Below are 54,331 nucleotides of genomic sequence, written 5' to 3' on the forward strand. Positions count from 1 at the left end.
TGAAATCATAGGTTTTCATTGCGCGGACTCCCGGGAGGCCAGAAAAAGAGGGTTATCAAGGTCGGTGACGTAGTTCGGCAGCATGCGGCTGCCGCCGTCGTGTTCGGAGAAGGTCAGTTTGACCGGGTTGAGGATCACCCGAATAATTTGCGGCTTGAACAGGTCGAACGTCGCAAAGCGCTCGGCAAGCTCGGGGTGCGCGGCCATATAGCGGTGTAAAACCTGCGCCAGGATCTGGTAGAAACGGGATTCGCTCACGCCGCATTGCAGGGTGAGGCGTGAAATAAAGCGCAGCACCGTCACAAAGTTGCCGGTTTGCAGGTCGTGGATGATGTAATCCGCGCTCAGGCGCGCCGTCACCGCTTTTACCTGCTCCGGCAGGCTCTGCGCCTGCGGGAAATCCTCGTCCACCAGGCGCATATCGCCCTGGAAATCCTTCAGCAGGATGCGCTGCGGGACGTAGTCCTTCATCACCAGCGTCACGTTCTGGCCGTGGGCAATCAGCGCCACGCCGTAGCGGCAGAGCAGGTGATAGAACGGGATCACCGTTGCCTCAAACAGCTTTTCCAGCCACGCGTCGGCGCTTAGCCCGGAACGGCTGATCCACGCGTCAATCAGCGGGCGTCCGGCGTTATCGGTTTCCATCAGCGCCGCCAGCAGCACCGCCTGTTCGCCCTCCTGCAGATAGCAGGACGGGTTCTCGCGCCAGATCACCCCCAGCATCTCCTGATAGCGGTACGGCGCTTTCGGCAGCGCCGCATAGCCCGGATGCGACAGATATCCGGCGGCGGGTTCGCCAAGCACCTGTGCGCCAGAGCGGGAAAGCGTAGCGTCGGTGGCAAACTGCTGCTGCAGCCAGCGCGAGGCCAGCGGCCCGGCGGCAATGTATTTGCCCGGAATACCGCGATAGCAGGAGGTGTTGTAGATCGTCAGCGGAAGCTTGATGTCAAACGGCGCGCGACGGCTGGCGTTGGTGAGCGTGCGCAGGGACTGCTGCGCCAGGTACTCATCGCCAAACTCGCCCAGCTCAACCATCTCACCGCGCGCCAGCTGCGGCAGGAAATGAATGGCAATCTTCTGCTGCCACTGCCACGGGTGCAGCGGCACCGGCAGCCAGCTCTCGTCGAGGCCAAGCGCCTGCCAGCGGGCGTCAAAGCGGGCGCGCTCGGCGTTGTCCATGGCGCTCGCCAGCAGGGCGCTGATATCGCAATCGACGTCGCTGCTCCAGACCAGATGCTCCCGCTGAACGGCAATCCAGTGCAGACGAAAACGTCCGCGGTACTCAGGCGCGTACTGGCGCAGCGCGTCCAGCCCCCAGCCGCGACGACCTTTGTTGAAAATAAACTTCGGGTGACCGCGCATCAGACACTGTAATTCGTCCGGATCGAGGTGGATCAGCGCGTCCGCATCCAGCGCGTCACGCGCCTGCAGCAGCTGCATGTCGCCGCGCAGCGTGGCGTAGAGGTCCTCCATGTGCTCTGCCGTTTGCGCGTCGCTCATCTCCAGCACCGTCGCCAGCTGCAGCAGCGCGCTTTCCGCTTCGACGGCATCGCCGCTGGCGGTGGTCAGGCTGTCCGGGTCGATATGCAGCCAGCCCCAGATCCCGCGCGTGGCGCAAAACTGCCAGGACGCGTTGCCCATGGCGATGCGCCAGCCGTCCGACGAAACCGGCTCGGCGCGCAGGGTGCGCTCGTATTCCAGCTCGGCGAGGATCTTCGCCACCATCTCGCGGTTCACTTTTTCCCAGAGCGCGTTCACAGGCCCACCTCGCTGAAGAAGCGGTGACGCTGGCTCATAATGAGGCGCGAGCGTTTATGCGGGAAGTCGAACTCTTTCACCGTGTCAAAACCGGCAGAGGAAAGGTGACGGAACAGGCGCTGGTTGTCGAAGCGCGGCTCGGCCACGATGCGCGTGGTGCGCGGTTCGTCGAGATACAGATAGTGGCTCAGACCGCGCAGCCAGCTGCGGATGTACTGCGCGCCGCGCCAGTTCTCTTCCCCCACCAGCATGTGTAGCCCGCGGTCAAACGGCTGCCAGCGGTAGTGGCGGCCAATGCGGTCTTCCGGTGCCCAGTAGAGTTCAAAATAGCCAAACGGTTGATCGTCGAAGCAGCCAATAACCGGGTAGCAGTAGGTCGAGTCGAGCTGACGGCGCAGGTAGTTTTCCTGCTCGGCCTGCGGGCCCGCCATCTCCCAGAAGGCGTTCACGCGCGGGTTATTCATCCAGCGGGTAAAACGCTCGCCGTCCAGCGCCACGTCGGCCACGCGGAAGCTGAGGGTACGCTTAATTTGCGGATCGTAACGGCGATACACCTCACCCTGCGGGCGGCGAGGGCGCAGCGGGAAGTACAGTTGACGGCTCTCGTCAAACTGCATTCCGCCGCTCGCCTGCGAGCGTTCGCCCTTCAGCCACAGCGGCAATTGCCAGAAGGCGTCGCGCGCCAGATAATCACCATGGGCCAGGCCAAACAGCGCCTGCGCCTGGGGTTCATCCTGCCAGTCCGCCCACGGCAACGTAATGCCGGTCAGCGCGGGGGCGGCCACAAACAGCTGATCCAGGGCTTCCACCAGCCAGCCGTCCGGGATCCCCTTCAGACGCTCCAGCACCGCGCTGCCGTCGAGACCCAACGCCAGCGGCAGGGCGCGATCCGTTGCGGTGCAGTGAAAGCCGTAGCCGGAATGGACGATATTCGCGATAGCCATCACGCCTTCTCCTTGTAGAACGGGTTGCTAAAGTCGAAATAGATCACCGCCGGATCGGCGATGGTGTTTTCATTGCGATCGTGCAGGTAGCAGAAGAAGTTGCCTTTGCAGTTCCAGGTCGGGCTGTCGAGCACGTAGTCGAGGCAGCGGGTCTGCTTCGCCGTGCGGCGCAGTTCTGCCAGCGCGTCGCGCACCCGGGACATCAGGCTCTCTTCGCTGTCGAAACCGGCGGCGGAGAGGGCGGCGGTGACGGCAAGGGTAGAGTTCAGCAGCAGGTAGTAAGGGAAGTAGCGCAGCAGCTGGCTCTCGCCGAAGCGGTTTTCCACCTCATTTTCGCCCGCCTCTTTCAGCCACGCGTCGGCGCCTTCGGTCCACGCGCTGCCCTGGCAGTCGCGGTAGATCAGCCCGACCGGGAAATCCTGCTGCATCTCAACGAGGATATTTTGCTGGTGCGCCAGCAGGACCAGACCGTAGTCCGCCTCGGCGCTGAACAGCGGAAGTAACACGCGGTCGCAGTAGGCGTCCAGCCAGCAGCGGGCGGCCTGGGCGAGCGGGAGATCCAGACGCTGGCTCAGACGGCGCACCGCCGCGGCGAGCAGGCTGTCACCGCCGTCCGGCGCGGCCTGCGTCAGGCTCACCAGCACGTTGGTCTGGGTGTCTGGCGTATCGAACAGCAGATTGACGCGCAGGGCCATCAGGCTCTCTTCCTGAATAGTGCCGCTTTCGTCACGCAGCCCCGCCCAGCCGTCTTCCTGCATCACGCGCATGGTCGGGTAGCGCGCCTGTAAATCCTGCCAGCGTTCCGTTTTTGCCAGACGCGCCAGGCGCATGCCGCGCTTCACCTCTTTCACCGACAGCGTCCTCACGGAGTTGGTCAGGCGCACGCTGAGGGAGAACTTAATCATGTCGCTGTTGGTCTCGCTGTACAGCGAGCGGGAGGAGCTGGTGGGCAGCCACTGTGCGCCCGCTTCACCCAGGTCCTGCAACGAACCGTTTTCCGCCAGACGCTGGCACCAGTCCTGCTCCAGCAGATAGTCGGCCTGCCACGGGTGCATCGGCAGCAGCCAGCGGGTGTCGGTAAAGTGGCCGAGCAGCTCGGGCGCGCTCTGGGCCGCAAAGCGCAGCAGACGCTCACGCAGGGAGACGTTCAGGCTGTCGCCGGCAACGAGCGTGCTCTCAACGGCAAACCAGCGCAGCGGGAAGCGGGAGGCGAAATCGGGCAAATAGCGGCGCGCCTCGGCTTCGTTGAACGGCTCGTGGGACTTCGGTGCCGGGTGAAACGCATGGCCGACCAGCAGCGCCTGTTCCGCTTCGGCAAACGTCAGCGGCTTATCGCGCAGGGTTGCCCAACTGTGGCGTAAATCAATCGCCTGCCAGGTGTGGGCATGGCTTTCGAGAACGCGCTGCTTAAAACGCGCCAGCGTATCGGCATCCAGCGAGCCTTTTACGGACGGTTTTTCAAGAATTAAATCAACCAGTTGAGGGAAAGTGACGGCGTCACCCCTGTCGCTGTTGCTCTGAATCAGCGTTGCCGGGAAACGGTACTGATGATGCTGGGTGGGTGAGAAATAGCGTACCGGCACCCGAAGCGCCTGGGTTTGGGAAAGCGGGATATGGATCTCAGATAGCGCATCCGCATCGGTAGCGGGGAGATAGCGCCAGTCCTTCGTTTCACGCAACAGGGCGTTTAAAAAGCACTGGGCTGCAACGTCTGTACCGGCGGCGCGGAGCAGAGCACGCATAGATGTACCTCATTCCTTGATTGATAATAATTCTCGTTATGATATTCATTCTGTTTACACTCGCAACCATTTTTGCAATATTTGTTTTCATAAACTTCATAATTTCCACACATTTATTGACACTATGTTCACATTCTCATGCGCGCTGACTCTGAAACCTTGACGGAAAACGTCACTTCAAAAGCTAACTGGCCCCTGGCGCTATCTGCGGGGTTACTCGGCATCGGGCAAAACGGCTTGCTGGTGATGCTCCCGCAGCTGGTCACCCTGACCGGGCTGTCGCTCTCGGTCTGGGCCGGGCTGTTGATGTTCGGATCGATGCTCTTTTTACCGGCCTCGCCCTGGTGGGGGCGTCAGAGCGAGCGGAAGGGGTGTAAGTCCGTCATGCTGGCCTCGCTAAGCGGCTATCTGGCGAGTTTCGTCGTGATGGCGCTGGTGGTCTGGGGGATGGCGGCCGGAAGGCTGGATACGGTCTGGGGGCTGGCGGGGCTTATATTCTCGCGCCTGCTCTACGGACTGACGGTCTCGGGGCTGGTGCCTGCGGCCCAGACGTGGGCGATTCAGCGTGCGGGACTGGAGAAAAGAATGGCGGCGCTGGCGACGATAAGCTCCGGCCTCAGCTGCGGGCGTTTGCTCGGCCCGCCGCTGGCGGCGCTGATGCTCAGCGTTAATCCGGTGGCGCCGCTCTGGCTGATGGCGGTTGCGCCGCTTCTCGCTCTGCTGCTGGTGCTTCGCGAAGTCGCTGACCCGCCGCTGCCGCCGGTAGCCCACCAGGCAACCCGCCTGCAGGCCTCCATGCTGCCGTTCCTGCTGCTGGCGCTGCTGCTGGCGGCGCTGGTGAGCCTGATGCAGATTGGCCTGTCACCGCATCTTAGCCCGTTGCTGGACGGTAACGCCCGGGAGATCAGCCATCATGTCGCGCTCCTGCTGAGCCTGGCCGCGCTGGCCACGCTCGCGGCACAGTTTCTGGTGGTCCGGCCTCAGCATTTCAGCCCGGTGACATTGCTCTGCATCGCGGCGGTGCTGATGGTGGCCGGGCTTGGGCTGATGGCTGTCGCCGGTTTAGCGCTGTTCTACGTGGGGATTGTTATCACGTCACTCGGGGCGGCGATGGGCACGCCGGGCTACCAGCTGCTGCTGAACGATCGGCTAACCACGGGGAAAGGGGCGGGCGTCATCGCCACCAGCCACACGTTAGGCTACGGCGTCAGCGCGCTGATGGTGCCGGTCGTGACGCGCTTTTACGGGGAGCAGTCTTTAACGGTGGCCGCGTGGGGAATGGCATTGCTGTTTTTAGCCCTGAGCATAGGGGTATGGTCAACCGCGCGTACCCCTGCTGAAAAAGCTTAATGGACCTGGCGGGACGAATGCCCGCCGGACGCCTCATTCTGCCGCAGGCGTTGTAGCGGATCCTGCTGATAAAACTGGCAGAAACGTTGCCAGAGGGCCGGGAAACGGGGCGCGAAGAGCTCGGGCGCGCTGAAGAAGTACTCGGAGAGCACCGCAAAGCACTCAGCCGGGTCGGTTGCCGCATAGGCGTCAATGCTGGCCGCGCTTTCGCCCACCAGGTCTATTTCATCCTGGATGTTATCCATCGCCGCGTGCAGGTCGTGCTCCCAGCCCGCGACCTCGCGAAGCGGGATCCGCGGGACGCCGCTGGCGCGATCGCCGTTGCGGGTATCCAGCTTGTGCGCCACTTCATGGATAATCAGATTAAAACCGGAGGCGTCGAACGAGTCCTGAATATCGAGCCAGTTGAGGATAATCGGCCCTTGCTGCCAGCTTTGTCCGGACTGCACCACGCGCTGATTATGCACCAGCCCAATATCGTCCTGCCATTCATCATCCACCACGAACGGCGCGGGATAGATAAGCACTTCGTGGAAACCGTCCAGCCACTCAATGCCGAGTTCAAGCACCGGCAGACAGAAAAGCAGCGCGATGCGGGCGTTTTTCAGGGGATCGAGTTCAAACCCCTGCAGCGGCACCAGGCGCTTTTGCTGTAAAAAACGATCCGCCAGCTGAACCAGTTTCGATTGTTCATCCGGGTTTAGATTAGCCAGAACAGGGATCGTCAGGGCGTCATCCCATGGCAGCGCCACATCCCGGCCAGCCTCATTCGTTTTCCAGGGCCACTTTATCATCGCTTTGCTCGCAAACTCGTCACTTGAACAAAAATGGGAAAGTCAGATTCGGTTAAGATGCCAGAATATCGCCTGCTGCGACAAATCCAGCCTGAATAAACTATCATTTCGTACGTAGCGGTGGGTAGCGGTTTGCGGGCATCACCTTCATTTTGTGAAGTCTGTCGTAGCCTTTATCCGCAGGTGGCGTGAATAAATCAGTACGGTATTGAAAAGATGAGCGATTTCAAAGGTAACAAGCAGGACCTGCCCAGTCGACTGTGTGTGCACTGCCAGCGGCCCATGACGTGGCGCAAGAAATGGGCGAAATGCTGGAATGAGGTTAAATACTGTTCTGAGCGCTGTCGCAGGAGCCACCGTTGACCGAGCTACGTCTGATCCTGGGCGATCAGCTTAATCCGCATCACAGCTGGTTTGATACCTGCAGTCCGAACATCATTTACGTGATGCTGGAACTCCGGGCAGAAACCGCCTATGTGCTTCATCACGCCCAGAAAGTTATCGCTATCTTCGCCGCCATGCGGGCGTTTGCCTCTGCGTTAAAGGAGAAGGGGCATCGGGTGAGGTATGTCCGGCTCTCTGATGACTCAAACCGCGGCGCGCTGGAAGACAATCTCAACGCGCTTGTCGCGCATTACGGCGCGGGCAGAGTGATATGGCAGGAGCCCGACGAATGGCGTCTTGATGCGCAGCTGCAGGCGTGGGCGAAGACGGTCTCCGTTGAAACGGCCTGCGTCAGCAGCGAGCATTTTTTCACCGCACGGGAGCAGGTCAGCGCGTTCTTTGCGTCGCGCAAAAGCTGGCGAATGGAGTACTTTTACCGGGAAATGCGTCGTCGGCACGGCGTCCTGTTAACCTCTGAAGGCGAGCCGGAAGGGGGGAAATGGAATTTCGATGCTGAAAACCGCAAGCGCTGGTCCGGCGAGCCTCCCGCGCCGGGGGACGCGCGTCCCTGCCACGATCGTTCCGCCTTATGGGCGGAGATCCAACGCTGCGGCGTAAAGACCTTCGGCGAACCGCAGGCCGACAATTTTCGCTGGCCGCTCAACCGTTCTGAAGCCAAAGCCAGGCTGGATGAATTTATCACGCACGTGCTCCCGCAGTTTGGAAACTGGCAGGACGCGATGCACACGGAGGAACCTTTTCTTTTCCATTCGTTAATTTCGTTTGCGCTGAATACAAAGATGCTTAATCCGCGGGAAGTGGTTGCCGCCGCCCAGCAGGCGTGGCGTTTGGGCCACGCGCCGCTGCCTGCCGTCGAAGGGTTTATCCGGCAAATTCTCGGCTGGCGGGAGTATGTGCGCGGGATCTACTGGTCGCAGATGCCCGGCTATCGGGAACTGAATGCCTTAGACCAGCACGCCCCGCTGCCGGACTGGTTCTGGACGGGCAAGACGCAGATGCGCTGCCTGGCGCATGCCGTTGGGCAGTCGCTCACCGAGGCTTACGCCCACCATATCCAGCGCCTGATGGTCATCGGAAACTTTAGCCTGCTCAGCGGCCTGTCGCCGCAGGCGGTTCATGAATGGTATCTGGGCGTCTATATTGACGCCTTTGAGTGGGTGGAACTGCCCAATACCCTCGGCATGAGCCAGTTTGGCGATGGCGGGTTGCTGGCCAGTAAGCCCTACGTCTCAAGCGCGTCATATATTCATAAGATGAGTAATTACTGTCAGGGGTGCCGGTATCAGCACAACCAGCGTACCGGAGAGCAGGCCTGCCCCTTCAATGCCCTTTACTGGGACTTCTTTGCGCGCAATCAGGCGCGTCTCGGCAACAATCCCCGCCTGGGCATTGTCTTTAAACAGCTTACGGACATGACGGAAGAGGATCGGCAGGCCATTACCGACCGCGCCGGGTACGTCCGCCTGCATCTCAACGACCTCTGATCGGTATTTCAACGCCTGGCCGGTTGCGGCAGGTCAATAAGACGCTATTATTTTTGACTTTGTTGCGTATTCCCTGACAGGACATCCAGACGCCATGCCCGTGAATTTTGACCTTAACGATCTTTATGCTTTCAGAGCGTTAGTGGAATACGGTAACTTCCGTGTCGCCGCTGAATCTATCTGCTTATCCCAGTCGGCGCTGAGCCGCAGGATTGAAAAGCTGGAAGCCGCGCTGGGAAACAGGCTGTTCGATCGCACCACCCGCCGCGTGGCGCTGACGCTGTACGGGCAAAACTTTGCCGAGCGCTCCGCGCTGCTGCTCGACAGCGTGGAGTCAATGCTGGCGGATGTCGATAAGGCCAGCGAAGAGCGGACGGGGCTGATCGCGGTTGCCGCGGTTCCTTCCGCAGCCTGTTACTTTATGCCCGACGTGATCCGGCGTTTTCAGTCTCGCTATCCGCGCGTTCGCATCAAGCTCATCGACAGCAGCGCGGGCAATGTGATTGACGCCGTGGCCCGCAGCCAGGCGGATTTCGGCATCTGCTTCGCAGGAAACCTGCCGTCTGAAATCGAGTTTTTCCCGCTGGTGGAGGATGTCTACGTCGCGGCGTGCCGAAAGGATCACCCCGTGGCGCAGAAGAGTCACCTGACGTGGCAGGCGTTTTACCAGCAGGATTATATCTCCCTCGATAAAACGTCAGGTAACCGTAACCTGCTCGATCGGATGCTGGGGGATATAGTTCCCGGGCGCCCCAGCGTCTGCGAAACGCGTCACGTCACCACGATGCTCGGTATGGTTGAGGCGGGGATTGGGATCGCTGCCGTTCCCGCCCTGTCAATGCCGACCTCTGAGCACACGCTGTTGACGCATCTGCCGCTGGTGGCGCCGGAAGTGAAACGCACCGTTGGGCTTATCCGGCGCCGGGGGCGCATCCAGTCTTACATTGCGGCTGAACTGGAAAAGCAGATCACCGAGCAGTATCGCCGGACGTAACGGGGATCATCCCCGTCTTCTCGATGACGGCGCGTGAGGGCGGTGAGGCGAGATAGGTCAACAGCGCTTTCCCCTCGTCAGGATGTTCAGCGTGACGAGTGACCGCACCCGCGAAGCGCGTGATGTATTGCACATTGTCAGGGATTTTCCCGACAAAGGTGACGCCCTGAACCGGCAACAGCTCGCTAACCTGCTGGAAACCGACGGCGTATTTTCCTTTTGCCACTTCCGAGGCGACCGGAATGCGCTCGACCATTGTCGCTTTATCGGCGACCTCCTTTTCAATGCCCAGCTTTTTGAAAAGCCCCTGGCTGACGTACCTGCCGCTGGCGCTGTCAGAGTAGGCGATGGAGCTGGCCTGCAGCAGCGTTTCACGCAGTTTCGCGTCGCTGCTGATGTCCGGTATATCCGCTCCTTTTTTTACCACCATGCCAACGGGAGAGTCCGCAAGTTCCGTTCGCGAACCCGGCCGGGTCTGGCTGGCCTTTTCGAGCTTCTCCAGCGCATCGCCCACCATAATCACCACGTCGGCCTTCTCGCCGCGCGCGAGCCGGTTTGGGATCGCCTGCGGCGTATTGCCCATTGAGGGGCCGGGGATGACCACAATTTTATCCCCGGTCTGGCGTTCATACTCCGGCGCCAGCTTTTCCAGGGCGGCTTTGAAACCGCCGGAAATCATGACCTTCACGTCCTGGGCAAAGGCATTGACGCTCAGTAACATCAGCACCAGCGCGCTGGCGGTATAGCGAGACGTGCGTTTCATGCGGCCCCCTGTGACTTGACGGTATTTTGCAGCGACATCGCACGACGGCGGTAGAGGTAGAGCGTTGCCAGAAGGGCACATACCGCAGCGAAGCTCATCCAGTAGCCCGGCGAGGCTTTGTCACCGGTGTATTCAATCAGCGCGGTGGACATCACCGGGGTAAAGCCACCGAACACCGCCGTTGCCAGGCTGTAAGCCAGAGAGAACCCTGCTACGCGGACTTCAGCAGGCATAATTTCCGTCAGCGCCGGGATCATCGCGCCGTTATAGAGGCCGTAGAGGAAAGAGAGCCACAGCAGCACGCTCAGCATCATCGAGAAGCTGGGCGCGTTCGCCAGCAGCGTCAGGGCCGGGTAGCTGGTCGCCAGCGCCAGCAGGGTCATGGCAATCAGCACCGGCTTGCGGCCAAAACGGTCCGACAGGGCACCGCCCACCGGCAGCCAGATGAAGTTAGAGATCGCCACCAGCAGCGTGACCAGCAGGCTGTCTGACGCGCTCAGCATCAGCACCTTTTTACCAAAGGTGGGCGCATAAACGGTGATCAGATAAAAGGCCGTGGTGGTCATCGCCACCATCAGCATGCCCGCGACCACCACCTGCCAGTTCGCGAGCAGCGTTTTAAAGACCTGGCGCATCTCCAGATGATGGCGGCGCGCGCTGAACTCTTCCGTCTCCTCCAGCTTGCGGCGCAGGAAAAAGATAAACGGCACGATTAAACAGCCGAACAGGAACGGGATGCGCCAGCCCCATTCGCGAATGGCGCTCTCTTCCAGCACCGCGTTCAGCGCAAAGCCCATTGCGGCGGCGACCATAATGGCGACCTGCTGGCTACCGGACTGCCAGCTGGTGTAAAACCCCTTGCGGCCCGGCGTGGCGATTTCCGCGAGATAGACCGACACGCCCCCAAGCTCCGCGCCGGCGGAAAAGCCCTGCAGCAGACGGCCCGTCAGCACCAGCAGCGGCGCCCAGAGACCAATACTTTGATAAGACGGGATCAGCACGATCAGGAAGGTGCCTGCCGCCATAATGGAAAGCGTCACTATTAGCCCTTTGCGGCGGCCAACCTTGTCAATATAAGCCCCCAGCACAATGGCGCCGATTGGACGCATCAAAAAGCCCGCGCCGAACACGGCAAAGGTCATCATCAGCGACGCAAATTCACTGCTCGCCGGGAAGAACGTGTGGGCGATGTAGGTGGCATAGAAGCCGAACAGAAAGAAATCGAATTGCTCAAGAAAGTTGCCGGACGTGACGCGAAGTATCGCGCCCGCCTTCGACCGTACGGTTGCAGGTGAGGTTGAGGAAAACATGGTTATCTCCAGTTTATTGTTGACGTTTTACGCGTCTGTTTCTGAAAACTGGATCAGGATGAGGAATTAGATAAGCGCAAATACCGCATCGACTGATGCATTTCTTGCATGAATATAATCCGGCGAATAAATACAATTAATGGCAACAATAACTTAACAAAATGTTGGCTTTTTATTCACCAATATTCTGTAAGTCTCTGATATTGCGATTTTGTGATGTGGCGCAGAGGCGCGTTTCAGAATGAGCCGGGTAACCGCGTCTTTACCCGGCGGAGGCCATTTAGCGCAGCGCCCTGGCAATCGCGCTAAACATCAGAGAGGCTTCCAGCGGCTGGGCGCTGAAGGACGGTTCCGCCTGCGGCCAGGTAGACCACTGGACGATGACCAGATTTTCCTTCGGGTTCACCACGATCATCTGTCCGAAAATGCCCAGCGCCCAGAGCGAACCTTTCAGCGAATCCTGTGCCGTCGGCTCTACGCCCGCGGCGTTGGCGGGCACTTCATTGTTCCACCACTGGTAGCCGTACAGCCCCTCGGGATGGGCGTCTGAGACCGAGCCTTTGGCCTTCGTCCAGCCTGACGATTGCCGGATCCAGTTTTCCGGCAGGATGGTCTTACCGTTCGGTAACGTACCGTTGTTCAGGATAAATTGCCCGAAGCGTCCCCAGTCCTCCAGCGTGGCGTTAAAGCCGTGCGCGCCGACGTCGTGCTGGCCTTTGCTGTAGGCATGCCACACGCCGTCGCTCGCCATGCCGTAAGGCTGCCAGATGCTTTTCTCCAGATAGGCTGCGAGCGTCATGCCGGTGGCCCGCTCCAGCACGTCACCCAGCAGCCAGGCGCCGCCCGATGAGTAAGACCAGTTCTCTCCGGCCGGGTGCGCCCTGCGTAACCCCTTCACCAGCTTGCGCACGCAGTCATAGGTACCCGGCTTCGCCTCGCACTCGGTGAGCTGCGCGAAGTCGGATTTAGGGTTGGTGTAATCCTCGTTCCAGGCCACGCCGGAGGTATGGGTGATCAGCTGCTTAAGCGTCACGCCGTCCCACGCGGTGCCTTTCAGGTCGGGCTCATATCGCGTGATCCGATCGTCGAGCGAGTGAATTTTTCCCTCTTTGAGGGCCACGCCCACCAGCGCCGATACCACCGATTTCCCAACCGAGCGCGAGGTCCAAAGCGTCGAGTCGGTATTGCCCTCTCCAAGATACTTCCAGGCGATTTTGCCGTCCTTCAGCACCAGCATGCCGCTGACGTTCTGCCGCTGGAGGTAGTCCTTAAGGCCGAAGCGCCTGCCGTTGACCTGATAGTGTGCGTCCGTGAGCGGCTTGTCCGACATTTCCAGCGGCACAGCGTTACCGTGGCGGAAAACATCCCCGGTGTAGTTGCGGTAGTCATTGCGAAAGCCCACCACGCGATCGGCCTGACTCCAGGTGAGCATCTTATGGGTGTCAGGCAGCGTGGTGTCGAAGGGGGCAGGGCAGGCGCTGAGGTCGGTGCCTTTACAGGCCGCCACTGCCGCAGGGGAGATCAGGGTGCTGAAGACAAGGCCCGCCAGCAGGGCATGGTTTACTTTTCTGTTTTTCATATCCGTCTCTTACAGGTTAAGAACGGCTTCAGTTTAAAAACCCCGGGGCTATAATAAAAAACGCGTAGTGGGGGAAAATCCCCCTAAAAAACAGAGGGAGCGTAGCGTGGCTGGACTGATTTACTCTTTTGCACAGCTCGAGGCATTTACCGCCGTGGCCGAGAATGGGAGCCTCAGTAAAGCCGCGGTGGCGCTGAAGAAGGACCGCACGACGCTTCGCGATCTGGTTGATTTTCTTGAGGATGGGTTGGGCTATGCGCTGTTTATTCGCGACGGCCGCACCCTGCGGCTCACGCCCGAAGGGGAACAGCTTCAGCGCCAGGCGCACCTCCTGATGCGGCAGGTAAAAGCCTTTGAGGCGTTTGCCAGAGAGGTGCCGCACGGTGCGACGCAGGACCTGACGCTGGTCTACGATCCTTTCACGCCCAGAGCCTTTCTGCACGGGGTGATTGCTGAAATGGCGGTGCGAAAAATCCGCCTGAGCCTTATCTGCGCCTCGCGGGATGAATCGGAACGGCTGCTGGCGAATAACGACGCGGATCTGGCCATCTGCCAGGCGCGCAACCGCAGCGTGGGCAACGACATGGAGTGGCGGGCCCTGGGTGCCATCGAGATGGATTTTTATGCCGCCAGCGGGCTGTTTGCGGACAGTGCTTCCCCTCTGTCGCTGCTCGATCTCTCCCTGGTACCTCAGGTCGTCATGCACCCCGCCTCGGACGAGCCGGTGGCGCGCCGCCTGCAGATTTCCGGGCATACCCTCTTTACCAATGAGCCGGAGATGCTGCGCGGTCTGCTGGAGCGCGGCTGCGGCTGGGGATTCTTACCGACGCATTTTCACGCCGGGCAGTGGCAAAACGTAAAAAGGCTGCACACCGAAGTGGGCAGCCAGGGGATTGGTCAGACGATGGTCACCATCTGGAAGCCGGGGAGCGACAAGCGCAGCACAATCGCTGAAACGCTGTCGCTCTTGCCGGACGTATGGAAGCACTCAGCGCTGTGAACAGCCTTTACACTGCTGGTTCTGGATCTGCTGGAAGAAATCGTTGCCTTTGTCATCCACCAGGATAAACGCCGGGAAGTTCTCGACCTCGATCTTCCAGATAGCTTCCATGCCCAGCTCAGGATACGCCACGCACTCCAGGCTCTTGATGCTGTTTTGCGCCAGCACCGCCGCCGGGCCGCCGATGCTGCCCAGGTAGAAGCCGCCGTGCTTATGGCAGGCGTCCGTCACCTGCTGGCTGCGGTTGCCTTTCGCCAGCATGATCATGCTCGCGCCGTGGGACTGCAGTAGGTCTACGTACGAATCCATGCGCCCTGCCGTGGTTGGGCCGAGGGAGCCAGACGCGTAGCCTTCCGGCGTTTTGGCCGGGCCCGCGTAGTAGATCGGGTGATCTTTGACGTACTGCGGCAGTTCCTCACCGTTGTCGATTAGCTCTTTCAGCTTCGCGTGGGCGATGTCGCGCGCCACGATGATGGTCCCGTTCAGCGACAGGCGGGTAGAGACCGGGTGCGCGGAAAGCTGCGCCAGGATCTCATTCATCGGCTTGTTCAGATCGATGTTGACCACGTCGCCTTCACCCTGCTGGCGCAGTGATTCAGGAATGTACTGGCCCGGGTTGTGCTCCAGCTTCTCAATCCAGATCCCGTCGCGGTTGATTTTCGCTTTGATGTTGCGGTCCGCGGAGCAGGAGACCCCCATGCCGATAGGGCAGGAGGCGCCGTGGCGCGGCAGGCGGATCACGCGGATGTCGTGGGCGAAGTATTTCCCGCCAAACTGCGCGCCGAGGCCGAGGTTCTGGGCTTCCTGGAGCAGCTCCTGTTCGAGCTGAACGTCGCGGAACGCCTGGCCGTGTTCGTTACCTTCCGTTGGCAGCGCGTCGTAGTAGCGCGTGGAGGCCAGCTTCACGGTTTTCAACGTGGCTTCCGCAGAGGTACCGCCAATCACGAACGCGATATGGTACGGCGGGCAGGCCGCGGTACCGAGAGTGCGCATCTTCTCAACCAGATAGTTTTTCAGCTTCGCCGGGGTGATCAGCGCTTTGGTTTCCTGGTAGAGATAGGTTTTGTTGGCAGAACCGCCGCCTTTTGCCATGCACAGGAATTTGTACTCATCGCCGTCAACGCTGTAGAGGTCAATCTGCGCCGGCAGGTTGGTGCCGGTGTTCACCTCTTTATACATATCCAGCGCCGCATTCTGGGAGTAGCGCAGGTTGTCTTCGATGTAGGTGTTGTACACCCCCTGACTCAGGGCCGCTTCGTCACCGCCGCCGGTCCAGACGCGCTGGCCTTTTTTACCTATGATGATCGCCGTGCCGGTATCCTGACAGGTTGGCAGCACGCCTTTAGCGGCAATTTCAGAGTTACGCAGGAACTGCAGGGCAACGTACTTATCGTTCTGGCTCGCTTCCGGGTCGTTAAGAATGGCGGCGACCTGCTTCTGGTGGGAAGGACGCAGCATAAATGCGGCGTCGTGGAACGCCTGCTGCGCCAGCAGGGTCAGCGCTTCCGGCTCCACTTTCAGCACTTCCTGGCCTTCGAACTCGGCAACGGAAACGTGCTCTTTGGTCAGCAGATAGTATTCGGTGTCGTCGTGCGCCAGTGGGAAGGGGTTTTGATAAAAAAACGGTTTGTTTGACATAGCTTGCTCCAAAAAAATAAAACCGCCGGAGGAGAAGTCCGGCGGTCAGGAATCAGAACATCATGGACATCCACGGATAGCCAATCAGCAGCAGGGCCGCCAGGAAGATGGCACCGAAGATGGTGCCGAGGCGCCAGTAGTCTTTGGTTGGCAGGTAGCCGCTACCGTAGTAGATCGGGCTTGGGCCAGTGCCGTACGGGGTGATGATCCCCATCACGCCCAGCGAGGTCACCATCAGCAGAACGAACACTTCCATATTCATGCCCGGGATGGTGGAGGCGATGGTCAGCATCGCTGGCAGCAGCGCCGTGGTGTGCGCGGTGGTGCTGGCAAACAGGTAGTGCAGCAGGTAGAACGCCAGCAGCAGCACGATGGTCGCTACGCCCGGAGAGATACCGCTCATCAGCAAACCGCCTTCTTTACCTAACCAGCTGATAAAGCCGGTAGAGGAGAGGCCATCCGCCAGCGCCACCAGGGTGGCGAACCAGACGAAGGTGTTCCACGCGGCTTTATTACCGGTGATGTCGTTCCACTCCAGCACGCCGGTCCACAGCATCAGGCCGACGATGAGCAGGGCAGCCATAGCCGGTTCAATCCACGCGGCGGCAAAGATCCACATCAGCAGCGCACAGCACACGAACACCAGCAGCAGGATTTCATTGCGGGACAGTTTGCCCAGTTTTTCCAGTTCACGGGTCGCCCACAGCGGCACTTCGTTGTTTACCTTCACTTCTGGTGGGTAGAACCAGTAGGCCAGCAGCGGCATGGCCAGAATCAGCAGGATACCCAGCGGCAGGAAGGCGAGGAACCAGGTCCCCCAGGAGATATCGATTCCAACCGTACTTTTCACCAGCGCCAGGGCCAGCAGGTTCGGCGCAAGTGCGGAGAGGAACATTGAGCTGGTGATACAGGCCGCGGTGATCGCCACCCACATCAGATACGAACCAATCTTACGCGCGCTTGGGTCGTTCGGTTTTGAACCGTACAGCGGCGGCAGGTTAGCGATGATCGGGTAGATGGTCCCGCCGCTGCGCGCGGTGTTGGACGGGGTGAACGGTGCCAGCAGCAGGTCAGCAAACGTAATCGCGTAACCGAGCGTCAGGCTGCGACGGCCGAGGTATTTCACCAGAATCAGCGCCAGACGGCGGCCGAAGCGGGTTTTGTCATAGCCTGCGGCGAACATAAAGGCACCGAAAATTAGCCAGACGGTAGAGTTACCAAACCCGCTCACCGCCCATTTAAAGGAGGCGCCCGCCAGCTTGAATTTCGGATCAGCCAGCTGTTCAGGGCTGAACAGCACCCACTGGCTGCACAGCGCAATGGCGACCACGCCGGTGAGACCGATCACCGCGCCCGGCAGCGGTTCGAAGATCAAACCGACGATCACGCCAACGAAGATAGCGAAATAGTGCCACGCGTAAGGAGGCAGGCCTTCCGGTACCGGAACAAACAGCAGCAGTACGGCGACGATGACGGGCAGTGCCATCATCAGCAGACGTTTTGCGTTTCCATTTGATGCCTGGTTCGCCACAGGGGGCGTTACAGCAGTTTTTGTATTCATAGTTTCACGTCTTAAGTTGTCAAAGATTCGGTCGTACTGAAAAACAAAATCACTTTCTTAAGTTTCTTTGCTTTTTTTAGTTATTAAAGGTGCGATTTTGTATTTTCAGTAATAGCAATTTAACGCTTTTGTGGAGGCGCTAAATTAAAAATTGATGATGTTTTTATATTGCGCTTTTGGATGCCATAACTATTGATCGCGATCAAAAAAATAGAATTGCAGCGATATTTTTATGCTTTTATTAATAACCACTCTGGCGTATGTGGGTATTCCCTTTTTTATTGGTTTATTTTATCATTTTTGTAACATTTTTATTTTCTGTGATTTTATATGTGTTTGTTTTGTTTGGTGTTTTTAGTGATTTGGAGAAGTGGTTTTACCAATCATTCTTTAACGAATTTTAAATTATTGTGAATGGCTAAACGACATTTGCTAACACCAATGTGTTAATTGTGTTATTGCAGGGATTAAATAGTTTTTTAACTAACGTAATAACTTTAGAAACTAAAAAAATCATTATATTAATATCATGACATCGGCAAATAACGACGAACTAAAAAATCAATCCGATAACGAATTCTTAATTTTAAAAAGTTTGGAGTTTCAATTATGAGCACTAACGAACGTATTCTTAGCCCCTTCACATTACCGAATGGCACTGAACTGAAAAACCGTTTGTTAATGGCCCCTATGACCACCTGCACCGGCTATTACGACGGCACCGTCACCAGCGAACTGGTGGAGTACTATCGTGCCCGTTCCGGAAGCATCGGTACCATTATTGTGGAGTGCTGCTTCGTCGACGATCTCGGTCTCGCCTTCCCGGGCGCGATCGGGATTGATAATGACGAGAAAATTGCCGGGCTGGCGAAAATCGCGGAGGCGATCAAATCCAAAGGATCTAAAGCCCTGCTGCAGATCTACCACGGCGGCCGCATGGTCGACCCGAAACTGATCGGTGGCCGTACGCCGGTTGGCCCAAGCGCTGTTGCCGCGCCGCGTGAGGGCGCAGCAACGCCAGTGGCACTGACTGGCGAAGAAGTGGAAGGCATGATCGGCAAGTTTGGTGAAGCGGTGCGCCGCGCCATCCAGGCCGGCTTCGACGGCGTGGAAATCCACGGGGCAAACACCTATCTGATTCAGCAGTTCTATTCGCCAAACTCTAACCAGCGCGATGACGAGTGGGGCGGCAGCCGCGACAACCGCGCGAAGTTCCCGCTGGCAGTACTGGATATCACCCACAAAATGGTGCGCCAGTACGCGGACGACGCCTTTATTATTGGCTACCGCTTCTCTCCTGAAGAGCTTGAAGTGCCGGGCATCCGCTTTGAAGACACCATGTACCTGCTGGAAAAACTGGCGGCTCGCGGCGTGGACTACCTCCACTTCTCCGTCGGCGCGACCCTGCGTCCTTCCATTGTTGACACCCAGGACCCGACGCCGCTGATCGAAAAATACTGCGCGATGCGTTCTGAAACGCTGGCTCAGGTACCGGTGATGGGCGTGGGCGGCGTGGTGAATGCCGCCGATGCCAATGAAGCGCTGGACCACGGTTACGACCTGATTGCCGTTGGCCGTGCCACCATCGCTTACCCGGACTGGACCGACCGCATCGCGGCCGGGGAAAACCTGGAGCTGTTTATGGACAGCACCCAGCGCGAGGCGCTGAACATTCCTGAGCCGCTGTGGCGCTTCTCGCTGGTGGAAGCGATGATCCGCGACATGAGCATGGGCGAATCGAAATTCAAACCGGGCATGTTTACTGAGAAGGTGCAGGACGACGCGAACGAGCTGGTGATTAACGTCAGTCTGGAAACTGACCGCATTGCAGACATCGAGCTGGCCTCTGGCCCGAGCGAAGACGTTGAGTTTGTCACCAGCTTTGAAGAGATCCGCACCCGCATTCTGGATGCCAACACCCCGCACGTTGATGCCATCACCGGCGCCACCAGCCAGAGCGAGGCGGTGAAGAAAGCGGTCTCTAAAGCGATGCTGAAATCCAGCAAAGCGCTGGCCGCGGAAGAGGGCGTTGACCCGAACGAAACCCGCAGCGTGGACGTGGTGGTTGTCGGCAGCGGCGGCGCCGGTCTGGCGGCGGCGATTCAGGCGCACGACGAAGGCGCGAGCGTGCTGATTGTTGAGAAAATGCCAACCATCGGTGGCAACACCATTAAAGCCTCTGCCGGGATGAACGCCGCAGAAACCCGCTTCCAGCGCGTGAAGGGCATTCAGGACAGCAAAGAGCTGTTCTACCAGGAAAGCCTCAAAGGTGGCGGCAACAAGAACAACCCTGAACTGCTGCACCGCTTCGTTGAGAATGCGCCGCAGGCGATTGAATGGCTCGCAACCCGCGGCATCATGCTGAACGACATCACCACCACCGGCGGGATGAGCATTGACCGTACCCACCGTCCAAAAGACGGCTCAGCGGTCGGCGGCTACCTGATCAGCGGCCTGGTGCGTAACGTCAACAAACGCAATATCGAGGTGATGCTGGATACCTCCGTCAGCGAGATCATCTTCGAAAACGGCGAAGTGACCGGCGTGCGCCTGACCACCGAAGAGAACGAAACCCTCACCGTGGCAGCGAAAAGCGTGATTGTCGCCACCGGCGGCTTCAGCGCTAACAGCCAGATGGTGGTGAAATACCGCCCTGACCTGGAAGGGTTCGTTACCACCAACCACAAAGGGGCGACCGGCGGTGGCATCGCGCTGCTGGAGCGCATCGGGGCAGGTACGGTGGATATGGGGGAAATTCAAATTCACCCAACCGTTGAGCAGAAAACCTCGTACCTGATTTCCGAATCCATCCGCGGCGGCGGGGCGATTCTGGTCAATCAGAAAGGGGAACGCTTCTACAACGAAATGTCGACCCGCGATAAAGTCTCGGCGTCAATCATCGCGCTGCCGGAGAAATACGCGTACATCGTCTTTGACGAGCACGTACGCGCCAAAAACAAAGCCGCGGATGAGTACATCGCTAAAGGCTTCGTGACCAGCGCCAGCTCGCCAAAAGCGCTGGCGGAAGCGCTCGGCATGGATTACCACGCTTTCCTGGCGACTCTGGAACGTTACAACGGTTTCGTTGAAAAACAGCACGATGACGACTTTGGACGTACCACCGCGCTGCGTGCGCCAATCAATGAAGGGCCATTCTACGCCATTCAGATTGCACCGGGCGTGCACCACACCATGGGCGGCGTGACCATCAACACCGAAACCTGCGTGCTGGACAGCAACCACAACGTGCTGCCAGGTGCGTTTGCGGCCGGTGAAGTGGTCGGCGGGATCCACGGCGGTAACCGTATCGGCGGTAACGCAGTGGCAGATATCATCATTTTTGGTACCCTTGCAGGACATCAGGCGGCTCTGCGTTCGAAAAAGATGTAAGGCACCTGCTTCCCAGGCCGGATACGCGCAGCGATATCCGGCATTTTCCCCGGCGGCGCGGAGCTTGCCGGGGCTACTTCTGAGGACTCCTGCCATGCCTGATAGCCATCGCGTTTACAGCTACTCCGCCGTTCTGATGGGCTCGCCCATCCTCCTGAAACTCTTCTCCCATGACGAAGCCCTCGCGTCCCGCGTGTTTCGTCTGATCAAACAGTACGAAGATCTGCTCACCGTTAACCGCGCGCACTCGCAGGTGATGGACATTAACCATGCGGCGGGCCAGCATCCGGTCACCGTCAGTCGGCCGGTGTTTGATCTGATCCGCTGTGCAAAAGCGGCAAGCCTGCTCAAGGACAGCGCCTTTAATCTGGCGATCGGTCCGCTGGTGAAGCGCTGGAAGATTGGCTTTCAGGGGGACAGCGTTCCGCCTGCCGATGAAATCGCGTCGCTGCTGGCGATAACCCGGCCCGAGGATGTTCTCCTTGATGAGGCCAGCAGCAGCGTGTTTCTGACCAGAGCGGGGATGGAGATCGATCTGGGAGCGATTGCCAAAGGCTATATCGCCGACCGGGTGCGGGATTACCTGCATAAAGAGGGCGCGGAGCTGGGGCTGATTAACCTCGGCGGCAACATTCAGACGTTAGGCTCGCCGGAAGGGGGCTGGAGCGTCGGGCTGAAAAAACCGTTCGCCGGAGATGCGCTGATTGGCACGATGATCGTTGAGAACGTCTCCGTCGTCACGTCGGGAACGTACGAGCGCTATTTTGAACAAGACGGCAAACGCTATCACCACATTCTTGATCCGCGCACCGGTTACCCGCTCGATAACGAACTGGACAGCGTCACCATCATTTCCAAAGATTCTATCGACGGCGATATCTGGACCACGCTGATGTACGGCATGGGCGTAGAGAAGGGCTGTGCCGCGCTGCGTGCGCGCCCCGACATTGAGGCCATCTTTGTGACCAAAACAAAAGAAGTGGTGTTCTCTTCAGCACACCACTTCCGCTTTACCCTGCTGGATGATACCTACCGCGTTACTGACAGTATTGCTTGAGCAGGCCCGTTTGCTCCGGCTGGAGACGGTAGCGATACACCGGACGCCCGGTGGCGCCGTAGTGAATGCTGGTGAACAGAATATTGATTTGCGCCAGCCAGATCAGGTATTTGCGGCAGGACACGCGGGAAATATTGACCGCGTTTGCCAGATCGTCGGTGGAAAACTCCGTCTCCGGGTGAGCGTCAATCCACTGGCAAATCGTGCGCAGCGTTTGCGGCGTTAACCCTTTCGGCAGCTTTTTGCTGTCCGCCAGTTCCGGCGCCCCGCCGTGGATCAGCCGGTCGACGTCCGCCTGCTCGTAATACTGGTGCGACCCCATCAGGCTGTGCTTTGCCTTCCAGCCGTTCAGCGCCTCTTCAAAGCGTGGGAACTGGAACGGCTTTATCAGATAATCCACCACGCCGTAATGGATGGAGGTCTGGATCGTCGCGGCGTCGGCGGCCGAGGAGATCATGATCACGTCGATTGGGCGGCCGGATGCGCGAATCACGGGCAGCAGATCCAGCCCGTTATCCTGCTGCATATAGACATCCAGCAGCACCAGATCGACGGGCTGGCTGGGGTTATTAATGATGGCCTCGGCCTGGCTTAGCGTGGAGGCGACGCCGCAGCAGCTAAAGCCTTCAACACGGTTGACATACAGACGGTTGAGATCGGCTACCATGGCGTCATCATCGACAATTAACACATTTATCACGCGATTTTCCTCTCGCTATCCCAGGGGATGTGAACAAAAAATTGGGTAAATACGCCGGGCTCAGACTCGACGGAGATATCGCCGCCAAGGTTCTGAATCTGCTGGCGAGCAAGGAACAGCCCAACGCCGCGGTTTTCACCTTTTGTTGAGAAGCCCTTTGTAAAAATAGACTCCAGCTGAGTGGGATCAATGCCGGGGCCATCGTCGCTGACTTCACAGCTGAGCCAGCCATTCTGATAATGCAGCAGCAGGCCGATCTCGCCCTCCTGCTGTCCTTCCATCGCGTCGAGCGCGTTTTCAATGAGGTTGCCCAGCGCGGTGATCAGCACCGCGACCTGCTCTTCACTTGCGGTATCCGGTATCTGGCTTTCATCCGCCAGCGTCAGGGTGACGCCCGCTTCTTTCGCCCGGTTGATTTTACCCAGCAGGAACCCGGCAACCACCGGGGATTTTACCTTGCTCTGTATCGTACCGATATCCGTCTGGTAATGATGTGCCGTCTGGAGAATGTACTCTTCCAGCTTGTCGTAGCGCTTAATATTCAGCAGGCCGAGTATCACATGCAGTTTATTCATAAACTCGTGGGTGTGAGCGCGCAGGGCATCAACGTAGTTAACCATGCCGTCCAGACGCTGCATCAGCTGGCTGACTTCCGTTTTATCACGGAAGGTGGTGATGGCGCCGATCACCCGATCCTGACTTTTCACGGGGACCATGTTGCACAGCAATAGCCGACCGTTGCAGCTGATCTCCTGATCCTGGCGTGCGACGCCCGTCTTCGAAACGTCACGCAGGCTGGCCAGCAGGGGCGCGCTGGTGTTTTCGGTCTGCTTGCCGGCGGGGAGGAGCAATATTTCTCTGGCGGTCTGATTAATCATCGTCACGCGCCCGTGTATATCAACGGCCAGAACACCCTCGCGAAGCGACTGCAGCATCGCCTGGCGCTGTTCGAACAGGGCGGAGATTTCGTAGGGTTCGAGCCCGAACAGAATGCGCTTCAGAACCCGCACCAGACCCCAAATCGCCATAGAACTCATAAAAATACTGAACAAAATGGTCCAGACGGCGTTTAGCCGCCCGCGGGCGATCTGCTCTTCAACCTTATTCAGGGAGATTCCGACGACCACCACGCCAATCTGCTCGTGCTGGGCGTCGTAGACGGGCGTAAAAACGCGCAGCGCTTCGGCGAGCGCGCCCCGGTTAACCGAAACGTTCTCTTTGCCTTCCAGCGCGGGCGTTAAATCGTCACCGATAAAATGTAGCCCCAGCAGCGCCTCATTCGGGTGAGAGTAGCGGATCCCGCGCATATCAGTGACCACGGTGAACAGCAGATCGTTTCGCTTCGTCACCGCCTGGGCGATGGGCTGAATAATGTTCTCCTGCGGTGCCTGCATCAGGCCGCGCTGGATCTCGGGGCTGTCGGCGAGGGTGCGGGCAATGCCGAGCGCGGTGTCTTTGACATCATCGCGCGTTGCGCGGGTGATCTGCACCGAATAGAGCGCAAAAACCACCAGCAAAACTGAACCGATAATCGCGCACACCATCAGCGTGACCAGCGTATTGAGTTTCATGGGGCGCTTGCGCGTCGGAAGGAAAGGCTGCAAATCGCTCATCAATACTCCGCGATGATTAAGTAAGGGGGTAATTATCGCCGATGACGCGCTTTTCTTAAAGCCATGTAAAAGCGTGGATTTGGTCCTCTTTTCGTGACCCTCCTCGCAGGTCATCTATATAAAACACTTTATAGTGTGTGGGTACTCATAATAAGGAGGCTGTTTATGAGCATTATGCTTACCGGTTCGGTCAAGGAAAGACGGCACGCCAGCACGATGAATATCGATAGATTGTCCACGCTGGACATGCTGAAAGTCATTCACCAGGATGATGCACTCATTTCTGCTGCTATCACCCCTTGTTTACAGACGATTGCCCGTGCGGTGGATAACGCTGCCGCGACCCTCAATCACGGTGGTCGCCTGGTCATTGTCGGGGCGGGGCCGTCTGGTCGTGTCGCGCAACAGGTTGCCGATGACTATGCGCCGGGCAAAACCCCTGTGATGGCCGTAACGGCACAAGAGGGGGAAGGGAGCTACGAGCGCGGCGTTTCCGACCTGCAGGCCATTAAATTTGGTGAACACGATATGATGCTGGCCGTGACCGTCAGCGGAAAAACGCCGTGGGTCTGGGGAGCGATGCGGCATGCATGGTCGCTGGGTTCGCCGGTCGCCGTGCTTACCGGTGATGCGCAAAGTGAAGCCGCGCAGCTGGCGAGTATGGTTATAGCCCCCGAACTGGGTGCCGATGTGGTGGCCGGCTATCTCAACACCAAAGCGGGGATCGCGCAAAAAATGATCCTCTCAATGATCGCTACCGGGCTGGCCGTTCGAACCGGGCGCGTATACAGCAACCTGCGGGTGGATCTTGAGGCAAGCAACACCAAATGGGCCGAACGTCAAATCGCCATTGTAATGGAAGCGGGGGGATGCTCCCGGGCGGAGGCAAAAGCGGCGCTGGAGAGCTGTAACCATCACTGTAAAACAGCGGTATTGATGGTGCTGACAGGGCTGGATGCGTGGAAAGCTCATGAGCTGCTGGCGCAGAATAACGGGTTTATCCGCGTGGCGCTGCAGGAAGCGCCGTAATACGTACCGTTAAGAAATAAAAAAGGCCGCAGATGCGGCCTTTGGTATTTTTAGAGGTTAGAACTGGTAGGTCATGCCCACACCAACGATGTCGTCGGTGGAAATACCGTATGCGTCATACAGCGCTTCATCGTTGTCCAGCATGTTGATTTTATAATCAACATAAGTGGAGAAGTTTTTGTTGAAGCTGTAGGTCATGCCCAGGTCGATGTAGTTAACCAGATCCTGATTGAATCCTTTACCGTCCAGATCTTTACCTTTTGAGTAAACCCATGCCAGGGAAGGACGCAGACCGAAGTCGAACTGGTACTGTGCAACCGCTTCAAAGTTCTGAGTCTGGTTGGCGATACCAACGTTGCCGATTGGCGTCATGTTGCGGGTTTCCGCATACATCATCGCCAGGTAAACGCTGTTTGCGTCGTATTTCGCGCCAACGGTCCAGGCTTCAGCTTTTTCGCCACCCGCAAAACCGATGCTTTCTGCGGCTTTGCCGTAGGCAACCTGATCGTTGGTACGGTCAGAAGAAGAGTACGCCGCACCCAGGCTCAGGCCGGACAGATCGCCAGAGAAGTCATAGGAGGTGGACATACCGAAGCCGTCGCCGTTCTGGAAGCGTACGTCTTTATGACCGTTTTTAGTGCCTTCCTGATCTTCGTTAGCGTTAGCACCTTCGTTAGCACCCTGATACTGCAGCGCAAAGTTCAGGCCATCAACCAGACCAAAGAAATCATTATTACGATAGGTCGCAACACCGTTGGTACGGCCAACCATAAAGTTATCAGTCCAGGTGTAGGAATCACCGCCAAATACAGGCAGCATATCGGTCCACGCTTCAACGTCGTACACGACGCCGTAATTACGGCCATAATCAAATGAACCGTATTCGCCAAATTTCAGGCCAGCGTATGCCAGACGGTTAAAGGATTTATCACCCGCGCCTTCGGTATCGTTAGCGTAGGTTTTATATTCCCACTGGCCGTAACCGGTCAGGTCGTTAGTGATCTGGGTTTCGCCTTTGAAACCAATCTGTACATAGGTTTCATCGCCGTCGTCGCCAGGGTTGTCAGAGAAGGTATGACGCGCATCAACCTTACCGTACAGGTCAACTTTATTGCCGTCTTTGTTGTACATTTCAGCCGCATTTGCTGCGCCTGCCATTAATAACGCGGGTACAAGAATTGCCAGAACTTTTCTTTTCATTATATATTCCCTTTAAAGATAATTTATATGAATATATGTAATTACCCTCCGTAATTACAGGGTTGATACTATTCCAGGAGATGTGATTTAGTTTCAAAAATAAATGTAATAAAATTCGATGAAATATTTCAAATTATTTCTATAAATCTCTTTATTTTTCCGGTGAATTAATTAATTGAATTTATAAGGTGTAATTATTATTAAATATTTCGCATTTCTATTTTTTAATTTGTTTAATTTGGCTATGTTATAATTCATCCTCTTTTTAACAACAGGACATGACGATGGAACTGGCCCGGTGGCAGCATGGCTTTGAGCGCTGGCTCAAGGAAAATCATCAGAACGACGATACCGCACATGATATTTCGCATTTTCGACGGGTCTGGATGACGGCGCAAAAAATCATGGTTCACCACACGGTCGAGCCGCGGGTGATTCTGGCCGCATGCTATTTTCACGATATTGTCAGCCTGCCGAAAAATCATCCCGAACGCAGTCAGTCGTCAAGGCTCGCCGCGCGTAAGACGAGCGACATTCTGCGCCGCGACTTTCCGGACTTTCCGCCAGAGCATATTGCCGCCGTCGCGCACGCGATTGAGGCGCACAGCTTTAGCGCCGAAATCGCGCCGCAGAGTATGGAAGCCAAAATAGTGCAGGACGCTGACCGGCTGGAAGCGTTAGGTGCTATCGGCCTGGCGCGCGTTTTTGCCGTCTCGGGCGCGCTGGGCGTGCCGCTATTTGACGCGGACGATCCCTTTGCCGATGTGCGCCCCCTCGACGATAGGGCATTTGCCCTCGACCATTTTCAGACCAAGCTGCTGCGTTTGCCTGATACAATGCAGACGGAAATGGGCCGCGAACTGGCATGTCACAATGTCGATTTTCTGATCCAGTTTATGGCGAAACTCAGCGCCGAATTACACGGCGACTGCCTCGGGCTGGATAGCCAGGTGCTGAGCCGCTTCCGTCGCAGTTTGCGCAACTGAACTGTGGTAATCTGTTCCCAGTCTTTACTCTCCGGTTAAAAGAATGCAGGAAAATCGAGCAGTGAAAGAGCCCGCGCCCGCGCAGGCTGAGAAATCAACGGCAACGGTGCAGGCCTTACTGCGCCAGCTGTTGGATATCTATGATGCTAAAACGCTGGCCAGTCTGCTGGTGGCGCACGGCGAAAGCCACTGGAGCCCGGCGATCCTTAAACGTCTGCTGACCAGCGAGCGAGCAGGGCGTCGCCTGAGTGAAGGCGAGTTTCGTTATCTGCAAAACCTGCTTCCGCGACCTTCTGCCGCGCACCCGAACTATGCCTTCCGGTTTATCGATCTGTTTGCCGGTATCGGCGGTATTCGGCACGGTTTTGAAGCTATCGGCGGACAGTGCGTATTTACCAGCGAGTGGAACAAGCACGCCGTGCGTACCTATAAGGCCAACTGGTACTGCGACCCGCACGAGCATCATTTCAACGCCGATATTCGCGATGTCACCCTGAGCCATAAAAGCGGCGTGAGCGATGAGCAGGCCGCCGAGCATATTCGTCAGACGATCCCCGCGCATGACGTGCTGCTGGCCGGCTTCCCGTGCCAGCCGTTTTCGCTGGCCGGCGTCTCCAAGAAGAATGCCCTCGGACGCGCCCACGGTTTCGCCTGCGATACGCAGGGAACGCTGTTTTTTGACGTGGCGCGCATTATTGACGCCCGTCGTCCGGCCATTTTTGTACTGGAAAACGTCAAAAACTTAAAAAGCCACGACGGCGGGAAAACCTTCCGCATTATCATGCAAACGCTGGATGAGCTGGGTTATGACGTGGCCGATTCAGAGGACATGGGCGCGGACGATCCTAAAATCATTGATGGGAAACATTTCCTGCCCCAGCATCGCGAACGTATCGTGCTGGTGGGCTTCCGCCGCGATCTCAATCTGAAAGGGGATTTCACCCTGCGGGATATTCCTTCTCTGTATCCCGAGCGCCGTCCTACCGTGGCCGACCTGCTGGAACCGGTCGTCGACGCGAAATTTATCCTGACCCCGGTGCTGTGGAAATACCTCTACCGCTATGCCAAGAAGCATCAGGCGAAAGGCAACGGCTTCGGTTTTGGGATGGTCAACCCGAACGATCCGCACAGCGTCACCCGCACGCTGTCTGCTCGCTACTATAAAGACGGCGCGGAAATCCTGATCGACAGAGGCTGGGATAAAGCGCTGGGTGAAAAAGATTTCGACGATCCGCACAACCAGCGTCATCGCCCACGGCGCTTAACGCCGCGGGAATGCGCCCGGTTGATGGGCTTTGAAACGCCGCAAGGCTACGGTTTCCGCATTCCGGTTTCAGACACCCAGGCGTACCGCCAGTTTGGTAACTCGGTCGTCGTTCCCGCGTTTGCGGCTGTCGCAAAACTGCTGGCTCCGCGCATCAGACAGGCGGTGGCGCTACGCCAGAGTGAGGCCGTCAATGACGGACGTTCACGATAAGGCCACGCGCAGTAAAAACATGCGTGCCATCGGCACGCGTGACACCGCCATTGAAAAGCGCCTGGCCGCGCTGCTGACGCAGGCGGGCTTTGACTTTCGCGTGCAGGATCCCGCCCTGGCGGGGCGTCCCGATTTCGTCCTCGACGCCTGGCAGTGCATCATCTTTACTCACGGCTGCTTCTGGCACCATCACGACTGCTACCTGTTTAAAGTCCCCGCGACGCGCACCGATTTCTGGCTGGATAAGATTGGCAAGAACGTCGAGCGTGACAAACGGGATCTCTCAATGCTTATTGCGCAGGGCTGGCGGGTGCTGATCGTCTGGGAGTGTGCGCTGAGAGGCAGACTAAAGCTGAACGATACCGATCTGCGCGAACGGCTGGAAGAGTGGATCTGCGGCGGCGGTCAGACCGCGCAGATCGACACGCAGGGTATTCACCTGCTTACGGTTTCTCCACCTCACAAGGCGTGACCACCGGTTTTGCCGGCAGCAAATATTTGCCCAGCGTGACCAGCACGACGGCAAACACGATGATCCCTAAAGCAATCCATTCCACAGGCGAGAGCGTTTCTCCTCCCAGTCCTGTCCCGAGCAGCACGGCCACGACCGGGTTAACGTAGGCGTAGCTGGTGGCGACCGCAGGGGAGACGTTGCGGATCAGGAACATATAGGCGTTAATGGCGATGATAGAGCCAAACAGCGCCAGGTAGCCTACCGCGAGAAAGCCCGACAGGTCCGGCAGCGCGGTCAGCTTTTCTCCCGTCAGGGTGGAGGCCAGAAGCAGGACAATCCCCGCGGCGAGCATCTCAATCGCACCGGCCATCATGCCGGTCGGCAGTTCGATACGCGACCCGTAGACGGAGCCGAACGCCCAGCTCATCGAGCCGATCAGGATTATCACCGCGCCCCACGGATTCCCGCTCAGGTTGCCGCCGCTGTTGAGCAGAACAATGCCGGCCAGCCCAATCCCAATCCCCAGCCATTCCAGCTTGCGGGTGCGGATGCCGAAAAGACGGCTGAAGCAGAGGGTAAACAGCGGTACGGTGGCAACGACCACGGCGGCGATCCCGGACGGGACGTTCTGGTGCTCGGCAATCGTCACAAACCCGTTCCCCACTGCCAGCAGCAGCAGGCCGATCAGGGCGGCATTCAGCATCGGGCGCAGCGGGGGAAGCTTATGCCCGCGCAGCATCAGGAAGGCCAGCAGCAGGATACCCGCCGAAAGGAAGCGGATGCCCGCCATCATCAGCGGCGGCCAGCTTTCCACGCCGATGCGAATGACAAAGTAGGTTGAGCCCCAGATGATGTACAGCGAAAAGAGTGCCCCGATGAGCGGTAGCAATTGCCGGAAACGCATAATCCCTCACGTCGAAATAAAAAGGTCGCTGATAGTAAACGCGAAAACTATCGCGCTGGCGAGCCCTTTAATTGTGTAGCTGATGTGAATTTTTTGTTGACGTAAGGTGCCTGTTTCCGGGTTTGCGCTTTTGCTCCATACTATTCACTTAATTACCAAAAAATGAAGGATTAAGATTTTGGCAGGAAGTAGCTTATTAACATTGCTGGATGATATAGCCACCCTACTGGACGACATTTCAGTGATGGGGAAACTGGCGGCGAAGAAAACCGCAGGCGTGCTGGGCGATGATTTATCGCTTAACGCGCAGCAGGTGAGTGGGGTGAGGGCAAACCGTGAACTGCCGGTGGTGTGGGGCGTGGCGAAAGGCTCCTTCCTGAACAAGGTGATTCTGGTGCCGCTGGCGCTGCTGATCAGCGCCTTTATCCCCTGGGCCATCACGCCGTTACTGATGATCGGTGGGGCATTTCTCTGCTTCGAGGGCGTGGAGAAGGTGCTGCACTCCTTTAGCGCGCGCAAGCAGAGCGATACGCCGGAGGTGCGCCAGCAGCGTCTTGAAGCGCTGGCCGCGCAGGATCCAAAAACCTTCGAGCGCGATAAGGTCAAAGGCGCTATTCGGACCGACTTTATCCTGTCTGCGGAAATCGTCGCGATTACGCTGGGGATTGTCTCTGACGCGCCGCTCCTGAATCAGGTCCTGATCCTCTCCGGCATCGCGATTCTGGTTACCGTGGGCGTGTACGGTCTGGTGGGACTGATCGTCAAGCTGGACGATATTGGCTACTGGCTGGAAGAAAAGTCGAGCGCGGTGGCAAGAGGCATCGGCAAAAGCCTGCTGGTGCTGGCGCCCTGGCTGATGAAGAGCTTATCGGTGGTGGGCACGCTGGCGATGTTCCTCGTAGGCGGCGGAATTGTGGTTCACGGCATTGCGCCGCTGCACCATGCCATCGAACATTTCTCCTCCACGCAGGGGGCCGTTATCGCGGCGATTCTGCCTACGCTGCTGAACCTGGTGCTGGGCTTTATCATTGGCGCTATCGTCGTTGCGGCGGTGAAGCTGGTTGAGAAAATTCGCGGCACGTCGCACTAATTGTTACCGTCGGCAGGATGCAAAAAGACCATTCCTCGTCTAAATTGAAACAGTTTCACCCTGATACAGGAGGCAGGTATGGTCTTTTTGGTCAGTGATGAAGTTAAGCCTAAAAAGGGCGGCCCACGTATGATCGTCACCGGGTATTCCAGCGGAATGGTGGAATGCCGGTGGCACGATGGCTATAGCATCAAGCGGGAAGCATTCCGTGAAGATGAGCTTCAGCCGGGGGACGGGCAGCACAAACGGGACAAGGCTTAATCACATAACGCCCGGCTTTGCCGGGCGTTTTTATCTCAGGTTTCGGGTATAGAGCAGTAATCAGGGAGTGTGTGTGCAGCGCGATACCTTTGTTGTAAGACAAACTTTTTTGCAATGGCTGCATAAGCGTAGCAATCCGGGGCGGATTGTTAATCTCTGTTTTCTGATCGTTCTGGTGTTTTCCACGCTCCTGACCTGGCGTGAGGTGGTGGTGCTGGAAGAAGCGTACATCTCCAGCCAGCGCAACCATCTGGATACGGTGGCCAGTTCGCTGGACAGGCAGTTACAGAACAGCGTTGACAGGATGCTGTTATTCCGCCAGGGCATGCATGATGCAATCGAGACGCCGCTGGCCTTTGATGTCCTACAGGACGCGGTGTCACGCTTTAACACCGTCCGCATGCTCCCCACCTGGCAGCTCGCCGTTGATAAAAAGCGCACCCTTCCCATCAACGGGGTCTCGGATGCGTTCGTGGATAAAACCACGCTTCTGAACCGGGACGCTGAGCGCATCAGTCATGAAATTTCTGCCGCGCTCGAAGTGGGGTATCTGCTCAGGCTGGCGTCATCGAGAGCGCAAACGGAAGCGCGGGTGATCTACGTCTCCCGCGCCGGATTTTTCCTTTCCACGGATACGCCGGATCGGGCGGGTGATATTACCGCCCGCTATTATAATCTGGTCACGCAGCCCTGGTTTACCCAGCAGTCAGAACGTAACAACCGCGCCCGCGCCGTGCGCTGGTTTATCTCCACGCCTTCATCCTGGACCGGGGATGAACGCACGATCACCGCCAGCGTTCCCATCTATTTCGATCATTACTGGTACGGCGTCGTGGCGATGGATTTTACATTAGACACGATGCAGCGTTTGCTGACCGACGCGACGGAAGACCGGACGGAGGGGGAGTATCAGCTGTACGATACCCGGCTTAATATGATTGCTACCTCAGCCCACGCGGGAAGCCCGGTTAACCAGTTTGACGAACGCGAAACGGCGCAGATTGCCCAGGCGATTGAGCACGATACCGGCGGCGGTATCCGCCTCGGGAGCCGGTTTATCACCTGGGAGCGGCTCGATCATTTCGATGGCGTCGTCCTGCGGATCCACACCCTGCACGAAGGGGTGCAGGACGACTTCGGCAGTATCAGCATTGTGCTGGCGCTGCTGTGGGCGCTCTTTACCGCCATGCTGTTGATCTCGTGGCTGGTGATCCGTCGGATGGTGAGTAACATGTATACGCTTCAGCACTCGCTCCAGTGGCAGGCCTGGCACGATCCGCTGACCCGATTGAATAATCGCGGCGCGCTGTTCGACCGCGCAAAATTGCTGGCGGAAACCTGTCGTCAGCAGTCGCTGCCGTTCTCGGTGATTCAGATCGATCTCGACTATTTTAAAAACATCAACGACCGTTTCGGCCATCAGGCCGGTGATAAGGTGCTTTCCCATACGGCAGGCGTGATTGCCAGCGCGTTACGCAAGAATGACGTGGCCGGACGCGTCGGTGGCGAAGAGTTTTGTGTTGTCCTTCCCGGTCTTGGTCTGGAGGAGGCGAGAGGCGTCGCCGAACGCATTCGTTGCCGAATCAACAGTAAGGAGATCCTGGTGAAGAAGAGCACAACCCTGCGCATCAGCGCGTCACTGGGCGTCAGCAGCGCGGATGAAACGGGCAATTACGATTTTGAACAGCTGCAGTCCGTGGCGGACGCCCGGCTGTATCAGGCCAAGCAGAGCGGGCGTAACCGGGTCGTGTGGCGGGATCAGGACAGGAAATGATCCAGCCCCTCCTGCCAGCCCGCAGGCCCGGGCTGTTGGGTGTGATAGACCCGCGCGGGATTATCGTCCCGTAGCGTGATGCCCTGGCGGTTAATCCCCTTGATCACCACCGCGAAGTCCATGCTGTCGAGCAGCGGCGCATCGTTGGGACCGTCGCCGAGCCCTAGCGTGGTGGGTTCAATGTCTTCCTGCTCGCGATACCGTTCAATCAGCCAGTTAACCGCCACGTCTTTACCGCAGCGGGCGTCCAGAATATGCCAGAAGCGCGCCCCCTGCAGGCATTGCAGGCCGCTGTGCGCCAGTTCCTCTTCAAACTGAAGCAAGTTCTCGTCGGTATCGCGCCAGATCAGCGTGACGGAGGCTTCGTGCTTGCGGGCAAGCGTCGAACGGTAGCGCGTCAGTCCGGTCCACTCGCTAATAACGTGCTCATCCACATCGTCAAAGGTGGTGAGTTTAAAGCCCGTCTGCAGGCGAATCTGCTCGATCCGCGGACGAATATCCCGGTGCGTCATCCCTCTAATCTGACGCTGGATATTGTCCCAGCGCACGTCAGGCTGAATCACCGCGCCGTTCTCGGCAATAAACGGCAGGCCTTCCAGCCCCAGATCCTGCTGAATATCCAGCATCTCTGCCGCGGTTTTGCTGCTGCAGAGAATGATCGGAATCTGGTTATCCTGCAGCCTGTCCAGCCAGGGCATGGCGGGTTGCCAGTCATAGGTATGAATATCCAGCAACGAGCCATCCAGGTCGGAAAAAATCAGCAAGGTATCCCGCAGTGAAGGCATAGTGACTCCCGGTGACGGATGCGTTTCTCTCTAAGAAAATTCCTAAAAAATATCCGAATTGTTAACCGGAGAAATGAGAGTATTCCCTGGCAAACCCGCATTCGGCGTATGTTATTGCTCATAACCAAAAGCATTATGTTAAAAATATTATATTCATCCTAAGAATATATGCTTGTCAGACAAATTCGTTGGGGATAGTGTGGCATGTACATCAGATTTCCTGGTGTAACGAATTTTCAAGTGCTTCTTGCATAAGCAAGTTTTGATCCCGGTCATCCCCATGACCGGGATTTTTTTCGCCCTAACGATTGGCTTCCGACACGCTAAAGTCGTGAATATCGAGCTCGAAGGCCTCGGCCAGCTCGCGATAGGTGTGATAATCCCTTCCGTTGACAATGACGCGGTCCGAATTGTCGTCCGAGCGGCGGACTTCTGACTCGCTGATCTCATTGATGGCGGCCAGCAGGGCATCGACATCCACCTCGACTTCGCGCTTGATGGTATCGCTGTACTCTTTATCGGTCTTCATTGCGGGACTCCTCTTTCAACCTGCAAACGTGTCCAGGGTTAAGTATAGCCTGTGCATAAAAACGCCATTCACGCCGGGCGGCGATGTGCGTTTTTGCGTTTTGTTCTACACTGGCTCAAAACCAGAGGAGGAATGTATGAAGGTCAACGATCGGGTAACCGTTAAAACGGACGGTGGGCCGCGCCGCCCGGGTGTGGTGCTGGCAATTGAAGAGTTTAGCGAAGGTACAATGTACCTGGTATCACTGGAAGACTACCCGCTCGGCATTTGGTTTTTTAACGAACTGGGGCATCCGGACGGGATTTTTGTTGAGAAGGCAGACTAGCACGGCGTCGGGTAGCACATTGCGTGCCCGACACCCGCTGTAAAAGCAAAAATCTCTGGCCAGGCCAGAGATCAAAGGTAGGGTGCACAGGGTCTTTTCTTAAGCGACTAACGCATGTTGACGAAAATCCCGTTCGTCACATTATCGGTCAGGCGTACCACGTGGTAGATCACTTGCTTATTATGCGTTTTAATTTTCCGTTTAATATTTCCTTTGTGTGATGAAACGGTTTTCGCTTTAATATTCATCTGGTCGGAGATCTGAATAGTTCCTTGTCCCGCCATCCACATTCGCAGCATACTTGATTCAGTCCTGCTTAATGATAGGGTGGGTAAGTTAACCGCTCCTACATTTTTAACTTCTTTATTCAAATAATCACCCAAAATGTCATCCAGCGACTCGGGTTTAATCGATTTAGAACTGATCAATAAATTTTTACGGACCAACAAATACTCATCGAAATGGATATTCGCGATCGCCATAAAAACAATAAACAGGGTTTTTGGATGCTGATTAATGATTTGCTTAATGTGCTGACTGTTGGCTGGATCGTGAATGAAACAGTCCTCATTAATAAACACCACGCCTGGTTTTAGTTCGTCACAAGCGGCTGCGAGTTCGTCAACGGTGTGTGCATCGTTGATGTCTCTCTTTCTTACCCCTCTGCTTGCCAGGTACCCGGTTAACCCTAGCCGGGTGTAGCTGCATAAATCCATAATGATCGTTGACATGGCATACCCTCACTCAATGCGTAACGATAATTCACCATCTGCCTGAGAGCTCAAAACAGCCATACGGGATGGAAAAAAATAATAAACCTGTGAGCATGACAAAGACTTTCAGGCGGACTCACTATCCCGTAAAGTTACGTATAATTTGCCAGGAATCTTCTTAAAGTAAAGTAAATATTAAGTATTGTGAGGTGGTTAGAAACAATTAAACCGCGTCAGATATATCCTGGAAGATGTTTTTCGCGTTTTATTTTAGGAATATCCTCAGAAAGACAGTAACAACAGTGCGGGCTATTATTTACGTGGCAGTTCGCTGACAATATCCGCTAACAGGTTGAATATCTCGCCGAATAAATGTTCACAGAAGGGAGCGATAAGTGGCATCAGTAATGACATTAATAAAATTCCGACCGTCAACGTCAGCGGAAAACCAATGACAAACACCGAAAGCTGCGGTGCCATTCGGTTGAGTAAACCTAACGCCAGGTTGACGGTCAGCAGCAGGGTGATGATCGGCAGCGCCAGCATCAGCCCGTTGAGGAAGATCAGCCCCGCCGCGCGGGTGAGCGCCAGAAACGCATTGCTGTTCACCGGATTTTCGCCAATCGGCAGCGTATGGAACGTGTCCACCAGCATGGAGATAAGCCACAGATGGCCGTTGAACGACAGGAACAGCAGCATGGCGAGCAGATCGATAATGCGCGCCAGCACGGGCATGTTGAGATGACTGCCAGGGTCAACAAACGTGGCGAACGATAGCCCCATCTGCAGGCCAATCAGTTCCCCCGCGGTACGCACCGCGGCAAAGGCGAGCTGCATGGTAAAGCCAACGGCGACGCCAATCATCACCTGCTGCAGGGCCACCCATACGGCATTCGCCGAGAAGATCGGAATATCCACCGGCGGAAGAGACGGGGCGACGATAATGGAGATGATGATGCCCAGCCCCACTTTGACACGCTTGGGGATCGATTTCTCGCTGAGAATGGGGGCGGTGGAGATCAGCGCCATGATGCGCAGCATCGGCCAAAAATAGACGCCGAGCCACTGAACCCACTGGTCGCTGGTGAAGTGCAGCATCGTCAGGTCAGCCGATGATGTACGGCAGGTTGGTAAACAGGTTGCGCATATAGTCCAGCAGCAGGTTCAGCATCCACGGCCCGGCCACGATAATCGCCACGAACACGGCGATGATTTTCGGGATGAATGACAGCGTCATTTCGTTAATCTGCGTGGCGGCCTGGAGAATACTGATAATCAGACCGGTAACCAGCGCGACAAGCAGCAGCGGCGCGGCAACGGCAATCGCGATTTTCATCGCCTCCGTGCCCATCATCATGACCGATTCGGGTGTCATTGCCGTTCCTTAACTGTAGAAACTCTGCGCCAGCGAGCTGACCAGCAGCTGCCAGCCGTCGACCAGCACAAAGAGCATGATCTTAAAGGGCAGGGCGATGGTCGCGGGCGGCACCATCATCATCCCGAGCGCCATCAGGACGCTGGCGATCACCAGGTCAATAATCAGGAACGGAATAAAGATGGTAAAGCCAATCTGGAATGCGGTTTTCAGCTCGCTGGTCACATACGCGGGCAGCAGAATACGCATGGGCACCGCTTCCGGTCCCTGCAGCTCGCCGGTGTTGGACAGGCGGGCAAAGAGGGCCAGGTCGGCTTCGCGCGTCTGACGCAGCATAAATTCCCGCAGCGGCTGCGCGCCTTTATCCAGCGCCTCCTGCATAGAGATTTTATCTTCGCTGAACGGCTGGTAGGCGTCGGTGTAAATCTTATCGATCACCGGCGACATAATGAAAAAGGTCAAAAACAGCGCCAGCCCGAGCAGAACCTGGTTTGGCGGAGCGGAAGGGGTGCCGAGCGCGTTTCGCAGCAGACCAAAAACGATGATGATGCGGGTGAAGCTGGTCATCATCAGCAGGATGGCCGGAATAAACGTCAGCGAGGTGATGAACACCAGCGTCTGAACCGGAAGCGACCAGCTTTGGCCGCCGCCCGCGAGCGGGGTAGAAACCAGACCGGGCAGTTGCGCATAGACCGCGGGAGCAAACAGGCCAACGCCCGCAAGCGTCAGGGATAACAAACGGCGCATCAGGATCTCCCGGAACGCTTAAGCAAACTCTTCATCACGGACTGGAAATCCGCAGGGGCCTCTGCACGCTCGTCCACCACAGCAGGGGCGGGCGGCAGTTTATGTAACACGCTGATGTTTGACGCCGTGACGCCCAGGACCAGGCGCGCATCGTCCACCTCGACGATGACCACGCGTTCACGAGGCCCCAGCGTGGTGCTGGCGCTGACCTTCAGCCCGCGGGCACCGGCGGTTTTCCCCGCCAGGCCAAAGCGCTTCGCCAGCCAGGCGGCGATAAGAATAAAGGCAATAATACCGAACAACGCCCCGCTCACCTGGAGCAGAGGCGAGCCGGGAACGGCAGAAGGTTGCGATACTGTTGCCTGGGTTTTCATGCTTAACGGCTCAGACGACGCATACGTTCAGACGGGGTAATGATGTCGGTGATGCGTACGCCGTATTTATCGGCCACCACCACCACTTCACCCTGAGCAATCAGATAGCCGTTGATCAGGATATCCAGCGGCTCGCCGGCCAGACCGTCAAGGGCTACTACAGAGCCCTGCGTCAGGCGCAGCAGCTCTTTAATGGTCATGCGGGTGCGTCCCAGCTCAACGGTCAGCTTAACCGGGATATCCATAATCAGGTCGATATCCTGCAGCGTGCCGCTGACGTCACCGCCGCCGAGCTGCTGGAATACGGCATCCGCTGCGCTTTTGGCCGGGGTCGCTTTTTGCTCGTTTAACGCGTCAGCCCACAGATCGTCCAGTGCTCCGCTGTTTTCATCGGACGGATTGTTCATGTCACTCATTTGGGCTGTTCCTCATTCAGCGAATTCAAAATCGGGTTGATCAAGTGCTCAACGCGTAACGCATACTGACCGTTAATCGTGCCGTACTGGCTTGTCAGCACGGGGACACCATCCACATGGGCAATAATGCGGTCGGGTTTTTCTATCGGCAAAACATCACCGGGTTGTAATTTCAGGATCTGAGATAACCGCAGCGGGATATCGGCGAAGCTCGCCACCAGCTCAAGCTGCGAATGCTGGACCTGGCGGACCAGGTTTTCACGCCAGTTCTGGTCTTCGTTGCGGGAGTTCTCCAGCGGCGGGTTAACCAGCAGCTCGCGCAGCGGTTCGATCATGCTGAACGGCAGGCAGATGTTGAACTCGCCGGTCAGGTTACCGATCTCCACGTGGAACGGCGTATTCACGACGATATCGTTCGGGGAGGTGGTGATATTGGTAAATTTCACCTGCATCTCAGAACGGACGTACTCCACTTCCAGCGGGTTAATCGCTTTCCACGCGTCGCTGTAGGACTCCAGCGCCAGCTTCAGCATGCGGTTAATGACGCGCTGTTCGGTGTGGGTGAATTCGCGACCTTCTACTTTGGTCGGGAAACGCCCGTCGCCGCCGAACAGGTTATCCACCGCGATGAACACCAGGCTTGGCGAAAACACCACCAGACCGGTGCCGCGCAGCGGCTTCAGATGAATCAGGTTAAGGTTGGTTGGCACCGGCAGGTTGCGGGCAAACTCGTGATACGGCTGAATGCGGATCGCACCGACCGTAATATCCGGGCTACGACGCAGCAGGTTAAACAGCCCCATACGGAACTGACGTGCAAAACGTTCGTTAATGATCTCCAGCGCCTGCAGACGTTCACGTACCACGCGACGCTGGGTATTCGGGTCATAGGGACGAATATCGCTATCGCCGCCAATACCCGGTTGCGGATCATCACTTTTATCGCTGTCGCCGTTGAGCAGCGCATCGATTTCTGCCTGAGAAAGAATACTGTCGCCCATGTCGTTACCGCAGAATGAAGGCTGTATACAGAACGTCAGTGACTTCCTGCTTAGGTTGGCCGTTTACCAGCGGAGTCGCCAGCGTTTGTTTAATGGCGTCGACCAGCTTTTGCTTACCCACATCGGTGGCCAGCGCCGAAGCGTCCTGACGAGAGAACAGCAGCAGAAGGCGGCTACGCACCTCCGGAAGATAATCATTCAGACGCGCGCGCGTGGCTTCATCCTTCAGGCGCAGCGTAATACCGACATACAGCACACGATCCGCGTCACCGAGGTTCACGGTGAAGGTGTCCAGAGGGAAAAATACCGGCGCCGGCGGTGGTGCAGGTTCGGCTTTGGCCGCAGCGGTCGAAGGTTCCTGCTGCATACGCCAGTAACTATAGCCCGCGGTAGCGCAGGCGGCGAGCGTGATCAACACCAGCAGCGGGATCCAGATGGAACGCTTACTTTTTTTGGTGATAGCGGAGTCAGTCATCTGATACGAGCTTCCTGTTTCGGTACAGCTTAATAAGGTGATTATCCCGTGTCCTGCTGTCGTCAAAGCGTGGAAAAGACGGGGATAATCACGCTACCTCTGGCGTTTAGGCGAAGATGTCTACGGCACTGTTACCGCGCGCGGCGGATTGCAGAGCGGCAGGGACAGGCAGTAACTCATCGCTCTCGTCATTAAAGCCGCCGGTGTTGCCGGAACGCGAAGCCTGGTGCTGCTGCTGGGATGAGGACTGCTGCTGCCCGGCAAAGCTCTCGCTGCTGACGCTGCTTTGCGCAAGCTGAATGCCGTTCTCCGCCAGTGAGGTTCGCAGGACCGGCAGCGCGGCTTCCAGCGCCGCACGGACATGGCTGTGCGCAGAAACCATCTGCAGCTGCGCCTGGTTATCATCCAGCTTAAGCGAAATTTGCACCTGACCCAGATCTTCCGGGTGCAGACGCAGCTCGGCCGTCTGCTGGCCCTGTTTAGTGAACAGGGTGATGTGTTGGCTCAGGGACTGCTGCCATTCATGCGTACCCAGAGGCTGGCTTAACACCGGTGCGGTGGCGACGGTGGCGGCCGTCTGACTGGTCGCATGGCTGGACATAATCGGTGCCAGGGTCGCCGTCGGTGAGGCTGAGGAGGAGGAACTGGCAAGCTCCTGCTTCTCTGCCGTTGCGGCCACGGCCGGCGTGGCCGGCGCGTTACCCGACAGGGCCGGGTCGCTGTTTTTCGCCTGGCTCTGATAAGGCGCAGCACTCTGGGCTTTATCATGGCTTCCCGGAAGCGCGTTCAGGGACGGCTGGCCCGCGCCGTTTTGCGTCAGCGCCGCTGAACTCAGCGTTGCGGTGGCGGACACACCGTCACTGCCTGCCGCACGTGAGGTGCTGGTCTGCTGGTGCGGCAGCATGGCCATCAGCGCGCTTAACCCGGCCAGCTCCTCTTCGCTCAGCTCGCTTTTGCCGTCATCTTTGCTGTTGACCGCATTAAGCGTTTTCAGGGCATCACCCTTTGACAGCGGCACCAGCCCGGTTACCAGCGTATCAAGCGACGTAACGGGCGACGTTTCATCGCCATTCAGCGCAGTTTGACGCGAGAGCAGGTCGGCAATTTTGGCCTGCAGGGTGGTATCCCCTTTAGCGTCCTGAGCAACGTGGGACAGCTTGCTGCCGGCGGCTTTCAGGTCAGCCAGCGTCAGGGGCGCATCGTTGCCCTTGCCCGTCGCGTCCGACAGGGCGCCCGCGAGCAGCGCGAGAAAGTCCTGTGCACCGTCGGTGCCTTTTCCTGTCTGCGTACCGCCTGACAGGTCGCTGTCGCTCATCAGCAGTTGTTGCAGTGTGATCATTCCGGTTTCCTCATTGATGCGCGCTGGGCAAACTCATCCATTTTTTTCTGATCCAGGCGGTTTTCCGCCAGGGTCGTTGCCGCAATCTGTCGGTCCTGTAAGGTCTGCCAGGCCTGCAGTCGCTGCTTCTTCTCGCGCCAGAAATTCAGCGCGGTATCGACTTTCTGGGTCCACTGGTGAAGCTGCTGGCGATGCTGATCTATCGCCTTCTCCAGCGTCTGGATAAACTGCTGATAGTTAATCCAGCGCTGGCTTCCAATGCCCTGTGTCATATCGGTATTGAGGTTGGTGCGATATTCATGCTGATAGTCGATTAACATCTTCAACTGTTCTTCAGCCTGCTGGCACCCGCGTCGCATTGCGCCAAGCTGCAATGCGGCATCATCAACTTCTTTTTCAGCCAGATCTTTCAGCGTTGATAACGCGCTGTTTTGCGCCATGACCTTCGCCCTCCACCTGTGTTACACCTGCGGGAAAATCAGCTCCAGAGCCTGAATTGAATCTTCCCAGTCGGCACGTTCAAAAATGCCTTGTTGCAAAAATGCCTCCAGCTGCGGCCACAGGGTAATCGCTTTGTCGAGCATCGGGTCGCTGCCTTTGGCATACGCCCCCACGCTGACCAGATCGCGGTTGCGCTGGAAGCTGGAGAGGAGTTGTTTAAAGTTACGCACGCGGGCGTAGTGTTTCTCGGTTATCAGCGCGGTCATCGCGCGGCTGATAGAGGCTTCAATATCTATCGCCGGATAGTGTCCGGCTTCGGCCAGACGACGAGACAGCACGATATGACCGTCAAGGATCGCGCGCGCGGAGTCGGCAATCGGATCCTGCTGGTCATCGCCTTCGGTCAGCACCGTATAGAAAGCGGTGATGGAGCCGCCGCCGCTGATGCCGTTCCCCGCACGTTCCACCAGGGCAGGGAGTTTGGCGAAGACCGAAGGCGGGTAGCCTTTGGTCGCCGGTGGCTCACCGATAGCCAGCGCGATTTCACGCTGCGCCATCGCGTAGCGGGTCAGCGAATCCATGATCAGCAGCACGTGCTTGCCGCGGTCACGAAAATCTTCGGCGATGCGGGTGGCATAGGCTGCCCCCTGCATACGCAGTAACGGCGACACGTCCGCCGGTGCGGCAATGACCACCGAGCGGGCACGGCCTTCCGCACCCAGAATGTTTTCAATAAAGTCTTTTACTTCACGACCGCGCTCGCCGATCAGGCCCACGACGATCACATCGGCCTGCGTATAGCGCGCCATCATGCCGAGCAGGACGGATTTACCCACGCCTGACCCGGCGAACAGGCCCATACGTTGCCCGCGTCCCACGGTCAGCAGGGCGTTAATCGGTCGCACGCCGGTGTCGAGCACATGCTCGATAGGGGTACGCTGCAGGGGGTTAAACGGCTGGGTAATTAATGCGCCGGTTTCGGTGGTGTCCGGGGAGGGCAGCCCGTCGAGCGTCTTCCCGCTGCCGTCCAGCACGCGACCCAGCAGGGCAGGACCAAGCGGCAGCTGTTTCCCGCTTTGCAGCCCATCGCCGGACGTGTTTTTGGCATATACGCGCGCGCCGGGCAGAATACCTTCCACCTCTTCAAGCGGCATCAGGAACAGGCGCTGGCCGTTGAACCCGACCACTTCGCTTTCTACTTCACGCGTTTCCAGACCGTCCTGACGCTCAATCACGCAGGTCGCGCCCAGCGGAAGCTGCAGGCCGGTGGCCTCCAGGACCAGACCGGTGGCGCGCGTCAGCCGCCCATAACGACGAACAGAGGGCAGTTGCGCCATCTTCGTCTCAAAGTTGTCGAGCGTGGTGAGCCAGCGGGTGAGGCGTGCGGTCATCAGACGACTCCCGGTGCCGCCAGGCGACACAGTTCCTGCCAGCGGGTGGCGACGCTGGCATCCAGATCGCCTTCATCGGCAGAAACTTTGCAGCCGCCGTGATGTAACGACGGGTCGCCGCGCAGACGCCAGCCGTGCAGGTTTAGCGTCGCACCCAGGCTCTCTTCCACGCGCTGCAGGTCGTCCGGGTGGACGCGCAGCTGCGGCTTCCCGCTGAACAGCGGCTCCTGCTGCAGCAGACCCTGAATTTGTTTGATTAGCGCCGTGTTATCCACGACGGGCGTCTGGCCGATCACCTGACGCGCGGCTTCCAGCGCCATCTGCATCAGTCGCGAGGCGATCACGCTGTCCAGCGCGTCCAGCGTGTGCTGAAACTCGCTGACCAGCTGCTGCATGCGGGCATGGATCGGCGCCTGCTGCTGGCGCGCCTGATCGATACCGTGCTCTAACCCTTTCGCCAGGCCTTCCTGATACCCCAGCTCGTGGCCTTTCTGCCGGCCTTCGTTCAGACCGGCATTGTAGCCCTGCTCGTGCGCCTGCATTTGCAGCTGAGCCAGCATTTGCGCCTGCTGCTCCTCTTCGCTCAGCTCGGGCTGCTCGACGTCCGGGTCAAGCGCCTCGGTCGGGATCGCGGCTGGCGTGAACTCGGAGAGGGGAGGGGCCAGATCGTCCGGCGTCCAGCGCTTCCACGGCAGCTCATTAGACATAGGTGTCGTCTCCGCTGCCAATCACCATCTCGCCGGTTTCCGCCAGACGACGAACGATAAGCAGAATGGCTTTCTGTTCGTTTTCCACCTGAGACAGACGAACCGGACCACGGTTGGCAAGGTCGTCGCGCAGGATATCGGCCGCACGCTGAGACATGTTGCGCAGGAACTTCTCGCGCAGCGGCTGCTCGGCGCCTTTGAGGGCGATAAGCAGCGACTCGGAATCCACTTCCTGGAGCAGGCGCTGGATGCTGCGGTCGTCCACTTCGACGAGGTTTTCGAACAGGAACATCTCGTCGATGATTTTCTGTGCCAGCTCGCCGTCGAATTCGCGAACCGCCGTAATGACGGCCTCTTCCTGCTGCGTTTTCATCAGGTTGATGATTTCTGCCGCCGTTCTCACGCCGCCCATTTTGCTGCGCTTGAGGTTCTGGCCGTCGAGCAGGTTGTTCAGCACCTCGGTCAGCTCCGCCAGCGCGGCAGGCTGGACGCCGCCGAAGGTGGCGATACGCAGCATCACATCGTGACGCAGGCGCTCTTCGAACAGCGCCAGAATATCGGCCGCCTGACCACGTTTGAGGTGGACAAGGATGGTGGCGATAATCTGCGGGTGCTCGTCGCGAATAAGGTCGGCGGCACTCTGCGGTTCCATAAAGTTGAGCGTTTCGATACCGCTGGCGGTATCGCGCGTTTCCAGAATATCTTCCAGCAGGCTGGCGGCACGCTCTTCGCCCAGCGCCTTGACCAGCACGGAACGCAGGTAGTCGTTGGCGTTGACGTTCAGCGCGGCAAACTGTTCGGCTTCCTGCTCAAACTCCGACAGCACTTCGGTCAGCTGCTTGTTGGAGATTTGACGCACGTTGGCCATCGCCGCACTGAGAATTTGCACTTCCCGCTGGGAGAGGTGTTTAAACACCTCTGCCGCGCGATCTTCGCCAATGGTCATCAGCAGGATGACGCTTTTATCGGTGCCCGTAAGCGTATTACTCATGTTCGTTACCCATCCACTGACGGATGACCAGCGCCACGACGCGCGGATCGTTATCTGACATTTCGCGAATGCGCTGGCTCATCACCTCGGCACCCATGCGCTGGTTAGCGCGGCGCTGCTGCATCTGTTCATCTTTGCTGAGGCGCACTTCAACCGCTTCTTCCGTTTCCTGACGCGCATTCATCTGCTCGCGAGCCGCTTTTTCGGCTTCAGCACGGCGCTGGAGCTGAGGACGAACGCCCTTGCGCCACAGCAGCCACGCGACAATCAGCACCAGCAGCCAGCGTCCTGCGGACATCAGCTGGTCGATAAACGCCTGCTGTTGCCAGAACGGCAGTTCACCGCCGGTCTCTTCCACCGAGTTGAACGGTGAGTTCACCACGTTGAGGGTATCGCCGCGCTTCTCGGAGTAACCCATCGCTTCACGGGTCAGGTTTTCAATCTGCTTCATCTGCTCGGCGGTCAACGGCAACGGTTTGCCATCCGCCAGCGTTTTGTAGTTCACCACTACCGCCACGGAAAGACGCTGAATATCGCCCACGTTCAGTTTAGTGTGGCGAATCGTTCTATCCACTTCGTAGTTCGTGGTTTCGTTACGGCTGCTGTTTCGTGGACCGCTGTTCGTCGCCGTTGAGGTGGTCTGCTGGTTATTCTGCTGGCCGTTCTGCTGATTGGCCGGCGGCGTAGAGATCGGCGCCGCGTTAGCCGGGGCAGGCTGGTTAGACAGCGCGCCCGGCACGCCGCCCGGGTTTGCGCCGCCAATCTGCTCGCTGGTGTTGATCTGGCGCGAACGCATAACCGCCTGCGCCGCATCGCCGTTCGGGCTGTACTGCTCTTCGGTTTGTTCTTTATTCGAGAAGTCGATCTGCGCGGTCACCTGCGCGTGCACGTTGCTGTTGCCCACCACCGGACCCAGGATCGCTTCGATACGACGCTGGAGACGGCTTTCCACATCAGCGGCATATTTCAGCTGCGCGTCATTCAGATCGCGACCGGCGGTATTGGATTGCGTCAGCAGGTGACCGCTCTGGTCAACCAGCGTCACGTTACCCGGCGGCAGACCGGCGACGGCGCTGGAGACGAGATGCGTCACCGCGCTGATTTGCCCTTCGTCCAGCGCGCGGCCTGGCTCAAGGTTCACGGTCACGGAAGCCGAAGGTGATTTCTGTTCGCGGACAAATAAGGAAGGTTTAGGCATCGCCAGGTGCACGCGGGCACTCTTCACCGGGCCTAATGTTTCAATGGTGCGGGCCAGCTCACCTTCCAGCGCACGCTGGTAGTTCACCTGCTCGCTGAACTGGCTGATACCGAATTTTTCCTGATCCAGCAGCTCAAAGCCTACCGCGCCGCCCTTCGGCAGCCCCTGCTGGGCCAGGCGAAGACGCAGTTCGTGCACCTTATCTGCCGGGACCTCCAGCGCACCGCCATTATCGGCAAAGCGATAAGGGATGTTCATCTGGGTCAGCTGGGTGACGATGGCGCCGCCATCCTGATCGGAAAGGTTACTGTAGAGCGTCCGGTAATCAGGGCTTTTCGCCCACAGGACCATCGCTACAAGGATCGCAATTGCGGCAGCGCCTGCCACGATCAACGGGATTTTAGGATTCGCGCGAAGGCGGTTCATCCACTCGAGTGATTTATTCTGCGGCGCTGTCGATGCTGTTGCACTCATTGCGCACCTCTTAAATCCTGGTGGTTTACGTTATTCGTGTAGAGAAACAAAACTGACTCCCGGGTCGGCAAACACGACAAATGTTCCATATTGATGGCCCTGCCATTATTTGATGATTCGTGATTTTCTATGCGTCAAATAACCTGGTTTTTTCATGCTATTTACCGCCATTATCTTATTGACAAGCTGTTAGTCTTGACCGCGTAAAAAACCATCCAGGGGAGAGTCATGGCTATACAGGGCATTGAAGGGGTAATCAGTCAGCTGCAGGCAACGGCGATGACGGCCCGTAATCAGAATGTGGCAGATCAGCAGCCGAGCATCAGCTTTGCAGGGCAACTGCATGCCGCTCTTGACCGTATCAGTGATACCCAGACCGCAGCGCGCACGCAGGCAGAAAAGTTCACCCTCGGCGAGCCGGGTGTGGCGCTGAATGATGTGATGACCGATTTGCAAAAAGCCTCGGTTTCCCTGCAGATGGGGATCCAGGTGCGTAATAAGCTGGTGTCGGCTTATCAAGAGGTCATGGGCATGCAGGTTTAGGTTAGCTAACCTAATGATATTTATAATTAATAATCATCCGATCCCACTGCGTGGGGCATGGATGGGGCAAACTCACTCAGTTTCTGGTTGAGGATGAGTACCTGGTCCTGGTTATTTTCAGCCATCCAGGATCCGTACACCCGGTAAACCATTTGCGCGTCGGTGTGGCCCATTTGCTTCGCGATGAAGTTCGGGTTAGCACCGGCGGCCAACGACCAGCATGCATACGTGTGTCGGGACTGGTATGCTCTGCGATAGCGAATCCCGGCGCGTCGCATTGCTGCCTCCCACGACTGGTTGATCGACCCCACCGCGTAATGATGCCCTGCACGGCCATTGCGCAAACCTTTTTGTGGGTTAAACACAAATGTGCACGGATGCACTTCTGTGCGACCAAACTCTCGCAGTTTCACCTCTAACTGATACTGCTTACCCAGGCGTGTTAGTTCGGCCTGGTTCTTCAGCACGTCAATAGCTGGCTGAATAAGGTTGATGATGCGGTTTGTCCCGGCCTCGGTTTTCGGAAGGGTAAACTCCTTCGTCAACGTGTGGTTTCGGCGGATCATCATCGTTCCTGCTTTCAGGTCGATATCTTCCCAGGCCAGCGACACCAGTTCACCGTGGCGCACGCCTGTGTACACTGCCAGCGACCACATGTTTTTCAGTTGCTGGGTGGCGCAAGCGTTAATCAGCCTGACAAACTCATCGCGGGTGAGCGGATCAGGCTCGCAACGCGAACGTTTGAGAAGGGCTATCCCGGTGAACGGGCTTACCTTCACATAACCACTTTCAGCAGCGAACTTGAACATGCCAGCCATGGTCTTCATGTAGTTGTTGACCGTTCTGACTGTCCTTCCCTTTACAGGCGTACGATGCCCCGCCTTCAACGTCTGATAACCGGTCAGCAATTCCTTCCTGATAAACAGCAGGTCTTCCTGCGTCACCGCAGAAACCAGCCTGTCCCCGCCGATCCGTGGCACCATATTGCGCGTTATAGATGTATAACGAGACATCGCGTTGGTGCTGATCTCCATGCGTTTCAATTCCAGCCACTTATTCGCCAGTTCCAGCACTGTGATTTCCTTGCTCTCCACTCCAAACTTTCTCAGGTTCGGCGAGTCAGGGAACTGTGCGGCATAGTTGAAGTTGCCGGTCTTTATCGAAAAGCACACCGACGCACGCAGCTCGCCAGCGACTTTCCTGTTTTTTGGTGTATCCGGCACGCCGAGGCTTTCACGTACCCGGCTGCCTTTATAGATGAACCATATGCGGAGCGTACCGCCATGATTCTCCACGCCTGTTGGGTATGCTGACTTAGCCATTATTCCCTCCTGACGTCCAAGAGCCCGCTAAGCATAAACGGATCCTCATTGGCGCGCACCTGGCTGTTTCTTTTTGAGGCTCTCAACCCACTGGTCGATCGCTTTGTGGTTATACAAGCACTCGCTGTTTTCCTTTGGGACACTGTCCGGCGACATGTGGACGTACTCCCTGCCGCAGAGCCAGCTTTTTTTACGGGCCCGCGCTATCGTTCCCGGGCGTAGCCCTGTCATCTTCACAAGCAGGTCTTCTGTCACCCAGTCACTGGGCACGATTTGAATAATTTCGCTCATGGTCGCTCCTATGACATCGTTTTATAAAACTGCGGCTGGTCTGGAGTGGCCGCGCGCAATTCGTATTCGTAATGGATCTGATAAGTGCCGCCATCCCAAGCGACATAAACCCGGGCCTTATCGTTTTCCGGTTCCATCAGGCTTTCGACTATCCCCGTCAGTCCGCCGGTCTTCTTCTGGACTATTGCGCCCACATTAAAAGCAGCCATTGCACACCTTCCGGTTCGTGAAGAAATGAGATGAGAGCGCCCAGCGCCATAAGTGCGGCGATGAGCCAGGTCATGGGATTTGATTGCATGGGGCGCTCCTGCTGTAAAAGTGGTTAGCGGATATCGATGTCAGGGATGATTACGGAAGGTTTGAAGGTGACGCGATAATGGTTCACGCTGGCGTTCGTGCCGCTCAGATCTTCCATGAACCAGGTCACGTTATCTGATAGGCCGAGCATGTGCTTTTTGTAGACGCCCGGCCCGGTCTTGCAGATGACGCCCAGGGTACGATCGGTGCTGGTATTGTCTTTGGAGCAAAGTCCGGTGATCTCCAGCATAAATTCGCCGGTAATGCCGTTATAAAAAACAAAGCGACGCTGAGCTTCGAAATTGTCCGCGGCTTTGCTGACGTTGCGGCTGGCCACATCCGCATCATTCACATCACACGCTGACAGCGCCAGAACAGCCAGGAGCAGTAAACCTTTTTTCATTTTGTCACCTGTAAAAAGAAGCCCGGCGCGGGGCCGGGCAAAAGGGATAACGGAGCAGTGCTTTCGCACCCAATAGCCAGCTCATAACTGGCTATCAGTTGCGTCAGCGCAATAATCCAAGGTCGTAGTTGAGGTTCTCAAGGCATTCTCGGTCCTGCTCGAAGCAGTAATCCCACAACTCCTGATCGTGCCATTCCCGAACCAGTTGCCACTTCCAGCCGCCGTCATGCTTCACTCGGCGGACCTTTCGCTTAACGATGGCGTCCTGGTCGAAAATCACTCCCCAACCTGAACCAATGCCATTGCGTAGCACATCCAGATCAACCTCGATAACGCGGAACAGCTTCGGTAGCTTCGGTAACTCTTCAATGCGCATAATTCCTCCTCATGCCGCACGCTGGGCGCGCAGCTTCTTCAGGTGTTTGCTGTTTCGATTTCTTCGGCTATCCGCTTAGTCTGTGCTTTGGTCAGCGGCTCGAATTCATGCTGAAAGCGGCCCATGCTGGCGATGCAGGTGCGACCGTTGCGGATGTAGTGGATGACTTCGTGGGTAGCGCGGATGATTTTGCAGGGTGCGCCGTGGCGATCAGAGTAATAATCATCAGAAATCGGTAGGTTAGAAATCAGACTCTGCATGTTTCTCATCTCTTTTAGCTCGGGCTAATTGATGAGCGGCGGACGCCTCCTCCTCGGTGTCGAATCTTCCAAGAGAGGTTCTTTTCCCATCAATTGAGATGTGCGCCTCCCATCGACCATGCTTGGTAAGGCTAACCCCTTTGCAATTTGATGTGCAGCCACTCCTTTTCCTCTGATTCTTGGTCTGATCAGACTTAGTGGCCCATCGACAGTTCCCGGGGAAATACCCAAGATTATTGTCAATCCTATCGATGGTCATTCCGCGTGGTCTTTCACCCATATCAGCAAAGAACTCGCTGAATTCATGCCAGCGGTCACAAACAGTAATCCCACGACCTCCGTAATTTTTGTAATTTACGTTGCTGGGGTTTTCGCACCGAGACAGCATTGCGCACCACGTTCCATAAGTTTCAGAACCATGCTGGCCATGCTTAGTTCTGAGCCTGACGGAAACCTCCCGGCTCAGGCAGCCGCAAGATTTCGTAAGGCCAGATTTAACCCTGCTGATAACTGCGACGGTCTCATTTCCGCATTCGCAGATGAACTTACCTTTCCTGTTCTTGCCGCTCTCCCTTGGAAGACGCTCGATCAGCGTTAGGCGCCAGCGCTTTTCCCCTTCTGAAAAATTCTCAATCATGTGAATTAACCCTCTGGATTATCCTGAACATTGGGAACCACCTTAAATTCGATTACCCAGACCCATGGGTTCGCCTGCCAGTTTTCTTCCCCGTAGATCGACTTCCACAGATCTTCCCACACCTGAAAGCCATAAGTGGCAGGGCGGAAGTCGTAAAGACCGCAGCCGATTTCCTTACAGATATCCCCAAGGGTAATGGCCTGCAATCGCTCCACCCGAACGCCGGTAACTTCCAGCAGAATGCGACAGGCTGCGCGAGGCATGTGGATAGATGGCTTCCAGCACGAACGGCCATCTTCATAGCCATCGTCGTCACCCCAAGTAAACTCTCCATCTGCTGCGTAAATAGCGTGACCAGTGTAGTAACCATTACCAAACGGCATTTCGTGAATGGCTGTGGCAGGACGGTCAGGGCTCCATGGTTGAATGCGACCGTCCTCATCCAGTTCATGACTCACTACGCCCCACGTCTCCCGCACCCAGATGCGATCGCCGACGGCACCGAACGGGCAGGTATAGCCTTCATTCTCATCAGCAACGCCAAACACATCTTTCTTTGCAGGCTGCAGGTATCCGTTTTTATCGACCATGCCAGGCGTGTACCAGTGGGCGTTTAAATCCAGATCGTAACCGTTATGTGTTGGGTGGAATCCATCAGACGGCTGAACTTTCATGATGCGCCGCGTCTGCGTCTTCCGGCCGTCGAGGATGGCGCGAACCATCTCGCCGTTAAAAATCATTCCGCGCTCTTTCACTGGATCCCCCTCTGCTTATTCCTCAATTCGATGACGCTCTGGCACTCCGCGCATGTCTGGCAGCCGGGAACGGCAGCGCGCCGCGGCTCGGGAATTGGTTCTTCGCATTCTTCACAACGCTCAGCTGATACGGCGTTATGGTTGATCCGGTGAGCGGAAAGGGCAGCGTTACGCTGAAGCTCTTCAATCTCTGCGGCGGTGTCGATGATGTCAGCCATTTCGTGCCCTCCTGCGTTTCTTGGCGGCTCGACGCGCCGCTGCAATTCCAGTTTTTCCACCACTAACCGGATAGCTATTCCCGATATAAAGGGAAGGGGAAATTTCTGCGATGCTCCACGATTTAAGTGACGTACAGGCGGCAGCCATGACAGCTAATGCTATGGATGTTCGTTTCATGGGTGCTCCCGGAACTGTCGGTTAATTCGGTTGAATGTGAACGCCAGCAATAAAAAAGGCCGCTTTAGCGACCTGGTTATTAGTACCTTCATGCTGGCTCCTTTTCGGCTAACTCGTCCGGTATGTCCACCTCATGACCGAGCTTTGCAAATACAACGGCGCGGCAAATGGCTGTGCGTGGATTGTCAGCAACCAGGCCCCGGCGTCGGCCAGGCGAAACCAGTTCATTCACTCCAACCCAGTGGTACAACTTGCCAGTAGCTGGGTCTGCTGACTGATAGCAGCTGATGGATAAGCTCTCCATCATTGGGCCGCATTGAGCCCATTCCGTTGAAGGGCTCCAAGTGAACCACACATCGCGCTCTTCAAACCAAAGACACCCGGTATCAGCTTCAAAATCCACCTTCTGACCGGTTGCTAGCGCTGCTGCATAATCAAGCTGGATGCCTACTAAATCTTCAGTCTTAACCTTCACGATTCAACTCCGAAGCGGCGATTAAGCCGCCCTGTGTATACGACGAACTCCAGGAGGCTAACTCCCAGAGCTTCAATTTTCTTATGATGCTTGTTGATGATGGGAGGCACCGTTTCGTTCCAGTTAGGCTTTGGCTTCTTGCGCATTGCCTGCTGGATTTCCTCGGTGCAGCGGCGGCAGGCTGCGCGGACGGCGTTTTCATTTGCTGGCGTCATGCGGCCTCCGTTTTCACGACGTCGATGACGCAGCCGGGTAGCAATTCAACCGCGGCGGTGTCGCACTGGTTTCCCCAGTGGTGCCAGCCTGGCGCTGCGCTTCGGCTAAACAGTTCGATGCGAGGTACATCGCCGTAAAGAAGCTCCAGCCGGCGCCGAACTTCCCATGGCTTTTCGCTGTGCGCGCCGAGCGGGCTGTAGACAACCTGTTTAATCCCGGCATGCTTTCGTTCCAGCCCGGCGCCGCGGGTAGCAATCAGCAAGTCTTCAGTGTTGGCCCGTGTGTGATTGCCGCCGTTCATGCGCGTCTCGGCGTTCAGCAGATCGAGGAAGTCGTAAAAGTCGGTTACTTCACCATCGGATAGTGCCTTGTTGATGCGCAGTTCCGCGTTCTGATTCAGCTTCACCCAGGTAAAGCCCTTCATCGTGCGAACGGTAAATCCCCAAGCCTCGGCCAGCTCGATAGCCTCCTGGTTATGCGTGCCGGTGTACCACATCGCCAGCACCGCGTCATCGGCGGCAAGTTCCCAGACTGGCAGGCGCTTGATGTCGATTAGCTTCATGGTGGAGTAGTGATCGGCAGCGGCGCCGTTGCTGCTGGTGTTGCCGTAAGACCAGGGAGGATCTGCGTAGATAAGAGAGTATTTTCCAGTCATGCATCCTCCCGCTCCGGATCGTTAACATCCCAGCCATTACGCTCAATATTGGTTTGCAGCCGCTTATCCCCGACCTCTTCAATGCTGCGGCCGGTAATTTCCGCGGCTTCGGCGTTTGAGTGTCGCCACAGCAGCGCCAGCTCTTCGAGTGACCATGCTTTCATAGCACTGACTCCATTTCGTCGATGTAGAGGCCCTGAGCAATCAGGCGGCGACGGCGGGCGGCCCGCGCTATGCACTCCTGCCGCCTACCTTCCTGCGATTGCTCTATAGCGCGCCGGGTGAACAGGCGCGATTTACCTTGCGGCGTTACGAGCTTTGGTTTCGTTACCAAGTCGAAAGTCCGGTCGCAGATGCCTTCCTCGTTGATCCACTTTTCCGACTCAACGATCTGCGCTATCTGTCCGGTGCCGCGGGTAATGCCGTTGGCTACCCGGTTAAACTCGATGAGCGTTACGCCAAACTTCTCAGCGATTTCGCTACCGGTTATCGGGCGGCCGCGCGTCTGAATCATCCAGATAACGCGCTCACGGAGGCCGGAGAATTGCCCGGTTCGCCCGGGCCGGCGGTAGAAGGGTGTGCGCTTCATTGCGGTATGTCTTCATCAAACGCAGGAGTATCAATTTCGCTTTCTGTCTCAGGTTGAGGATCAGGGAATGCATACTCAACGCCTTCAAGTTCCAGCCACAGAGCATTTCGCCCAGCCTTGATGGTAGGCCAGTCCATTCCCTTGATTCTTTCCCATGAGCGAGAGGCAAAAACCTTCTCAAGAAGGTTGGATTTTGCTCGCTTGGCGTCGTTTGTCGTGCCGCCGTGATACTTGTTCAGCAACTCGACTATTTCATCCAGCGCGATTTCTTTCGCGCGCTTCTCTTTTTGCCATGCAGGAACTCCATCATCGGCAAACAGAACGCCGTTATCGCGAGATGTATCAACGCCTAAATGTGTTCCGCCAAGGTTCAGAAATTCAATGTGAGGCAGGAAGTTTTTGAATGTCGGGTTTGAAAAGACCTGGCCATCAATGCGAGTTGAGCGATCTTTCAAAACACGAGCAGTACGCCAAACCTGACCGGTTTCGATATTCATCTGCTTTTCCATCTGAATCAGGATGGAAGGCTCATATCCGGTTTCGGTTTCGGCCTTCATTTTCACACCGGTTTTAGCCAG

At 57.1% G+C, this 54,331-nt stretch carries 59 protein-coding genes and 2 pseudogenes (2 of these 61 cut by a window edge); 16 read left to right on the forward strand and 45 right to left on the reverse strand.

What is annotated here, in order from left to right:
- The 4 genes in view from ACHH0Z_RS02040 to ACHH0Z_RS02055 are tightly spaced (each overlapping or abutting the next) and all read right to left on the reverse strand, a layout consistent with a single transcriptional unit that may run on beyond the window.
- Nucleotides 1-19: the 5' portion of a lysine N(6)-hydroxylase/L-ornithine N(5)-oxygenase family protein gene (locus ACHH0Z_RS02040; RefSeq protein WP_045407550.1), read on the reverse strand. It extends 1,307 nt beyond the left edge of the window; 19 of the gene's 1,326 nt are visible here — the first part of the coding sequence; its start codon is at nucleotides 17-19; its stop codon lies beyond the left edge, outside the window.
- Entirely contained in the window at nucleotides 16-1,758 is a 1,743-nt protein-coding gene (iucC, locus tag ACHH0Z_RS02045; RefSeq protein WP_084832239.1) for an IucA/IucC family siderophore biosynthesis protein, read from the reverse strand. Before iucC ends, ACHH0Z_RS02040 begins: the two co-directional genes overlap by 4 nt.
- Complete coding sequence (locus ACHH0Z_RS02050; protein WP_045407549.1) at nucleotides 1,755-2,702, reverse strand: GNAT family N-acetyltransferase; 948 nt, start codon at nucleotides 2,700-2,702, stop codon at nucleotides 1,755-1,757. The genes iucC and ACHH0Z_RS02050 overlap by 4 nt, the downstream gene beginning before the upstream one ends.
- Nucleotides 2,702-4,444 carry an IucA/IucC family siderophore biosynthesis protein gene (locus tag ACHH0Z_RS02055; RefSeq protein WP_045407546.1) on the reverse strand — a complete coding sequence of 581 codons (1,743 nt, stop codon included), beginning with the start codon at nucleotides 4,442-4,444 and terminating at the stop codon, nucleotides 2,702-2,704. Before ACHH0Z_RS02055 ends, ACHH0Z_RS02050 begins: the two co-directional genes overlap by 1 nt.
- 138 nt (nucleotides 4,445-4,582) lie before the next feature.
- Between ACHH0Z_RS02055 and ACHH0Z_RS02060 the strand changes: the two genes are divergently transcribed.
- The gene (locus tag ACHH0Z_RS02060) at nucleotides 4,583-5,794 is read left to right on the forward strand and encodes an MFS transporter (RefSeq protein ID WP_045407544.1); all 1,212 of its coding nucleotides are present in this window, start codon (nucleotides 4,583-4,585) and stop codon (nucleotides 5,792-5,794) included.
- Here ACHH0Z_RS02060 and mtfA read toward each other — a convergent pair.
- The gene (mtfA, locus tag ACHH0Z_RS02065) at nucleotides 5,791-6,588 is read right to left on the reverse strand and encodes a DgsA anti-repressor MtfA (RefSeq protein ID WP_023325586.1); all 798 of its coding nucleotides are present in this window, start codon (nucleotides 6,586-6,588) and stop codon (nucleotides 5,791-5,793) included. The genes ACHH0Z_RS02060 and mtfA overlap by 4 nt on opposite strands.
- A gap of 216 nt (nucleotides 6,589-6,804) precedes the next feature.
- Here mtfA and ACHH0Z_RS02070 point away from each other — a divergent pair, with 216 nt between their 5' ends.
- The 3 genes from ACHH0Z_RS02070 to ACHH0Z_RS02080 all read left to right on the forward strand — a co-directional run bounded on the left by ACHH0Z_RS02070 (nucleotide 6,805) and on the right by ACHH0Z_RS02080 (nucleotide 9,471).
- The gene (locus tag ACHH0Z_RS02070; protein ID WP_071530926.1) at nucleotides 6,805-6,951 is read left to right on the forward strand and encodes a DUF2256 domain-containing protein; all 147 of its coding nucleotides are present in this window, start codon (nucleotides 6,805-6,807) and stop codon (nucleotides 6,949-6,951) included.
- The gene (locus ACHH0Z_RS02075; protein WP_102046722.1) at nucleotides 6,948-8,477 is read left to right on the forward strand and encodes a cryptochrome/photolyase family protein; all 1,530 of its coding nucleotides are present in this window, start codon (nucleotides 6,948-6,950) and stop codon (nucleotides 8,475-8,477) included. The genes ACHH0Z_RS02070 and ACHH0Z_RS02075 overlap by 4 nt, the downstream gene beginning before the upstream one ends.
- A 94-nt stretch (nucleotides 8,478-8,571) precedes the next feature.
- On the forward strand, nucleotides 8,572-9,471 hold the full coding sequence (locus tag ACHH0Z_RS02080; protein ID WP_395149486.1) for a LysR family transcriptional regulator: 900 nt from the start codon (nucleotides 8,572-8,574) through the stop codon (nucleotides 9,469-9,471).
- Here the strand turns inward: ACHH0Z_RS02080 and ACHH0Z_RS02085 are convergent.
- The 3 genes from ACHH0Z_RS02085 to ACHH0Z_RS02095 form a co-directional block, all read right to left on the reverse strand.
- Nucleotides 9,446-10,234, reverse strand: a complete 789-nt coding sequence (locus ACHH0Z_RS02085; RefSeq protein ID WP_045407534.1) for a substrate-binding domain-containing protein — start codon at nucleotides 10,232-10,234, stop codon at nucleotides 9,446-9,448. The genes ACHH0Z_RS02080 and ACHH0Z_RS02085 overlap by 26 nt on opposite strands.
- Nucleotides 10,231-11,544 (reverse strand): MFS transporter, encoded by a 1,314-nt coding sequence (locus tag ACHH0Z_RS02090; RefSeq protein WP_008500288.1) that lies wholly within the window; start codon nucleotides 11,542-11,544, stop codon nucleotides 10,231-10,233. The genes ACHH0Z_RS02085 and ACHH0Z_RS02090 overlap by 4 nt, the downstream gene beginning before the upstream one ends.
- Nucleotides 11,545-11,824: 280 nt before the next feature.
- Nucleotides 11,825-13,123 carry a serine hydrolase gene (locus ACHH0Z_RS02095; RefSeq protein ID WP_008500289.1) on the reverse strand — a complete coding sequence of 433 codons (1,299 nt, stop codon included), beginning with the start codon at nucleotides 13,121-13,123 and terminating at the stop codon, nucleotides 11,825-11,827.
- Between the two features lie 106 nt (nucleotides 13,124-13,229).
- On the opposite strand from ACHH0Z_RS02095, the gene ACHH0Z_RS02100 reads away from it, so the two are divergent.
- A complete protein-coding gene (locus ACHH0Z_RS02100; RefSeq protein WP_032663254.1) occupies nucleotides 13,230-14,123 on the forward strand; it encodes a LysR family transcriptional regulator in 894 nt (297 codons plus the stop codon).
- Here ACHH0Z_RS02100 and fumA read toward each other — a convergent pair.
- Complete coding sequence (fumA, locus tag ACHH0Z_RS02105) at nucleotides 14,112-15,761, reverse strand: class I fumarate hydratase FumA (protein WP_045407532.1); 1,650 nt, start codon at nucleotides 15,759-15,761, stop codon at nucleotides 14,112-14,114. The genes ACHH0Z_RS02100 and fumA overlap by 12 nt on opposite strands.
- Nucleotides 15,762-15,813: 52 nt before the next feature.
- Nucleotides 15,814-17,322, reverse strand: a complete 1,509-nt coding sequence (locus tag ACHH0Z_RS02110) for an anion permease (RefSeq protein WP_008500292.1) — start codon at nucleotides 17,320-17,322, stop codon at nucleotides 15,814-15,816.
- A 609-nt stretch (nucleotides 17,323-17,931) separates the two neighbouring features.
- On the opposite strand from ACHH0Z_RS02110, the gene ACHH0Z_RS02115 reads away from it, so the two are divergent.
- Entirely contained in the window at nucleotides 17,932-20,712 is a 2,781-nt protein-coding gene (locus tag ACHH0Z_RS02115; protein WP_045407530.1) for a flavocytochrome c, read from the forward strand.
- A gap of 94 nt (nucleotides 20,713-20,806) precedes the next feature.
- A complete protein-coding gene (locus ACHH0Z_RS02120) occupies nucleotides 20,807-21,769 on the forward strand; it encodes an FAD:protein FMN transferase (protein WP_008500295.1) in 963 nt (320 codons plus the stop codon).
- Here the strand turns inward: ACHH0Z_RS02120 and dcuR are convergent.
- Together dcuR and ACHH0Z_RS02130 are read right to left on the reverse strand one after the other, a co-directional pair.
- Nucleotides 21,750-22,469 (reverse strand): two-component system response regulator DcuR, encoded by a 720-nt coding sequence (gene dcuR / locus ACHH0Z_RS02125; protein WP_008500296.1) that lies wholly within the window; start codon nucleotides 22,467-22,469, stop codon nucleotides 21,750-21,752. The two genes, ACHH0Z_RS02120 and dcuR, sit on opposite strands and share 20 nt — an antisense overlap.
- Nucleotides 22,466-24,082: a sensor histidine kinase gene (locus ACHH0Z_RS02130; protein ID WP_008500297.1), complete on the reverse strand. Its 1,617-nt coding sequence runs from the start codon at nucleotides 24,080-24,082 to the stop codon at nucleotides 22,466-22,468. The genes dcuR and ACHH0Z_RS02130 overlap by 4 nt, the downstream gene beginning before the upstream one ends.
- Before the next feature lie 165 nt (nucleotides 24,083-24,247).
- Here ACHH0Z_RS02130 and ACHH0Z_RS02135 point away from each other — a divergent pair, with 165 nt between their 5' ends.
- Entirely contained in the window at nucleotides 24,248-25,111 is an 864-nt protein-coding gene (locus ACHH0Z_RS02135) for an N-acetylmuramic acid 6-phosphate etherase (protein ID WP_039024956.1), read from the forward strand.
- Nucleotides 25,112-25,168: 57 nt separating this feature from the next.
- On the opposite strand, the gene ompC is transcribed toward ACHH0Z_RS02135, so the two are convergent.
- On the reverse strand, nucleotides 25,169-26,311 hold the full coding sequence (gene ompC, locus ACHH0Z_RS02140; protein ID WP_023325575.1) for a porin OmpC: 1,143 nt from the start codon (nucleotides 26,309-26,311) through the stop codon (nucleotides 25,169-25,171).
- A 284-nt stretch (nucleotides 26,312-26,595) separates the two neighbouring features.
- Here ompC and ACHH0Z_RS02145 point away from each other — a divergent pair, with 284 nt between their 5' ends.
- The 3 genes from ACHH0Z_RS02145 to ACHH0Z_RS02155 all read left to right on the forward strand — a co-directional run bounded on the left by ACHH0Z_RS02145 (nucleotide 26,596) and on the right by ACHH0Z_RS02155 (nucleotide 29,246).
- The gene (locus tag ACHH0Z_RS02145; protein WP_045407527.1) at nucleotides 26,596-27,297 is read left to right on the forward strand and encodes a phosphohydrolase; all 702 of its coding nucleotides are present in this window, start codon (nucleotides 26,596-26,598) and stop codon (nucleotides 27,295-27,297) included.
- Between the two features lie 61 nt (nucleotides 27,298-27,358).
- Entirely contained in the window at nucleotides 27,359-28,774 is a 1,416-nt protein-coding gene (locus ACHH0Z_RS02150) for a DNA cytosine methyltransferase (RefSeq protein ID WP_023293871.1), read from the forward strand.
- Complete coding sequence (locus tag ACHH0Z_RS02155) at nucleotides 28,755-29,246, forward strand: very short patch repair endonuclease (RefSeq protein ID WP_008500303.1); 492 nt, start codon at nucleotides 28,755-28,757, stop codon at nucleotides 29,244-29,246. The genes ACHH0Z_RS02150 and ACHH0Z_RS02155 overlap by 20 nt, the downstream gene beginning before the upstream one ends.
- Here the strand turns inward: ACHH0Z_RS02155 and yedA are convergent.
- Entirely contained in the window at nucleotides 29,218-30,132 is a 915-nt protein-coding gene (gene yedA, locus ACHH0Z_RS02160) for a drug/metabolite exporter YedA (RefSeq protein ID WP_021241392.1), read from the reverse strand. The genes ACHH0Z_RS02155 and yedA overlap by 29 nt on opposite strands.
- 178 nt (nucleotides 30,133-30,310) lie before the next feature.
- Here yedA and ACHH0Z_RS02165 point away from each other — a divergent pair, with 178 nt between their 5' ends.
- From ACHH0Z_RS02165 to dgcQ, 3 genes are all read left to right on the forward strand, one after another.
- Nucleotides 30,311-31,222, forward strand: coding sequence for a DUF808 domain-containing protein (locus ACHH0Z_RS02165; protein WP_008500306.1), 912 nt, complete (start codon nucleotides 30,311-30,313; stop codon nucleotides 31,220-31,222).
- Nucleotides 31,223-31,300: 78 nt separating this feature from the next.
- The gene (locus tag ACHH0Z_RS02170; protein WP_008500307.1) at nucleotides 31,301-31,483 is read left to right on the forward strand and encodes a YodC family protein; all 183 of its coding nucleotides are present in this window, start codon (nucleotides 31,301-31,303) and stop codon (nucleotides 31,481-31,483) included.
- Between the two features lie 73 nt (nucleotides 31,484-31,556).
- Nucleotides 31,557-33,257, forward strand: a complete 1,701-nt coding sequence (gene dgcQ / locus ACHH0Z_RS02175) for a cellulose biosynthesis regulator diguanylate cyclase DgcQ (protein ID WP_395149487.1) — start codon at nucleotides 31,557-31,559, stop codon at nucleotides 33,255-33,257.
- Here dgcQ and ACHH0Z_RS02180 read toward each other — a convergent pair.
- Nucleotides 33,242-34,042, reverse strand: a complete 801-nt coding sequence (locus ACHH0Z_RS02180; RefSeq protein ID WP_045407525.1) for a mannosyl-3-phosphoglycerate phosphatase-related protein — start codon at nucleotides 34,040-34,042, stop codon at nucleotides 33,242-33,244. The two genes, dgcQ and ACHH0Z_RS02180, sit on opposite strands and share 16 nt — an antisense overlap.
- 301 nt (nucleotides 34,043-34,343) lie before the next feature.
- Nucleotides 34,344-34,571: a YodD family peroxide/acid resistance protein gene (gene yodD / locus ACHH0Z_RS02185; protein ID WP_008500310.1), complete on the reverse strand. Its 228-nt coding sequence runs from the start codon at nucleotides 34,569-34,571 to the stop codon at nucleotides 34,344-34,346.
- Between the two features lie 136 nt (nucleotides 34,572-34,707).
- Here yodD and dsrB point away from each other — a divergent pair, with 136 nt between their 5' ends.
- The gene (gene dsrB / locus ACHH0Z_RS02190; protein ID WP_008500312.1) at nucleotides 34,708-34,896 is read left to right on the forward strand and encodes a protein DsrB; all 189 of its coding nucleotides are present in this window, start codon (nucleotides 34,708-34,710) and stop codon (nucleotides 34,894-34,896) included.
- A 107-nt stretch (nucleotides 34,897-35,003) separates the two neighbouring features.
- On the opposite strand, the gene rcsA is transcribed toward dsrB, so the two are convergent.
- The 14 genes and pseudogenes from rcsA to fliF form a co-directional block, all read right to left on the reverse strand.
- Entirely contained in the window at nucleotides 35,004-35,627 is a 624-nt protein-coding gene (gene rcsA / locus ACHH0Z_RS02195; protein ID WP_008500313.1) for a transcriptional regulator RcsA, read from the reverse strand.
- A 287-nt stretch (nucleotides 35,628-35,914) separates the two neighbouring features.
- Nucleotides 35,915-36,707: pseudogene (gene fliR / locus ACHH0Z_RS02200) on the reverse strand (flagellar biosynthetic protein FliR); the annotation flags it as partial.
- Nucleotides 36,708-36,714: 7 nt separating this feature from the next.
- The gene (fliQ, locus tag ACHH0Z_RS02205; protein ID WP_008500315.1) at nucleotides 36,715-36,984 is read right to left on the reverse strand and encodes a flagellar biosynthesis protein FliQ; all 270 of its coding nucleotides are present in this window, start codon (nucleotides 36,982-36,984) and stop codon (nucleotides 36,715-36,717) included.
- 9 nt (nucleotides 36,985-36,993) lie between these two features.
- The gene (fliP, locus tag ACHH0Z_RS02210; protein ID WP_008500316.1) at nucleotides 36,994-37,731 is read right to left on the reverse strand and encodes a flagellar type III secretion system pore protein FliP; all 738 of its coding nucleotides are present in this window, start codon (nucleotides 37,729-37,731) and stop codon (nucleotides 36,994-36,996) included.
- Nucleotides 37,731-38,105 carry a flagellar biosynthetic protein FliO gene (fliO, locus tag ACHH0Z_RS02215; RefSeq protein ID WP_021241389.1) on the reverse strand — a complete coding sequence of 125 codons (375 nt, stop codon included), beginning with the start codon at nucleotides 38,103-38,105 and terminating at the stop codon, nucleotides 37,731-37,733. The genes fliP and fliO overlap by 1 nt, the downstream gene beginning before the upstream one ends.
- Before the next feature lie 2 nt (nucleotides 38,106-38,107).
- Entirely contained in the window at nucleotides 38,108-38,521 is a 414-nt protein-coding gene (gene fliN / locus ACHH0Z_RS02220) for a flagellar motor switch protein FliN (RefSeq protein ID WP_008500318.1), read from the reverse strand.
- Nucleotides 38,518-39,522 (reverse strand): flagellar motor switch protein FliM, encoded by a 1,005-nt coding sequence (gene fliM, locus ACHH0Z_RS02225; RefSeq protein ID WP_008500320.1) that lies wholly within the window; start codon nucleotides 39,520-39,522, stop codon nucleotides 38,518-38,520. The genes fliN and fliM overlap by 4 nt, the downstream gene beginning before the upstream one ends.
- Nucleotides 39,523-39,526: 4 nt before the next feature.
- Nucleotides 39,527-39,997: a flagellar basal body-associated protein FliL gene (fliL, locus tag ACHH0Z_RS02230; RefSeq protein ID WP_021241388.1), complete on the reverse strand. Its 471-nt coding sequence runs from the start codon at nucleotides 39,995-39,997 to the stop codon at nucleotides 39,527-39,529.
- 106 nt (nucleotides 39,998-40,103) lie between these two features.
- Nucleotides 40,104-41,336 carry a flagellar hook length control protein FliK gene (gene fliK, locus ACHH0Z_RS02235; RefSeq protein WP_021241387.1) on the reverse strand — a complete coding sequence of 411 codons (1,233 nt, stop codon included), beginning with the start codon at nucleotides 41,334-41,336 and terminating at the stop codon, nucleotides 40,104-40,106.
- Nucleotides 41,333-41,776 (reverse strand): flagellar export protein FliJ, encoded by a 444-nt coding sequence (gene fliJ / locus ACHH0Z_RS02240; RefSeq protein WP_021241386.1) that lies wholly within the window; start codon nucleotides 41,774-41,776, stop codon nucleotides 41,333-41,335. Before fliJ ends, fliK begins: the two co-directional genes overlap by 4 nt.
- 21 nt (nucleotides 41,777-41,797) lie before the next feature.
- Nucleotides 41,798-43,168 carry a flagellar protein export ATPase FliI gene (fliI, locus tag ACHH0Z_RS02245; protein WP_395149488.1) on the reverse strand — a complete coding sequence of 457 codons (1,371 nt, stop codon included), beginning with the start codon at nucleotides 43,166-43,168 and terminating at the stop codon, nucleotides 41,798-41,800.
- Nucleotides 43,168-43,875: a flagellar assembly protein FliH gene (fliH, locus tag ACHH0Z_RS02250; protein WP_008500326.1), complete on the reverse strand. Its 708-nt coding sequence runs from the start codon at nucleotides 43,873-43,875 to the stop codon at nucleotides 43,168-43,170. Before fliH ends, fliI begins: the two co-directional genes overlap by 1 nt.
- Nucleotides 43,868-44,866 carry a flagellar motor switch protein FliG gene (gene fliG, locus ACHH0Z_RS02255; RefSeq protein WP_008500327.1) on the reverse strand — a complete coding sequence of 333 codons (999 nt, stop codon included), beginning with the start codon at nucleotides 44,864-44,866 and terminating at the stop codon, nucleotides 43,868-43,870. The genes fliH and fliG overlap by 8 nt, the downstream gene beginning before the upstream one ends.
- The gene (gene fliF, locus ACHH0Z_RS02260; RefSeq protein ID WP_021241384.1) at nucleotides 44,859-46,538 is read right to left on the reverse strand and encodes a flagellar basal-body MS-ring/collar protein FliF; all 1,680 of its coding nucleotides are present in this window, start codon (nucleotides 46,536-46,538) and stop codon (nucleotides 44,859-44,861) included. Before fliF ends, fliG begins: the two co-directional genes overlap by 8 nt.
- A gap of 228 nt (nucleotides 46,539-46,766) precedes the next feature.
- On the opposite strand from fliF, the gene fliE reads away from it, so the two are divergent.
- Nucleotides 46,767-47,081, forward strand: coding sequence for a flagellar hook-basal body complex protein FliE (gene fliE / locus ACHH0Z_RS02265; protein WP_008500329.1), 315 nt, complete (start codon nucleotides 46,767-46,769; stop codon nucleotides 47,079-47,081).
- 26 nt (nucleotides 47,082-47,107) lie between these two features.
- On the opposite strand, the gene ACHH0Z_RS02270 is transcribed toward fliE, so the two are convergent.
- The 15 genes and pseudogenes from ACHH0Z_RS02270 to ACHH0Z_RS02340 all read right to left on the reverse strand — a co-directional run.
- Complete coding sequence (locus ACHH0Z_RS02270; protein WP_045407522.1) at nucleotides 47,108-48,403, reverse strand: site-specific integrase; 1,296 nt, start codon at nucleotides 48,401-48,403, stop codon at nucleotides 47,108-47,110.
- A 45-nt stretch (nucleotides 48,404-48,448) separates the two neighbouring features.
- Nucleotides 48,449-48,694: an excisionase family protein gene (locus ACHH0Z_RS02275; RefSeq protein WP_024198029.1), complete on the reverse strand. Its 246-nt coding sequence runs from the start codon at nucleotides 48,692-48,694 to the stop codon at nucleotides 48,449-48,451.
- 8 nt (nucleotides 48,695-48,702) lie between these two features.
- Nucleotides 48,703-48,903 (reverse strand): hypothetical protein, encoded by a 201-nt coding sequence (locus tag ACHH0Z_RS02280; protein WP_045407519.1) that lies wholly within the window; start codon nucleotides 48,901-48,903, stop codon nucleotides 48,703-48,705.
- 113 nt (nucleotides 48,904-49,016) lie between these two features.
- Nucleotides 49,017-49,394 carry a hypothetical protein gene (locus ACHH0Z_RS02285; RefSeq protein ID WP_045281533.1) on the reverse strand — a complete coding sequence of 126 codons (378 nt, stop codon included), beginning with the start codon at nucleotides 49,392-49,394 and terminating at the stop codon, nucleotides 49,017-49,019.
- A gap of 103 nt (nucleotides 49,395-49,497) precedes the next feature.
- Nucleotides 49,498-49,770, reverse strand: a complete 273-nt coding sequence (locus tag ACHH0Z_RS02290) for a hypothetical protein (protein ID WP_039023866.1) — start codon at nucleotides 49,768-49,770, stop codon at nucleotides 49,498-49,500.
- Nucleotides 49,771-49,779: 9 nt separating this feature from the next.
- Nucleotides 49,780-50,030, reverse strand: a pseudogene (locus ACHH0Z_RS02295) (DUF4222 domain-containing protein).
- Nucleotides 50,011-50,667, reverse strand: a complete 657-nt coding sequence (locus tag ACHH0Z_RS02300) for an AP2 domain-containing protein (RefSeq protein ID WP_052672912.1) — start codon at nucleotides 50,665-50,667, stop codon at nucleotides 50,011-50,013. The pseudogene ACHH0Z_RS02295 and the gene ACHH0Z_RS02300 overlap by 20 nt, the downstream one beginning before the upstream one ends.
- Before the next feature lie 5 nt (nucleotides 50,668-50,672).
- The gene (locus tag ACHH0Z_RS02305) at nucleotides 50,673-51,422 is read right to left on the reverse strand and encodes a hypothetical protein (RefSeq protein ID WP_045407516.1); all 750 of its coding nucleotides are present in this window, start codon (nucleotides 51,420-51,422) and stop codon (nucleotides 50,673-50,675) included.
- Nucleotides 51,419-51,640 (reverse strand): TraR/DksA C4-type zinc finger protein, encoded by a 222-nt coding sequence (locus ACHH0Z_RS02310; protein ID WP_045407513.1) that lies wholly within the window; start codon nucleotides 51,638-51,640, stop codon nucleotides 51,419-51,421. The genes ACHH0Z_RS02305 and ACHH0Z_RS02310 overlap by 4 nt, the downstream gene beginning before the upstream one ends.
- Nucleotides 51,641-51,906: 266 nt before the next feature.
- A complete protein-coding gene (locus ACHH0Z_RS02315) occupies nucleotides 51,907-52,293 on the reverse strand; it encodes a phage protein NinX family protein (protein ID WP_045407510.1) in 387 nt (128 codons plus the stop codon).
- Entirely contained in the window at nucleotides 52,290-52,508 is a 219-nt protein-coding gene (locus ACHH0Z_RS02320; RefSeq protein ID WP_032667228.1) for a hypothetical protein, read from the reverse strand. Before ACHH0Z_RS02320 ends, ACHH0Z_RS02315 begins: the two co-directional genes overlap by 4 nt.
- Nucleotides 52,505-53,164: an MT-A70 family methyltransferase gene (locus ACHH0Z_RS02325; protein ID WP_045407506.1), complete on the reverse strand. Its 660-nt coding sequence runs from the start codon at nucleotides 53,162-53,164 to the stop codon at nucleotides 52,505-52,507. Before ACHH0Z_RS02325 ends, ACHH0Z_RS02320 begins: the two co-directional genes overlap by 4 nt.
- Nucleotides 53,161-53,328, reverse strand: a complete 168-nt coding sequence (locus ACHH0Z_RS02330; RefSeq protein ID WP_023294201.1) for a hypothetical protein — start codon at nucleotides 53,326-53,328, stop codon at nucleotides 53,161-53,163. Before ACHH0Z_RS02330 ends, ACHH0Z_RS02325 begins: the two co-directional genes overlap by 4 nt.
- Nucleotides 53,325-53,753, reverse strand: a complete 429-nt coding sequence (locus tag ACHH0Z_RS02335; protein WP_023294200.1) for a hypothetical protein — start codon at nucleotides 53,751-53,753, stop codon at nucleotides 53,325-53,327. The genes ACHH0Z_RS02330 and ACHH0Z_RS02335 overlap by 4 nt, the downstream gene beginning before the upstream one ends.
- On the reverse strand, nucleotides 53,750-54,331 hold the 3' portion of the coding sequence (locus ACHH0Z_RS02340; protein WP_023294199.1) for an AAA family ATPase. It continues 522 nt past the right edge of the window; only the last 582 of its 1,104 coding nucleotides appear in the window; the start codon falls outside the window, past its right edge — the gene reads right to left on this strand; the stop codon is at nucleotides 53,750-53,752. Before ACHH0Z_RS02340 ends, ACHH0Z_RS02335 begins: the two co-directional genes overlap by 4 nt.

This window comes from Enterobacter cloacae complex sp. 2024EL-00227 (assembly GCF_043945315.1).
Lineage (GTDB): Bacteria > Pseudomonadota > Gammaproteobacteria > Enterobacterales > Enterobacteriaceae > Enterobacter > Enterobacter roggenkampii.

Bases quoted from the DNA above. Each gene is read 5' to 3' on its own strand.
- ACHH0Z_RS02050 (WP_045407549.1), bottom strand. From the start codon at position 2,702: ATGGCTATCGCGAATATCGTCCATTCCGGCTACGGCTTTCACTGCACC.
- ACHH0Z_RS02055 (WP_045407546.1), bottom strand. From the start codon at position 4,444: ATGCGTGCTCTGCTCCGCGCCGCCGGTACAGACGTTGCAGCCCAGTGC.
- ACHH0Z_RS02060 (WP_045407544.1), top strand. From the start codon at position 4,583: ATGCGCGCTGACTCTGAAACCTTGACGGAAAACGTCACTTCAAAAGCT.
- mtfA (WP_023325586.1), bottom strand. From the start codon at position 6,588: ATGATAAAGTGGCCCTGGAAAACGAATGAGGCTGGCCGGGATGTGGCG.
- ACHH0Z_RS02070 (WP_071530926.1), top strand. From the start codon at position 6,805: ATGAGCGATTTCAAAGGTAACAAGCAGGACCTGCCCAGTCGACTGTGT.
- ACHH0Z_RS02080 (WP_395149486.1), top strand. From the start codon at position 8,572: ATGCCCGTGAATTTTGACCTTAACGATCTTTATGCTTTCAGAGCGTTA.
- ACHH0Z_RS02085 (WP_045407534.1), bottom strand. From the start codon at position 10,234: ATGAAACGCACGTCTCGCTATACCGCCAGCGCGCTGGTGCTGATGTTA.
- ACHH0Z_RS02090 (WP_008500288.1), bottom strand. From the start codon at position 11,544: ATGTTTTCCTCAACCTCACCTGCAACCGTACGGTCGAAGGCGGGCGCG.
- ACHH0Z_RS02095 (WP_008500289.1), bottom strand. From the start codon at position 13,123: ATGAAAAACAGAAAAGTAAACCATGCCCTGCTGGCGGGCCTTGTCTTC.
- fumA (WP_045407532.1), bottom strand. From the start codon at position 15,761: ATGTCAAACAAACCGTTTTTTTATCAAAACCCCTTCCCACTGGCGCAC.
- ACHH0Z_RS02110 (WP_008500292.1), bottom strand. From the start codon at position 17,322: ATGAATACAAAAACTGCTGTAACGCCCCCTGTGGCGAACCAGGCATCA.
- ACHH0Z_RS02115 (WP_045407530.1), top strand. From the start codon at position 17,932: ATGAGCACTAACGAACGTATTCTTAGCCCCTTCACATTACCGAATGGC.
- ACHH0Z_RS02120 (WP_008500295.1), top strand. From the start codon at position 20,807: ATGCCTGATAGCCATCGCGTTTACAGCTACTCCGCCGTTCTGATGGGC.
- ACHH0Z_RS02130 (WP_008500297.1), bottom strand. From the start codon at position 24,082: ATGAGCGATTTGCAGCCTTTCCTTCCGACGCGCAAGCGCCCCATGAAA.
- ACHH0Z_RS02135 (WP_039024956.1), top strand. From the start codon at position 24,248: ATGAGCATTATGCTTACCGGTTCGGTCAAGGAAAGACGGCACGCCAGC.
- ompC (WP_023325575.1), bottom strand. From the start codon at position 26,311: ATGAAAAGAAAAGTTCTGGCAATTCTTGTACCCGCGTTATTAATGGCA.
- ACHH0Z_RS02145 (WP_045407527.1), top strand. From the start codon at position 26,596: ATGGAACTGGCCCGGTGGCAGCATGGCTTTGAGCGCTGGCTCAAGGAA.
- ACHH0Z_RS02155 (WP_008500303.1), top strand. From the start codon at position 28,755: ATGACGGACGTTCACGATAAGGCCACGCGCAGTAAAAACATGCGTGCC.
- yedA (WP_021241392.1), bottom strand. From the start codon at position 30,132: ATGCGTTTCCGGCAATTGCTACCGCTCATCGGGGCACTCTTTTCGCTG.
- ACHH0Z_RS02170 (WP_008500307.1), top strand. From the start codon at position 31,301: ATGGTCTTTTTGGTCAGTGATGAAGTTAAGCCTAAAAAGGGCGGCCCA.
- ACHH0Z_RS02180 (WP_045407525.1), bottom strand. From the start codon at position 34,042: ATGCCTTCACTGCGGGATACCTTGCTGATTTTTTCCGACCTGGATGGC.
- yodD (WP_008500310.1), bottom strand. From the start codon at position 34,571: ATGAAGACCGATAAAGAGTACAGCGATACCATCAAGCGCGAAGTCGAG.
- dsrB (WP_008500312.1), top strand. From the start codon at position 34,708: ATGAAGGTCAACGATCGGGTAACCGTTAAAACGGACGGTGGGCCGCGC.
- rcsA (WP_008500313.1), bottom strand. From the start codon at position 35,627: ATGTCAACGATCATTATGGATTTATGCAGCTACACCCGGCTAGGGTTA.
- fliQ (WP_008500315.1), bottom strand. From the start codon at position 36,984: ATGACACCCGAATCGGTCATGATGATGGGCACGGAGGCGATGAAAATC.
- fliP (WP_008500316.1), bottom strand. From the start codon at position 37,731: ATGCGCCGTTTGTTATCCCTGACGCTTGCGGGCGTTGGCCTGTTTGCT.
- fliO (WP_021241389.1), bottom strand. From the start codon at position 38,105: ATGAAAACCCAGGCAACAGTATCGCAACCTTCTGCCGTTCCCGGCTCG.
- fliN (WP_008500318.1), bottom strand. From the start codon at position 38,521: ATGAGTGACATGAACAATCCGTCCGATGAAAACAGCGGAGCACTGGAC.
- fliM (WP_008500320.1), bottom strand. From the start codon at position 39,522: ATGGGCGACAGTATTCTTTCTCAGGCAGAAATCGATGCGCTGCTCAAC.
- fliL (WP_021241388.1), bottom strand. From the start codon at position 39,997: ATGACTGACTCCGCTATCACCAAAAAAAGTAAGCGTTCCATCTGGATC.
- fliK (WP_021241387.1), bottom strand. From the start codon at position 41,336: ATGATCACACTGCAACAACTGCTGATGAGCGACAGCGACCTGTCAGGC.
- fliJ (WP_021241386.1), bottom strand. From the start codon at position 41,776: ATGGCGCAAAACAGCGCGTTATCAACGCTGAAAGATCTGGCTGAAAAA.
- fliI (WP_395149488.1), bottom strand. From the start codon at position 43,168: ATGACCGCACGCCTCACCCGCTGGCTCACCACGCTCGACAACTTTGAG.
- fliH (WP_008500326.1), bottom strand. From the start codon at position 43,875: ATGTCTAATGAGCTGCCGTGGAAGCGCTGGACGCCGGACGATCTGGCC.
- fliG (WP_008500327.1), bottom strand. From the start codon at position 44,866: ATGAGTAATACGCTTACGGGCACCGATAAAAGCGTCATCCTGCTGATG.
- fliF (WP_021241384.1), bottom strand. From the start codon at position 46,538: ATGAGTGCAACAGCATCGACAGCGCCGCAGAATAAATCACTCGAGTGG.
- fliE (WP_008500329.1), top strand. From the start codon at position 46,767: ATGGCTATACAGGGCATTGAAGGGGTAATCAGTCAGCTGCAGGCAACG.
- ACHH0Z_RS02270 (WP_045407522.1), bottom strand. From the start codon at position 48,403: ATGGCTAAGTCAGCATACCCAACAGGCGTGGAGAATCATGGCGGTACG.
- ACHH0Z_RS02275 (WP_024198029.1), bottom strand. From the start codon at position 48,694: ATGAGCGAAATTATTCAAATCGTGCCCAGTGACTGGGTGACAGAAGAC.
- ACHH0Z_RS02280 (WP_045407519.1), bottom strand. From the start codon at position 48,903: ATGGCTGCTTTTAATGTGGGCGCAATAGTCCAGAAGAAGACCGGCGGA.
- ACHH0Z_RS02285 (WP_045281533.1), bottom strand. From the start codon at position 49,394: ATGAAAAAAGGTTTACTGCTCCTGGCTGTTCTGGCGCTGTCAGCGTGT.
- ACHH0Z_RS02290 (WP_039023866.1), bottom strand. From the start codon at position 49,770: ATGCGCATTGAAGAGTTACCGAAGCTACCGAAGCTGTTCCGCGTTATC.
- ACHH0Z_RS02300 (WP_052672912.1), bottom strand. From the start codon at position 50,667: ATGATTGAGAATTTTTCAGAAGGGGAAAAGCGCTGGCGCCTAACGCTG.
- ACHH0Z_RS02310 (WP_045407513.1), bottom strand. From the start codon at position 51,640: ATGGCTGACATCATCGACACCGCCGCAGAGATTGAAGAGCTTCAGCGT.
- ACHH0Z_RS02320 (WP_032667228.1), bottom strand. From the start codon at position 52,508: ATGACGCCAGCAAATGAAAACGCCGTCCGCGCAGCCTGCCGCCGCTGC.
- ACHH0Z_RS02325 (WP_045407506.1), bottom strand. From the start codon at position 53,164: ATGACTGGAAAATACTCTCTTATCTACGCAGATCCTCCCTGGTCTTAC.
- ACHH0Z_RS02330 (WP_023294201.1), bottom strand. From the start codon at position 53,328: ATGAAAGCATGGTCACTCGAAGAGCTGGCGCTGCTGTGGCGACACTCA.
- ACHH0Z_RS02335 (WP_023294200.1), bottom strand. From the start codon at position 53,753: ATGAAGCGCACACCCTTCTACCGCCGGCCCGGGCGAACCGGGCAATTC.